This window comes from Ligilactobacillus salitolerans, from assembly GCF_003864415.1.
In the GTDB taxonomy this organism is placed as follows: domain Bacteria; phylum Bacillota; class Bacilli; order Lactobacillales; family Lactobacillaceae; genus Ligilactobacillus; species Ligilactobacillus salitolerans.
Window position 1 is genome coordinate 1 of record NZ_BFFP01000009.1, and the last position, 57,671, is coordinate 57,671.

Below are 57,671 nucleotides of genomic sequence, written 5' to 3' on the forward strand. Positions count from 1 at the left end.
CACTCATTGTTAACAGATTGCGTTCGACTTGCCTGTATTAGGCACGCCGCCAGCGTTCGTCCTGAGCCAGGATCAAACTCTCATTTTAAAAGTTTGTGACTCATAAATTTTACTAGCGAATTGACTTCGCAAATGTTGTTTGCACTTACCTTTCGGTAAGCGACCTCACACATTTGATTTGTCGAAACTTTGTTCAGTTTTCAAAGATCTACTCGGTTATCACTCGCAAGTGACAACTTTATTAGTTTACCACGCTCAGCAAAAAAGTCAACCATAAATTTAAATAAATTTAGAAGTGGATATTTTCGCGTCTCACAGCAAACAAAAAGCTAATAACGAATCAATTAGCATAAATAAATATACAGGTATTTAACGAACTCGTCAACTATCCGTTGTTTAGAATTAGTTGGTCTTAAATTTTAAAACCAAACTTAGCAGCATTCTGACCTGCTAAAGTTCATTTTTTAATAAAGATCAGTCCATATTTTTGCATGCAAAACGTCAGTTTACTGCCGAATAACGGACTTTAGCAATTTTAAAAAATATTTTAAAAAAGTGCCAGCGTTATAAACACCAGCACTTGTTTAATATCATATTATTAAGCTTAACGTTCTTCGGGTCTTAACGTTGGGAAAAGTAAGACGTCTCGAATTGAAGCTGCATTAGTCAGCAGCATCACCAGCCGGTCGATCCCGATCCCCAGACCGCCTGTCGGAGGCATACCATATTCCATTGCTTCAATGTAGTCTTCGTCGATCCCTTCAGCCTCTTCGTTACCTTCTGCGCGTTCTTTAGCCTGAGCCTCAAAACGAGCACGTTGGTCGATTGGATCATTAAGTTCAGTAAAGGCGTTAGCATACTCATTACCCAAAATAAACAACTCAAACCGATCAGTGAAGCGCGGATCATCAGGATTTTTCTTCGCTAACGGAGAAATTTCCACTGGATGGCCATAGATAAAGGTTGGATCAACGATTTTATCTTCACAGAATTGCTCAAAGAACTCATTAATGATGTGTCCAACTTGCCAATACTGCTCGTAATGAACACCATTATCATCAGCCAGTTTGCGTGCTTCTTCTAAGGACATTTCTTGCCAGAAATCGATCCCTGTAACTTCTTTGATCATATCAACCATGTGTACCCGGCGGAATGGCTTGTTGAAGTCCACGCGACTCCCCTGGTACTCAATAGTATTATCATCTGAAACAACTTTACATGCAGCTTTAAAAATGCCTTCTGTCTCATCCATCACGTCAGTAAAGTCAAAATAAGCAGCATAAGACTCGAGCATTGTAAACTCAGGATTATGCTTGGTATCGATCCCTTCGTTACGGAAGACGCGTCCGATCTCATAAACTCGTTCCATCCCGCCAACGATCAAGCGTTTTAAGTGGAGTTCAAGTGCAATGCGCAAATACAGTTCAATGTCCAATGCGTTGTGGTGTGTCTTAAAGGGACGAGCAGAAGCCCCGCCAGCCTGATTATGCAGCACTGGTGTTTCAACTTCTAAAAAGCCTTCCCCATCTAAGTAGTTGCGGACTGCGGCAACAATTTTGCTGCGGTTAACAAAGCGTTCATAGCTTTCTCGGTTCGTGATCAGATCGAGATAACGTTGACGATAGATCTGCTCCACGTTTTGCAAGCCATGATATTTATCCGGCAAAGGACGTAAAGCTTTAGACAAGAAAGTTAGTTTAGTGACACGCAGGGTCAACTCACCCATATCAGTTTTAATAACTTCCCCTGTCACACCCAAAAAATCACCCAGGTCTGAGCGCTTAAAAATATGGTAGTTTTCTTCGCCCAAGATATCCTTGCGCACGTATAGCTGCATTTTGCCTGTCCGGTCCTGGATATCAGCAAAACCAACCTTACCTTTGCCGCGTTTAGCAACCATTCGACCTGCGATTGTTGCAGTGATCCCTTTATCATTTAAATCTTCTTTAGTTGAATCTTCGTATTTTTGGTGTAGATCCTCATTGTAAGAATCCCGTTCAAATCTGTGTCCGAACGGAGCGATCCCTTCTTCATACAATTCGTCTACTTTTTGTCGCCGCACACGCAACTGATCATTCATTGACTGTTGATTAGCCATCAAATATCCTCTCTTTCCACTTTCACATATAAAACAGTATATCACATCATCATTTTAAAATTAAATCAACTTTTAATCTTTCCTGGTCTTAAGCACGCGCATTAATTTCGATTTGACGCAGTTCTTCTGCTGAAAACTGATATTTTTTGCCGCAAAAATGACAAATTGCTTCTGCGCCATGATCCTCAGTGATCATTTGCTCAATATCAGCACTACTCAAGGATGCCAAAGCTTCTGCAAAGCGTTCTTTACTGCAATCACACTCAAAACCGACAGGCATTTTGTCCAAGATCTGCAAGTTTTCTTTGCCAAAGATTTTCGCCAAGATCTCTTCTGGATGCAGACCTTCTTGCATCATCGAAGAAACCAGCGGCAGCTCCTTTAACTTCTGCTCAAGCTGATCGATCACCTCGTCAGTTGCCCCCGGCATGACTTGGATCATAAATCCGCCCGCACTGCCAATTGAATTGTCGTTTTCGACAAAAACTGACAAGCCCACAGCAGATGGGATCTGCTCTGATTTAGCGAGATAATAAGTAAAATCATCGCCTAATTCCCCTGAAACTAATGGAACTTGGCCGGTAAACGGTTCTTTTAAGCCAAGGTCTTTGGTAACTGAAAAAGTTCCCTGGGTCCCCACGGCTCCCCTAACATCAATTTTATGCTTGGCATTCAATGGTAAATGCACGTGGGGGTTTTGCAAGTACCCTTTGACCGTCCCCTGAGCATTGCCGTCCACAACAATTGCCCCCACAGGACCATCGCCTTGGATCTTGACTGTCATCTTCTCATCACCCGACAATGAAGCAGTAGCCAGCAGCAAAGTGCCAACTAGACTTCTTCCTAAGGCAGCTGAAGCAGCGCTCCAAGTATCATGATCTTTTTGCGCTTGAGTCACGGTTTCCGTTGCTTCAACGGCATAAGCGCGCAACTGACCGCCAAACGCCAAGCTCTTGACTAAATAATCAGACATTTCTCCTACTCCTTTATCACACGGCCCCTATTAGCAGACTCATAAGAGCTAATTGGGGGTTCTGTGATTTCAAACCTATAGTTATATTTTAATTTTTTCAGACATTCTTTAATTTATCCTGACAGTTTTTGACTGCAAGAAATGGCACTTTCCTGCAGTTCGCACCGTCAAATTGTAGCATATTTGAATTTCAAAGAAAATAAATAGTGAACGAACTTCTTATCAAGTCCGTCCACTATTAGAATTACCACAAACTAGTTTTCTTGATTGTGATCATCATCCGGATAGAAGGTCTCAGTCGGTTGTTCAGCTGATTTATCTTCAGCTTGGTCACCTTGTGATCCCTGGTGTCCAGCACGTTTTTCTGCTTCTTTGCGTTCCAAAGCCTTTTTCGATTCTTCAAACGATGCGGCTTTTTCACTTGGAAATTCGTCTTGCTCTCCAGATGGCATTTCACCCGTCTTATAGAGACTCAGGATCTGTTTTTCATCCAAGGTTTCATATTGGAGTAACGCTTCAGCGATACGCTTATGCTGCTTGCGATGCTGCTCGATGATTTCTTTAGCCCGTTTCATCTGTTCATTAGAGATCCGGATCACTTCGTCATCGATCACATTAGCAGTCTGACCAGAATAGTTCGGTTGACCAGCATATTGACCAGCTGTCATTGCACTTTGGCCTTCATATTGCACCGGACCAAGCTTCTCGCTCATCCCGTACTCAGTGACCATCGCCCGTGCCATTTGTGTGGCCTGCTGGAAGTCATTTGATGCACCGGATGATTGAACACCGAAGATAATTTCTTCAGCGGCACGACCACCCATCAGCCCAGCAATTTGGTCTTCAGCATCTTTCTTAGACAGCAGTGCCTGGTCTTCTTTAGGAAGCATGATCGCATAACCGCCAGCACGTCCGCGCGGTACGATCGTAACTTTATGCACAACTCGTGCCTCATTGAGGACCAAACCGATGATCGTATGACCAGCTTCATGATAAGCCACAGTCTCGCGTTCTTTCTTATTAACCACACGATCCCGTTTAGCCGGCCCGGCGATCACACGGTCTTCTGCTTCATCTAAGTCCGAAGCGTCAACCGCTTTCTTGTTACGACGAGCAGCCAGCAAAGCAGCCTCATTCAGTAAGTTTTCCAAGTCAGCTCCGACAAAACCAGGAGTCTGTTTAGCGATCATCTTCAAATCAACGTCTTTAGCCAATGGCTTGTTCTTGGCGTGAACTTTCAAGATCGCTTCACGACCCTTAACATCCGGCCGGCCAACCAGGATCTTCCGGTCAAAACGGCCTGGACGAAGCAAGGCTGGATCCAAGACATCGGAACGGTTGGTAGCAGCCATCACAATGACTCCCTCATCGCCTTGGAAACCGTCCATTTCAACCAGCAACTGGTTTAAGGTCTGTTCCCGTTCATCATGACCCCCGCCCATGCCACTGCCGCGTTGACGGCCAACAGCATCGATTTCATCGATAAAGATGATCGAAGGGGCATTTTTCTTGGCATTTTCGAACAAGTCACGTACACGACTGGCACCAACACCAACGAACATTTCCACGAAATCAGAACCAGAGATCGAGAAGAATGGGACCCCAGCTTCACCAGCAACTGCTTTAGCCAGCAATGTTTTACCAGTCCCCGGAGGACCCTCTAACAAGACCCCCGAAGGAATCCGGGCACCCAAGGACAGGAACTTGCGGGGATCGCGCAGAAATTCAACGACTTCCACCAATTCCTGTTTTTCTTCTTCTTCACCAGCAACATCGGAGAAGCGAACCTTGTTGTTCTTTTTATCAACTGGTTTAGCCTTGGACTTGCCAAAGTTCATCACCTTGCCGTTGCCGCCGCCTTGACCGGCCTGCCCGATCATCATATAGAAGAAGAAAATCATGAAGACTACTGGTAATAAGTAAACTAGTAATTGGATCCAAATGCTGCTGGATTCTTCTTCCTTAGCACCATTCTTCACGCCGTTCTTCTGAGCATATTTCTGAATCTGACTGACCGAGGAATCATTGGTCAAGACATTGGTAGAAAATGACTTCACTTCGGATGGCGCAACGTTGCCGAAACCATTAAAAGCATTGTTGGTTTTTGCCGACTTATGAGCTTTTTTTAATGTTCCGTTGATTTTATAAGTGCTGCCGGAGGGCTGCATTGTAAAATCTTTAACGTTGTCCTTCTTAAGTTCAGTGATGAATTGACTGGATTGGATCTGTTCTGTGCTTGTATTCGACTTAGAGCCGAAGAAATAGTACATTACACCCATTATTCCAAGGAAAATCACAATATAAAACAGACTATTTTTTAGTAGTCCATTTTTCTTGTTGTTCATAGGTTTCCTCCTTACAACTTTTCAGCCGAAGATTCGGCTACTGAAAACATCATATCACATTTGACCTTTTTTGACTATTATTGACTATTAATTTTCGGAGTAAATTTCAGGCTTCAAAATGCCAACATAAGGCAGATTGCGATAATGTCCTAAATAATCAAGACCGTAACCAACTACGAATTCATTAGGAACTTTAAAACCGATGTAGTCTGGCTTGACTGCCTTGACCCGACGCTCCTTTTTATCCAGCAAGGTGCAGATCTTAACTGACTTTGCCTTGCGGTGACCAAAAAGATCGACCAAGGTCTGCAATGTTTGACCAGTGTCAATAATATCTTCAATGATCAAGACATTTCTGTCTTCGACTGAAACATCCAAATCTTTAATGATCTTGACTGAACCTGACGAGACTTGAGCATTGCCGTAACTTGAAACCGACATAAAATCCAATTCACAATATGTATCGATCTGACGCACAATATCAGACATAAATAAGATCGCGCCCTTTAAGATACATACAACCAACGGATTTTTGTCAGCATAATCAGCAGTGATCTGTTTGCCCAGTTTTTTTGCAACTTCGTGAATATCGTCTGCACTGTAAAGTATTTTTTCAATATCGTTATTCATGAGGTAACCCCTTTTCCCTGCTTATTTTCCTATAAATTACTATGTAATGAATTTTATCATTTACACTTTGTCGTGACAAATCAGATTTCTTTGCCCCGACCACCCAGAGGATCTCCCCTGCTTGAAGACTAACGACCCAAGTATGGTCTCTTTGCCAAAAGGGGACCTTCTGATCGATCAAGATCTTCTTAACTTTTTGCTTGCCTGCAGCAGTCAATAATTTATCGCCCGGCAGTCGATGACGCACGGTTAACTGCGGCTCTTTTTGTCCGAGTTCCAAAACATCATCGCTTGCTAAGATCGGTGTCCCGGCAGGAAACAAGCCAATTTTTTCCCCAGCACTTAATGTTTGCCACTGGCCCAATTGCAAAGGGTACTCCGCCATTGAAATGTCAGCCTGCTTTTGCACATGTTCAAAACGAAAATAATCATATTCTTTGATAAAAACATAATTATGCTTTAGACGGATCATTCCTTGCGGCTTGGCTGGATTTTCTAATAAGGCTCGCTGCTCTCGGACCTGCTGATCATTGGTCTCGCTCAAAAATTCTGCGCTTAATGCCCGCAAGGCGGCATTTTTTTCGGCAGATGGCAATTGCTGAAAACGAGAAACTGAGTAGCCTTGTTCCACTTTAAGCAGCTCCAGCACTTGCCTGGTCCGAACCTTTGCGAGTTGAAGTACATCATCTAATTGTTCCTCAAACGAAGCAATATGTTCCAAGAAACGCGGATCTTCCTGTTTCAAAAGTGGAACTGCTTGGTGTCGCAGTCGATTACGTAATGTGTCATCTTTAGCATTGGTCTGATCTTCAAAATAAGTCAGCTGATTAGACCGAGCATAAAAATAGAGCTGCTGCTTGCTAAAGTACAGCAGGGGTCGGCATAAAGTAAACTCAGAGTGAAAGGACCGCTTTGACTTGATCCCTGTCAATTGAGCCAAATCCCCGCCCCGCAGCATTTTCATCAGAAAAGTTTCAGCTTGATCGTCTCCATGATGAGCAGTCAGCAAGACCTGCGCACCAGATTTTTTCATGACTTGAGCAAAAAAACGGTACCGGAAATCCCGGGCGGCTCCCTCGATCCCAGTCTGCGGGTGATCATCTGGCAGCCACCGTGTCGTTTCAAATTGCAAGGACCGTTGTTCACAGAACTTTTTTAAATAGGCAGACTCAGCCTGACTTTCTGTGCGCAAACAATGGTCAACGTTAGCCACGATCAGTTCGGGGCTAAGATCGACTGGCAGTTTTTGCAGCAGATCTAACAAAACAACTGAATCAACACCGCCTGAGACTGCCACTACCACTCGCTGTCGACCGATCCCCAGCTGCGACCAAATTTGAATAAATTGAGCACCTAGATTCACTGACTCCAACTCCAAATAAATAGTTATTAATAAAGCAAAAGGTACGGCAAAGTTCCCCCTGCTGTACCTCCTTTAAACTGAATAAAACCCCGGCAGGCTAGCTTCTTCGGCCACCACGACCACCACGTTTTCCTTCAGTATTACGTTTCAATGAAGTTAAACGTTCGTCACTTTGTTTCATGAAGCCAGCCAACAAGGAATCAAAATCTCCCTTGCCAGCTTCATGCTTGTGCGAAGCATAACCTCGTTTATTGTTATGATTTGAGCGTTCATTAAATTTTTTAGCACCATTGTTATGCGGACGAGGTTTAGAGTTGCTCTCTTCATGATGATCATTTCTCCGATTATCATGATTGTGCTGTTGCTGTGAGTCTGCTGCTTTCCGAATCGACAAAGCAATCTTGTTGTCATCAGAAACAGAGAGGATCTTCACAGTCACCTCATCGCCAACTGAAAGGACATCGTGAATATCTTTGACAAAACCGTCAGAAACTTCACTGATATGGACCAAACCGGTTTTACGTTCACCTAAATCAACGAAAGCACCGAAGTTTGTAATACCTGAAACTTTACCAATGACTTTTGAACCTACTTCAATTGACATATAAAATTTTTGTTCCTCCTAAGATAATGTCTATAAAGTAGTATACCACGACCCTAGACCGATTTGTATAGAAATAACAAACCAGTCGCAATTAGAAAAGAACGCACTTTTTTGCTCATCTGTAAGTTGCGTCAAAACAGTCAGTTATTTTTGGTTGTTCACACCCTGTGAGCGGCTTTCCGGTAAGTTATAGATCGTCTCATTCTTTTTTGAATAGAAATAGCGCTCGCGAATAAACTTCTCTAAGTATTCCGGGTCTTTTAACTGCTTGACCTGTAAACCAAGATTTTTTTGCTGCTCTGTTTGACCCTTGAGTTCAGCCTTAGCAGACTGAGTCTGGACCTGGATCTGTCGCGCACTTAAGTAATTTTTTACGATCTGAACCGAGCAGATCAGTGTTAGTACGATTGCCGCCGCTAACAGCAGCTGCATACGCCTGCGATGCTTTTTTTGCAGCCTTTCATCGTCTGTTTTCTGATTAGCAGCAGTCGTCTGCTGCCGGTAATAATCGTTATTTAAAACTTTAACAGTTGAATTTTTTTGAGCCATCAGCAAACACCCCCCTCAAATCAAAGCTGCTATGGCTGGCACAATTCCCCCTATATACCGCTATATTATAGCAAAGGCTTGCTTAAATAGCCATTAAGAACTACTACAGACCAACGATTTAAGAATTTTTTAGTCGGCTGCCGCCCAAGCATGAAAACAAAACAAAAAGTGCTGTCCCTGTCAAAGCAGTGAGCAACACTTTAATTTTAATTTCTATTTCAAAAAGTACCTTGCTGTACGGCCAAAGAGTTCAGCCAGCAAGTAGCCCATCAATACCCCCGCCATGTTAGCTATGACATCGTTAATGTCTACGAAACGCGTCATTAACCCTAAATTATCCAGCAAAAATTGCGTTCCTTCGATCATTGCCCCGATCCCGATACTTATTACAAGCAGCTCAGCGCGACCCAAATATTTTTGGAACAACAGAATAATAAAGCAGCCTGCTGGGATCGTCATCAAGATATTTAAATAAAAACTAATATCGTAAAATTCGGTGAAGGGTTCTAAGATCACGGGAGCTTGCCCCAGGACATGGAAAGTAACACGTCCCGTTGCCGCGGTACTTAGGTCAGCAGTCTGGGGGTAAAAGCACAGATATAAAACGCACAGAATATAACTGCCAAACAGCAATGTTGCTATCAGTTGGACAAACTTTGAGTATTTCAGATCTAAGGTTTTTAACATTTTCTTTTTCCTCCCCTGCAGCTAAATACGGATCATGAATTGTCTTCATCATAACCAGCAAAGTTTAAACCAACCTAAAAAACCGGCAGATCTCCAACTGTAAATCCAGTTAAGAAATCTGCCGGCCGTTAATTATCGCTAACCTTACATTCTATAGTCTTCTTTATAATCCTCTGAAACGATCTCGTAAAGGTCTTCTGCCTCATCCTTTTTAGTCGTATCCTTGATATCACGAACTTTCAAGGTCAGGGTTTTATTACCAAAGTTGATCACCAGTGTATCTCCGATTGCCACATCACTTGAAGATTTGGCAACCTTGCCATTAATAGTGATCCTCTTTTGATCTGAGATCTGTTTAGCGACTGGCCGCCGTTTAATGATCCGTGAAACTTTTAAAAATTTATCTAAGCGCATTTTCTCACCTTATTGATGTTTTTTAATGTGATTTATTTTCGCAACTAACTTGCTTCCTCCTGGAAGAGCTTCCCACTCTGCCAGAGTGAATAAATGGGTCTGAGTCGCCGTTAAGACAAATACAAGGACTCCCAAAATAACGGCACACGGTACAAAGATCAGCACTTGAAGCCGCCCAAGCTGAAATAATTGCTGGCAGATCCAAGCAGCTCCAAAAACAACGCTCATCATCGCTGCCACACACAACAACAGTTTGATACCAAAATTTCTCTGCCGCTTTCCTTGTTCCCGGTAATTTCGCGGCCAAATCAGGGTCAAAGCCGCGATCCCAGCAACCAAACCTAGTGCCGTACTCAAAGCAGCTCCCATGATCCCAATATGACTGATCAGCCAACTATTCAAGAAAATTTTCACTGCTAAAGTCAAGATCACAGCCAACCAAGTTCCGCCAAAACTCCCCTTACTTTGCAGGATCGAGTTTAAAATACTGAGCGTAGAGATCAGCGGAATGCTGACAATATAAATGCAGAGAGTCAAGCTCAGCTGTGAATCACCGAATAACAGCAAATTGACCTGCGGCATTAAACTGATCAAACCAGCAGACGCCGCTGTTGCCAAAGCGATCCCGCTGTGCAGCATGGTCTGTGCAATTTCATGAAACTCTTCTTTTTTATCGGCTTTTAAAGTCGCGGTCAAAGAAGGCAAAAGTGTCGCGGAAAAACTCAAAGCAACCGTCATTCCAACTTGAACCAAAGGCTGCCCACGATCATAGATCCCTTTGATGAATTTCGCTTTTTGACTGCTCATACCGAAATCCTGCAGGCTTTTGAGAACAGTAAACGAATCAACTAACTGTAATAATACCATAAGAGCAGCGAATAAGCAGAGGACTGCACCCTCTTTAAACAATGCTTTCAGCAAGAGCGAGTAACTGATTTTTGCTTTTTTAGCAGGCACATAGCGTAAAAATTTTCTCAAGGTTGGCAAAAGGACCAGGACAGCACTCGCGCCGCCAAGAACTGAAGCCAACATTGCGACCGAACCAGTCTGATAGACCGACCAGCTTAAATGCTGTGCCGCTAATGCCGCGCCAATGATCAAACCGACCCGGACCATTTGTTCACTGACTTGTGAAAGCGCAGTCGGGATCATATCAAATATTCCTTGTCCATATCCACGCGCACTGGCTAAAAACGGCATTAATAAAAACATCCAAGAAACACTTGTGATCAGCGACGCGAGTTTAGGGTCGCCCATCAACCTGCTCAAAAGCCCAGCCCCAAGCTGCAAGAGACCAAACAGCAGAACTGCCAGAACTGCTAAGAGCACAAAAAGCCGCGCGGCAACTTGCGCTTGCTTTTCTTCATCATCTTCTTGCGCGACCAGTTTGGAAATAAAAGCAGGCAGACCATTTAAAGCCAGCGTCATGCCGATCCCATAAAGCGGATAGATCTGCTGGTAAACGTAAAAGCCGGTGTTGCCGACAATATTCTGAAATGGTATCCGATAAAGAGCACTTAAAACCTTGGCGGTCACTGCCGCTAAAGTCAAGATCAGTGCCCCTTTCATGGTCTTTTTCATCTGCTCGTTTTTCACTATTTTTCTGCTACTTTCTGCTGAATTTTTGCCGCTTGCGCTGCTAAACTTTTCGTCAAGGCTTGTAATTGCTCCAAAATATCTTGTTCATTCATCTTTGGCTGGATCACTAACGAAAGTGTTGTTTGGTCTTTATCCGGCTCTAGTGAAGCATTAAATTTAGTTTCAGCTACAGCTTTCAACAGCTGTTTAGCACTGTAAGTCTGAGTAGCTTTTTTGCTGAGCTTGACTGCGATCTTCTTTTTTTGTTGTTTGATCGACTCGATCATCGCCTGGTCAGAATACATTTTTAAAAGTCCAATATCAAGCAAAGCAGCCACTTCTGGCGGGTATTCTCCAAAACGATCGATCAAATCGTCTTGCACTTCAACATATTGTTCCTGTGACTCGAATTGACGCACCCGTTTATAGATCTCGATCTTCTGGCGCGGATCTTCGATATAAGTTCCAGGCAAGTATGCTTCAATGTCCAAGTTGATCTCAGTATCAGTCTTAGTCGGTACATTTTTCCCGCGTTTTTTGGCAACGGCCTCATTTAACATTTGGGTGTATAGATCATATCCGACCGAATCAATAAAACCGTGCTGCTGTTTGCCTAAAATATTGCCTGCTCCGCGGATCGAAAGGTCACGCATCGCGATCTTAAAACCAGATCCAAGTTCAGTAAAATCCTTGATCGCTTCCAGCCTTTTTTCACTAACTTCGTTCAAAATCTTATCTGGCTGATACATAAAGTAAGCATATGCCACACGATTGGACCGGCCAACACGCCCCCGCAGTTGATAGAGCTGCGCCAGACCCATTCGATCAGCATTTTCTACAAACAAAGTATTAGCATTCGGAATGTCGACACCAGTTTCAATGATCGTAGTCGTCACTAAAACGTCGTATTCTCCGTTAATAAAGTCATACAAGATCCGTTCCATTTGAGTTTCTGTCATCTGTCCGTGGATATAGGCGATCCGAGCCTCAGGAACTAAAGCCTGTAATTCATCAGCGGTCTTTTCGATATCAAAAACACGGTTGTGCAGGTAAAATACTTGCCCGCCGCGAGCCATTTCGCGTTTGATCGCATCTACGATCACGCCATAATTTTGCTCCATCACATAGGTCTGGATCGGATACCGGTTCATCGGAGCCGTTTCGATCACAGATAGATCCCGCACTCCAAGCATTGACATGTTAAGTGTTCGTGGGATCGGGGTCGCAGTCAGGGTCAACACATCAACACTGGCCTTGAGCTGCTTCAATTTTTCTTTATGTTTGACTCCAAAACGCTGTTCTTCATCGATGATCAGCAAACCCAGATCGGCAAATTTGACATCTTTCGATAGCAAACGGTGCGTCCCGACCACGATATCACACATCCCAGCCTTGAGATCCTTGATCGTCTCATCTGCTTGGCTTTTAGTCACAAACCGCGACAAGATCCCGATCTCAACTGGAAAGCCATTGAACCGATCAACTAAAGTTTCATAATGTTGTTGCGCCAGAACAGTTGTCGGCGCCAAAAAAGCGACTTGCTTTCCGTCCTGGATCGCTTTAAAGGCCGCACGCATGGCAACTTCGGTCTTGCCGTAACCCACATCACCGATCAATAAACGATCCATCGGCTTGGGTTTCATCATATCTTGCTTAATTTCAGCGGCGCTCCGTAACTGATCAGGTGTCTCGGTGTAAGGAAAGGCATCTTCAAACTCAGCCTGGTAAGGATCATCTGGGCCAAAGGCATAGCCTTTTTCAGACTCGCGTTTAGCATATAATTCGACCAGCTCATCAGCGATATCTTCGATCTTACCCGCAACACGTTTCTTAGTCTTGGTCCATTCACTACCGCCCAGCTTGTTGACGTGCGGTGTTTTTCCTTCTGAAGAAACATACTTTTGCACGCGGTCTAACTGGGTGACTGGAATAAACAGCTGCGCGTCGTCTTGGTAATCGATCGTCAGGTAATCTTGATGCTTGCCGGAAACTGTGAGGGTCTTCATCCCCATAAATTTGCCGATCCCATGGTTGACGTGGACCACGAAGTCGCCTTTTTTCAGATCAGTATAACTGCGCAGGCGTTCTGTATTCTTCATGGTCTGCCGTTTAGGCTGCTTTTTTGTCGCTTTCGCAAACAATTCGTGCTCGGTTAATATAACAAGATCGGCTTGCGGTAATTCAAAGCCATTTTGCAAGCTGCCTGCCACGACCTGGATCGCGTGTTCCTGCAAACTATCGGACTTAGTCATAATGCTGGGAATTTCAAAATCGTCCAGAGTTTGCGACACTTTTGCTAGCCGCTCATTATTTGCGACAAAGATCACCACGGTCTGCTTTTGCTTTTGCCAACGATCCGCTTCCGTTTTGAGCAGCGGCATTTGTCCAAAGAACTGCTGAACCGCCCGTGCCTTAATGTCTGTCATCTGGGTAAAGCGCAGCTGCCCCATCCCTTTTTGAAACAGTGACAAGAAAAGCTGCGGGTGTTGATCAGCGCGTTGCCGTCCCCGAACATCTGCGGCTAAATTCATATTGGGCAGCGCGTTTTGCCGTCCCAATTCGGCGGTCAGCCATTCGGCATTTTGCGCGTTCAGATCATTTTCTTTGTCCAAGATCCGTGAATAATCATCAAAAATTACCAGACCAGAAGCTGGCAGGTAGTCTAATAGACTAGTCTTTGTGCCCAAGATTTCGCTGGCAAATAGCCGATCAAAGTCATGCAGCATTCCGGCAGCAAGGTCCGCGAAAATTGGGGTAAAATTAGTTTCCAAACGCTGCTTCGCTTCTGTTTCATGCAGCTGGCTAAGCTGTTTTTCATAGGCCTGCTTGATCACTTGCTCGGCTTGCTTTACTTCAGACTCTTGTGCAATAAAATCCGTTGCCGGGAGAACTAAAACTTCTTCAGTATTTTCTACACTGCGCTGATCACTAGCGTCGAAGAAACGCAAAGAATCGATCTCAGTGTCAAATAGATCACAGCGAACCGGATAATCCGCATTCAAACAATAAATATCCAAAATGGAGCCGCGCACCGCAAAATCGCCTGGTCGTTCAACCATCTTCTGCCGCGTATAACCCATCGTAGTCAGCAAGGCGGTGGTTTCCTTTAAGTCGATTTGCGCACCGACTTTTAGTTTCAACCGGCTTTCCTGCCAAACCTGCGGCTGGGGCAAAAATCTTGTCAGGCCAGCAGTTGCAGTCACGATCAGCGTTGGTTTATCTTGCTGCAAAGCCTCCAGCGCCAAGACACGTTGCCTCTTGAAATCAGGTGAACTGGTTGCAAGCTCTTCGGCCATCATTTCATCGACAGGAAATAAAAAGACCGAATTTTCATCCAATAAGTTTGTCAAATCATCACTGAGCTGCTGGGCATGAAACAAGTCATCCGTAATGATCAGCTGAGTGGTCTGTTTTTGTAAGAACAACTCGGCTAGCATCACAGTTTTCGCTGAGCCGCTCAAACCAGTCAGCAAGTGATGCCCGCTCGTTAAGTCTGCCTGCCATTTTTGGTATTCAGGGATCTTTCCAAATAGATCCGTAACCTGCATATTTAAATTTCCTCCTATAAAGTAAGCACCAAATAATTGGCTAATTGAACTGGTTCATTGCGTTCATAAAGGTGTTTCCAGCCAGCCAGTACTCAATTGCGTCACTGGCATGGTCGATCGCTGCTTGGATCAAGGGCCGCTCGTTTGCGGTAAAGGTCGACAAGACCCAGTTGACCACAGTCATCTGGGCGGGATGGCCGATCCCAACTTTGATCCGTTTGAAGGTTTGGGTATGAGTGTGAGCGATAATGCTCTTGATACCATTATGCCCGCCAGCAGAACCTTTTTGTCGTAATCTGATCCGACCTAACTCCAAGTCCATGTCGTCATGAATTATGATCAAGTCTTCAACTGCGACATCAAAATAATTCATTAATGGTCCAACTGCTCTGCCAGAATCATTCATAAAAGTCGTTGGTTTAACCAGCAGCACTTTTTCATTGTTGATAAATGCTGTCGCGATCAAAGCCTCAAATTTTTCTTTGTCAAAAGAGACATTTGCTCTGTGAGCAAGTTCTTCAACGACCGCAAAGCCGATGTTATGCCGTGTATTTTCATAATTTTTCCCAATATTCCCTAAACCAACGATCATTTTCATTTTTTGTAACATCCTTCATTAATTGTTTTTTTGCTTTGTGTAGCATCATACTTATTTCAATGCATTCCTTAAAACGCTTACAGCAATGCGGTGCGACAGAAATTAGCTGGGGATTAGAAAAACCCTCAGCTAATTGCGTTTTCAAGTCCCTATTATAGCACATCCGCTTAGGCATCCTGAAAAAAATGCTTCTTTTTTGAAAATAAATTCTCAAACTTTCAGAAAACATGTTATACTATCAGTGTGTTAAAAATGTCACTTAATGAGAAAGGACGATATATTGTGTCAATTACACAAAATCATCAAAAAGTTATCTTAGTCGGCGACGGAGCTGTTGGTTCCAGTTACGCATATGCCATGGCTATTCAAGGAATTGCAGAAGAAATTGGGATCGTTGACGTTATTAAAGAACGTACAGAAGGCGATGCCCTAGATCTGATCGATGCTACAGGCTACACTTACCCTAAAAAAATCTACTCAGCAGAATACTCAGATTGTGCAGATGCTGATTTAGTTGTTATCACTGCTGGTGCACCACAAAAGCCAGGTGAGACACGTCTTGACCTTGTCAGCAAGAACTTAAACATCTTATCTTCAATCGTTAAGCCTGTTGTTGATTCCGGCTTCTCAGGTATCTTTTTGGTAGCTGCTAACCCTGTTGATATCTTGACTTACGCTACTTGGAAATTCTCTGGTTTTCCAAAGGAACGTGTTTTAGGTTCAGGTACTTCTTTGGATACTGCACGTTTACGTGTCGCTATGTCAGATCTGACTAACATCAAAGATCCTCGTTCAATGCATGCTTATATCATGGGTGAACATGGTGACTCAGAATTTGCTGCATACTCTTCAGCAACGATCGGCGGCGTTCCTTTCTTAGATTGGGCCAATGAACACAACATTTCAGAACAGACTTTAGCAGACATGGAAAACGATGTCCGCAATAAAGCTTATACGATCATCCAAAAGAAAGGTGCTACTTTCTATGGTGTCGCAGCAGCCTTAGCCCGGATCTCCCGTGCTATCCTACGTGACGAAGATACTGTTTTGCCAGTTTCCGTCTATATGGATGGTCAATATGGGCTGAACGATATCTATATCGGAACACCTGCTGTTGTTAATGCTAGCGGTGTTAACCAGATCGTTGAAGTTCCTTTGAGCAAAAAAGAACAAGATCAGATGACTTCATCTGCTACAACTTTGAAAAAAGTTTTGAATGACGGTTTGGACAACTTGAAAAAGAGCCAAGCAAAATAATTAACAATTTAATTATTCACAAACAATGACTTAGGAGACTAGGTCATTGTTTTTTTGTACTCAGGCCATTATTTGTGTCCGCCAACACTTATTTGATAGTCAGCAGGCTGAAGAATATGTTATCATTGTTTTATAATCTTATTCGTTAAAGCGAGGAAAGCATATGCTGTTAAAAACTCTGATCAAACCAAAAAATGAACTGACTACTGTGCAAGAAGACTTCACATTAGCACAAGCCTTAGATGTTTTAGAAGATTCTGGCTACCGGTGTGTGCCGATCTTAGATAAGACCGGCAAGATTTTCCGCGGCAACATCTACAAAATGCACATCTACCGCCATAAATCACGCGGCGGCGACATGGCTTTGCCTGTCACCCACCTGCTAAAGAACGCCACTAAATTTATTTCCTTAGATTCTGCTTTCTTCAGCGTCTTCTTTACGATCCGTGACCTGCCTTACATTACTGTCTTGGATGAGAAGAATAACTTCTATGGCATCCTGACACATAACAGATTACTGGAAATGCTGTCACAATCTTGGAACGTCAACATCGGCAGTTACGTTTTGACCGTTGTTTCCAGTGATGAGCGCGGAGATCTGGTCGAGATGTCTAAGATCATCACTAAGTATACCTCAATTTCCAGCTGTATTACTCTTGACGTCCAAGCCGGTGAATTAGTCCACCGAACCATGTTCACCTTACCAGCTGATGTCACTAAAGAAAAACTAGATAAGATCGTCGCTAATCTTGAACGTAAAAACTTCAAAGTTCCAGAAATCGAGGACCTGCAAGCATAATTTGCAATATAAAATAACTCTCTGCCAGCAGTTAATTGGCAGAGAGTTATTTTTTGAGCTCTTGATCCTTTTGGACCGGATTATTTTTCAGCTTGGCTGACCTCGATCACGAGGTCAACGAAATCCCGTTTCGGATGAAAATCATCATGAACAATATAAGTCACTTTGAAAACCTTCCATTGGACTTGATTTTCGCCGAGGAGCAAAAAGTCTCCGGCATGCGGCACGAATGGCAACTCGACCGTCATTTTCCCTGAACCCTTTTGCAGTGGTGCATTAGCATTGATCTGTGCCCGAAACATGCTTATTTTCCTCCTTTATCATTTGTTCTTGCAAACTTCAAACCGGCTGGTCATTTTTATCCCTGATCCAGGCAGGAAAGAAAGCAGTCATTTTTCTATGTATTTCACTGCAAATCAGCGCTTGCTTTTATGTACTGGGGATAAACCCACACTGACCTCGAGAGCCTGGTCGATCAAATTCATATTATGTGCGTCTAACCGCATGATTTTTTCACGCAAGCGTTGTTTATCGATCGTTCTGATCTGTTCTAACAGAACTACCGAGTCGCGTTCCAGACCGCCATGCGACTTTTTCAGGCCAACATGGGTCGGCATCTTAGGCTTGGCGATCTTCGAAGTGATCGCTGCAATTATCACCGTTGGGCTAAATTTATTTCCGACATTATTCTGAATGATCAAAACCGGCCGCATCCCACCTTGTTCTGAGCCAACCACTGGCGAAAGATCTGCGTAATAGATATCGCCACGTTTAATTTCCTTTTCTGTCATTCACTGTCCCCCCTTTCTTCTTACATTCTTAATTAAATTACACTTAAATCTTTATCGCAAGGCAAAAATTCCTGACAAAGCGCTTCATTGATCTCAGCCATCTCACAATATCCCAAAGCCAAGCTCCGCATTTCGCCCCATCTGTGTATTACCTGCTCCCACAATACATGATCGTCAAAAAGCTCCTGTTCAGTGAGCGAAAAATAATCACAGCACATTTGATACTCCTGCTGACTCAGTACTTCTTGTTGTGCTTCACCATTCTTATCTTGCATAAGCTCCCCCACCAATATCTCTATCAAGTGACTTAAATCATACCACTTATTTCACAAAAATTAAACTGCGACGATTTAATGGATCATCATTATTCAAGCTGGTGCTTGCATGAAAACCAGGGACACTTTTATTTTTTCGCCTGATTTCAAACATCATTTTCCCTGTTTTTCCAGACATATTGCCGCTCAACCCGCTCAGTTAACGCACTAAGGATCTCATAGTGGATCGTCCCGGCATGTTCTGCTGCCTTTTGAGCTGTGATTACTTGCCCATTATTTTTTCCGATCAAAGTCACTTTCGTTCCCAGTTCAAACCGCTGCGGCAGGCGTACCATGAACTGATCCATACAAACGCGGCCGATGATCTCACAATATTTGCCGTCAACCAGCACAGAAAAGCCCTGCATCCGCCGGGACCAACCGTCGGCGTAACCCAATGGGACCGTCCCGACCCACTCATTATTTTGCGCGGTGTACGTCTGCCCGTAACCAACTGAATCTCCCGCTTTGATCTGTTTAACTGCTACAAGCTGGCTGACTAATTCAAGTGCCGGCTGCAGGTTCCTTGGCTCTTTCAATTCTGTCCCAGAAGGATTCAAGCCATACATCCCGATCCCATAACGAATGATATTTCCTTGATACTGCGGATGCCAAAAAGCAGCGGCAGTATTAGCAAAATGAACGTAACGTGGGCGCTTTTTGACGACAGCTAACATTTGTTCCAAAGCAACAGTCTGTTTCTTTAAATAGCTTTGGTCCGCAGTATCTGCGGTCGCAAAGTGGGTAAAGATCCCTTCAAAGTCAAATTGCTCTGGCAGCTGATTCACAGCTGCTAATGCTGCAGTCAGCTCTTCTGCGGTCCGAAAACCAATTCGCCCCATCCCAGTATCAAGAGCTAAATGAATTTTCAATTTCAGCCCAGCTTGTTTTAAGAACGGCGCTGCCTGCTCAAAAAAAGCAACATCGCCGACTGCAGCAGCTAGGTCATTTTGCGCCATTAGCACAGCTTCCAAGGGACTATTTACACCCAAGATCAAGATTGGCTGAGTAAAACCGGCTTGGCGCAAGGCTAGACCTTCATCGATCAGGGCGACGCAAAAACCGGCTGCTCCTGCTTGACTAGCCGCCTGAGCAACTGGGATCAAACCATGACCATAAGCATTGGCTTTCACAACTGCGAATAATTCTTGCTGTGAAGTCAGGTGTTCACTTTCCTCTTTCACATTATGATAAATCGCTCCCAAGTCAATGACAGCCTTAGTTCCTCTATGTCTTCCCGTGACCATAATTCCACCAATCTTTCCTTATCGTTCTAATATTACTTCAGTCATTACCAGTTGCGCTGTGTGCGAGATCGAAACCAGCACATTGACATCGTCTTTGAGCAAGGGACACACAGCTTGCGGCTTGCCTGCTTGATCTGACAAGATCTCGATATCTTGAAAACCGATTTTTTTGCCAATTCCTGTCCCGTAAGCCTTGCTGAAAGATTCCTTAGCCGAAAACCTGCCGCCGAGAAATTCAACTTGTCTGCGCGGGACCAGCGCTTGGTATGCTTCCATCTCATTTTCTGTCAGTACTCTGCGAGCAAAGTGGCTGCTTTTATCACTGGCACTTCTGATTCGATCTAGGTCAGTGATGTCCACTCCCAATCCGATAATCATGGATCGTCCTCCTCATCCGCATTAGTTTCTTTTTATTTTAGCAAAATTTTCAGTGAATGTTTAGTTTCTGCCCAACAAATTTTTGTGCATAGAAAAAAGCCGTCAACAAGATGTTAACGACTTCGTGTCAAACTATTTCTTTCTGATCGTATATTTTCTCTTAGCTGATTGATCACGATCATACTTCTTTTTTGAGCGGCCTTTGTTGCCATATCCGCCGCCGTTATGTCCGCTGCGATGATCATTATACTTACCACCGCCGCGACGACCATGATTGTAGCCGCCAGAGGAACGTTTGCCCTTCTTGTGCGGCAATGGTCGTTCAGGTGTGATCTTGACTGGTACGTTTTGAGCGTCATCTTTAGTCAGCTCATTCAACAAAGCAGCCGCGATCTGTTTAGCATCATATTTCTCGAGAAGCTCTTCTGCTTGTGCCTCATACTTGTCGCTATCAGAGTCTTCGATCAGATCTTTAACTGCATCCAACGCGGATGAAACTTGGCCAATAAAAGCTTCTTGCTCTGTCGGCGGCTTCAAAGGCGACATCCGTTTCTTAGTCAGACGTTCGATCACGCGCAGATAATCCATTTCATTTGGTGTCACGAAGGTGACAGAAACTCCATGATGTCCTGCACGACCGGTCCGTCCGATCCGATGAACATAACTTTCAGGATCTTGCGGAATATCATAGTTATAGACATGCGTCACACCTGAAATATCCAGTCCACGTGCAGCCACGTCAGTCGCTACTAAGATATCCAATTTACCGGCTTTAAACTTATTCATGATCGACATGCGACGCTGTTGAGTCAAGTCACCGTGAATCCCGGCAGCGTTGTAGCCGCGAGCTTCCAAGCCCTTGGATAATTCATCGACCCGTCGTTTGGTCCGGCCGAAAATGATCGTTAGTTCAGGTGCTTGAACATCAATGATTCGCGTCATTGTATCGAATTTTTCAAATTCACGTGCTTTAACATAAAATTGATCGACCAAATCGGTGGTCAGCTCTTTAGCCTTGATCTTAACCACACTTGGATCTGTCATGAATTTCTCGCCGATCCTTAGGATCTGTTTAGGCATGGTGGCTGAAAAGAGCAAAGTCTGTCTTTCATCTGGAACAGCGGAAATGATCGACTCGATATCTTCTAAGAAGCCCATATCCAACATTTCATCAGCTTCATCCAAGACCAACGTCTGAACGTGACTGAAATCAACTGTTTTACGACGCATATGGTCTAACACACGTCCGGGTGTCCCAACCAAGATCTGCGGTGGGTTCCTAAGGTTCTGGATCTGGCGTCTGATGTCGGCGCCGCCGTAAACAACTTGAACTTTCCCCCGCTTGTCCTTACTTAAACGGAACAGTTCTTCTTGCGTCTGGATCGCTAATTCACGCGTGGGCGAGATTACCACAGCTTGGATCTGATGTTTAGCTGTATCCATGCGCTGGATGATCGGCAAACCAAATGCTGCTGTTTTCCCCGTACCTGTCTGTGCTTGTCCGATCACGTCTTGTCCCTTTAAAACCAGAGGGATAGTTTCCTCTTGGATCGGTGTAGCTTCTTCAAAGCCGCTGCGCTTAATGGCCTTTAAGATATCGGCATCTAAGCCTAATTCACTAAATTTCAAATACTTCTTCCTCCTACACTGCTTGTTGCAGTTGTTACCGACCTGGATTCTTTTGCAGGTCTAACTTTACAACACAGTTTGTTGGAGTCTTCCTACTTCTGTCTTGCAAAGTCGCTATATTAAATACGTATCCTTAAAATAGTAGCACTATTAAAGATGTAAATCAACTATTAGTTAGCTGAGCCAAAACTTTTTCTAAGGCGATCCCATGACTACCCTTGATCATGACAATGTCATTACCGGTGAGTTCAGCCGACAGATCACGGGCTAACAATTCTTTATCTGCCACGCCATAGTGATGCAGATGTTCTGGTGCAAACTTGTTTTGCAAGCTATCCGCCAGGTTTTCCATCAGATCGCCGCATAAATAAACACTGCTGATCTGAGCTGGATCGATCACTTCTGCCAGACCCGCATGCATTGCCGGTGAGGCTTCACCCAGTTCAAGCATATCACCTAAGACGATGATCCTTTGACCATCAGTCTTGATTTGACTAAAGGCCTCGATCACTTTTTTAGCGGCGGTCGGGTTAGAATTGTAAACATCACTAAGGATCTTTTCCCCCTTGCTGCCTTGGACCCATTCAGCCCGGTTTTCAGTCACCCGTAAATCTCGCAAAGCATGCTGCATGCTGGCTGGATCGACCCGAAAAATTTGGCCGACGCTCAGTGCCGCCAAGGCATTATTGACATTGTAAGTGCCTAGCATTGGGATGCTGAATTTCAATCCAGGGTAACTTGCAACCTCAAATTCTGTCGAACTCTCATGGCCCACAATATTTTGCGCCTGCAAGTCATTTGTTTCTTGCAAGCCAAAAGTCAACTGCTGGTTGGAATTTTCTGCAGCCCGTGTCGTCAACAAAGGCTCATCGCCGTTATAAATGAAAAAGCCGTCTTCCTTTAGGCCATGAGTGATTTCCATCTTGGCATCGGCAATCTTGTCTCGGCTGCCAAAAAATTCAATGTGGGCTTCGCCAATCATCGTGATCACTGCTGCATCAGGCTCAACAAGCTGGCTGAGCAGCTCAAGCTGTCCTTTACGGTCCATCCCAAGTTCAACAACCAGAACTTCTGTATTCGGCTCCATCGTGAGGCATGTGATCGGGACCCCAATTTCATTGTTAAAATTGGCTGGTGTTTTTTGCACATGAAATCTGGTAGAAAGAACAGCCGCGGTCATATCCTTAGTCGTTGTCTTACCATTGCTGCCGGTAATAGCAACCACCCGTGGATTGATTTTTTGCAAATAATAATGACCTAGCTTTTGCAGAGCTTTTAATGAATCCGCAACTCTTAATCTGGGCAGGTCCACTGGTTCATTACCATGATCTGCTTGCCACAGAGTTGCAACAGCACCATTTTTTTTGGCCGCCTCAACATACTGATGCCCATCATTTTCCCCCATGAGAGGAATGAACAGTGCCCCCGCAGTGATCTTGCGCGAATCAAAACTAACGTTGGTGACCGTAATATCATCCCAGCTCGCATGCGGTTCAATTTCTAGTGCACGAGCAATTTCTGCTAATTGCATTTTCATAACTGATTTCTTCCCTTCGATCAATCGTCGGCTTCAAGCCGCGACACTCTTACCATTCGCTATTTTATCACAGAAAGGTCCTGTTTTAAATAAAGCAGCAGCCAAGCCGGACTTATTAAAAAAGCCCGAGTAAAAGTTGACTTTTACTCAGGCCAAAATCCGGTGCTTATTGTTAAATAAACAGAGCTCAAACACTCCACAATGTTGAAACTCAGGCACGCTGCATTCCGGCAGTAAAAAGTGTCCCGGTTCGATCAAACCGCTAGGCGCATCTGCGCAACGACTATTAGCCGTCCGGTTGTTCTCGACTCATCGCATAAATATAGCTTACTCTTAAAACTAAAATTTTTCAAGCTATTTTTTTAGTCTGTCTGGTTTCCTGCACTGCCAATATGCTTGTTCATAGTATGGTGTGGGATCCCGGCATCTAAAAAGCCTGCACCTTCAACTGTAAAACCCTGTTTTAAGTAAAACTTCTGTGCCTGATCTTGCGCACCCAAAGTCAGCCGGCTGATACCGTACTTCTTTCCAGTCCGCTCGATCTCAGCCAAAATTTGAGCTCCCACTTGTTGGCCTCGACAGCTTTTGATCACAGCGACCCGTTGGACATGCCAGGTTTGTGCCGCTTCTTTAAGCACACGCGCAGTAACTACCGGCTTTGCACCTAGATAGCCGACAAAATACAGCGGTCCCAATTCGCCTTGGAGCTCTTCATCTTGTGAAACATGCTGTTCAGTAACGAAGACCTCAGTTCGGATCCGAACTGCATCCGCGTAAACTTGGCTGTCTAGATCATGAGATTTTTTAAAAGTTAGCATTCAATCCCTCCCAAAAAGTGATGTCCAAAATAAAAACACCTTATTTCTTTAAATCTACTATACAACGACCTATAATGAAAGCGAGATGAGGAAGTCTCATGTTGTGCAATTGAAAAGAGGCGAAGAAACATGGCTAAAAAGCTCAGCAAGGAAGAACGCAAGGCTATGGCCCAAAAGGCTCTGGAAAAACGTGCTAAGCAGCCGCAAGCTGCCAAGGGCTCAGGTTTCGCTAAACTTGATCAGGATGCCAAAAAGCTTGGTTAAGCTTGGTTGCCACAATTCTTATCGGATCATTTGTACTTAGCGGTACAAAAAAGGATCGGCTGATCAGAACCGATCCTTTTTTATTTTTTTAATTTTAGTTTTGCACTGGATAAGAACTGCGTAAAAGTCTCAGCAACCGCTGGTTCATCTAAAATGTCAAAATAGATCTCGTCAAATGCTCCCGCAAATTCATTTCGCTCGATGACATCTTTAAAAAGCTTAGCGGTCATTGCGGGATCATTGGCAAAAGTCCCGCAGCCAAATGCGCCCAAGATGAGATTACGAACGCGCTCATTTTTAAAAGCACGCAGTGTCCGCAAAATTTTGTCATAAAGATCGACTTCCACGTGCTGCCTGCTGATGGGCAGACCAGCCTTTTGCATCGCAGCCAAATTGGGAGCTGCGATCGAAACAAAATCAGGATAATGATAATGATTCGCCAGACCATACTCCCGTTCATCGCGCAAAACTTTAACGTGATGAGAGTAGATCAACGACCTGCTGTAGTAAAAGCCGTTGTCGTTACGGCGGTTAACGGCATAATAAGTCTGTTGAAACTTCATTAGTTCAGGATACAAAAAAGAATTACGACACAGCGTTTGCTCCTGCGCATTGATCCCATCCTGGAAGTGTCCGCCCGGTTGCAGCGGATCTGCAAAATTCATTACTCCCAGTGACTTGTCGTCAGAAAAGCGCGCGATTCGGGCCAAAACATTTTCTGCGCGCACTATGATCCGCGGTTTTTTGGTTCCCAGGGGGCTGGTTTCATCCTGGCGGTTGGTGATGAGCATTGAGTCTTGCCTAAGATGATTCATCTCAACTTGAAACAAATTCATCGCTTTATGTCCCAAAGCTTTCCGATAGACAAGCAGCTCATCTTCCTGACTCTTCTTAGTGTCGCCTATTTTTTCTGCCATACTGAATAGGTTAACCCCCCATATTGTTCCAATTTCTGCAGTGTCATCTCCGGCCGTTGTAAATCCGGGTCAAAGAGCGGGATGCCGCCGCCTAGCTGAACGGGCACGGTCGTGAGACGGATCTCATCGAGGGCATTAACGCTTGACAACTGGTTGATCACATCGGGACCGCCTAAGACCCACAGGTTGCATTGCAGCCGTTTCTGGATCCTCTGCCAGGCCTGTTTCAGGTCCCCTTTGACCAAGATGAGACTCTTGGGAGTTTGCAGTTTGGTGCGAGTCGCAACGATCAGCTGCATCCCGGATCCAGCCAGCTTTTTGACTTCGTCCCCATATTGCTCATACGCTTTCCTGCCTAATAAAACCGCTCCGCAATCTTTAGGAGCTAACAACTCGACTCCAGCTGGAACAAACTCTTGGTAATACTGACGCAGCAGTGAGGTGCTGCCGTTGATCGCACATGCATAGCCGTCCACACTGACCATTACTGAAAGAATAATTTTACCTGCTGCCATCGCTCATCTACCCCACCTAATTTGATTCTTACATCACTAATTTTACACTACCTCTGCTGAGAAAAATAGCCATTTATTAACGCCCTTAACTTTTAGGACGATCTTGTCAGCTTCACTGACCGATCTGTTTAATGTCCGTTCTATTAATAATATTATGCCATATAATAGAAAAGAATACATTTTCAACAACTGGTTAAACACCCTTGTGACTGAAATCTCGCCAAAGAAAGAAGGCTCTTCTAAAATGACAAATTGCCCTTTTGCAGCCTCTGTACCGGCGAAGCTGACCCTGCCGGAAATCTACCAACGTCTGAAAGTCCACAACCCTCGCTAGAGAAAAAAATCATCCTGCCTGATCAGGTCACAGGCAGGATGATCAGACTTAGATGTAGACGATACTTATTTGGGCAAAGTTAACGTTCCCACGTAAATGAACCATGGTAGTCTTAAGCTCAGGTTTTGCAGGGAGATCGATCGAACTGACACTATAGTCCAATTCATTGGAAATTTCCCACTCTTGCGGGATGAAAAGCTGGGCTTCTCCCATCATAACATTCAAGTTAATGGTCAACTCAGGTCCCGCCGGTTCAACGTCATCAAAAAAAGCCTTGAGTTCCCCCATACTAACATCAAAGGTGACCTCCTCTAAGTTTTTATTGTGCAGGTAACGCGTACTGGAAGAAACTTTATCCGCAAAAAACAACTTACTCTCATTATCATCATTATGCATGTCGCGGTGACGCTGATGAATATTTTTTTCAATATGAACCTCTTGCTTATTTCCCTGTCCATTGATAATTGTAACTCTGCTTTTGTGCCGGCGTTTTAAAAATGGGTGTAAGAGCAAGGAGAGACCAATATCAAACAAAAGCGCGATCAATAAGATCATCCAGGTTGAAAGCTGGGTCAAATGCAAGGGCACAGCATAAATAATGCTTAATCCGGCTAGCGAAAAAACGATCCCCGTCAACCATAAACTGACCAGACTAGTGATCAGCGTTGCTGCTAACAGCAGCGTCAGAACAAGGCTGGCTGGACTAAATGAATAAGAAAACCAGCCGACTTGACTTCCCAGTAAAACACCTGCTCCAATGAGGGCAAAGCTCCCCCAAAACCATCTGCTTTTTTTCAAATTAAACGACTCCTTTCATCTAAACGATGCTTGAATTCTTGGTAATAACTGCGCGAAACATATAGCTGCTTATGACTATTGCGAAATTTGACTAAATTTCCGCGTAAAGAATGATCAACAGAAAAAATCTGTTTTAAATTAACGATTGTTGATTTGGAACTCCGCACGAAGACACGCGGCAGGCTTTCTTCAAGTTCATAAAGTTTGAGTGAAGCAGCATATGTACTCTCTGCTGTATGTGCGATCACCTTTCGGTCTGCTGTTTCAAAAAATAAAATCTTATCCAGGTCCAGAAAATAGCGCACACCTGCTTGATAAAAATCGATTTGCGGTGCCGTTTTCACTTGGCGCGAAATTTCTTTGACTGTTTGCGCTATGTGTTCGTCTAGCCGCGGTGTTCGGATCACGATTTCCGTGTCAGCTAGTTTTTCATCAACTTCAACTTTGATTTTCACTCGTTTCCCCCCGCTTCCACCTGACAATAATTTAATTTAACTATGAAAGTTGGCAAAAAGAAAGTCCTCTGACGTATCTGGTATTAATTCCTGCCTAAGAAGTCAAAAAAAGAGAGCAAAATTCTTAGTTTTCTAAGAACTTTACCCTCTTTAAGTTACTATTTTTGTTATTCGACGTTTAAGATCCACAGGAAAATCAAGAAGACAAAGAACATCGCATACATCAAAGCAGGAACCTCTTTACCGCGTTTAGCCGCCACCATGGTGATCGGATACAAAACGAAGCCCAAGGCTAACCCGTCAGCGATACTATACGTCAAGGGCATTCCAGCGATGATCAAGAACGAAGGGATCGCGATCTCCATCTCATTCCAAGAAATTTTGGCCATGTTTTGAGCCATCAAGACGCCCACGATGATCAGTGCCGGTGCAGTCACTTGGGAAGTGACAACACCCAATAATGGTGAGAAGAACATGCCGACAATAAAGAGCAGGCCGGTGACAACCGCAGTCAATCCCGAACGGCCGCCAACAGCGATCCCAGCAGATGATTCAACATATGCCCCGACTGGAGATGTCCCGAATAAGGAACCGGCTAACATCGCAGTCGAATCGGAGATCAAAGCTTTCCCAGCACGCGGCATTTTGTTGTCTTTCATGAATCCGGCTTGCTGAGCCAAACCGACCAAGGTCCCCGCCGTATCAAAGAAAGTAACCAGCAAGAACGTCAAGACGACCACAACCATTTGTAAGGAGTTAATATCACCCACATGTTTTAACGCGACTAAGAATGTTGGCGACATGCTTGGAATACTTGAAACAAAGGTATGCGGCATCGAAATAAAGCCTGTCGCAATTCCAAAGATCGAAGATAAGATCATCCCAATAAAGATCGAACCCGGCACGTTAAGGACCATCAAGATCACTGTCACGATCAAACCAAAGATCGTGACCCAAGTTGAACCCGAAAGCGAACCTAAGGTGACCAAAGTTGATTTATCCCCGGCGATGATCCCACCGCCTTGCAGACCGATAAAAGCAATGAACAACCCGATCCCGGCTGAGATCGCGTATTTCAAATCGGCAGGAATGGAATCGATGATTTTTTCACGCAATTTGAAAACCGTCAATAAAATAAACAGCAGTGATGCCACAAAAACCCCGGCCAATGTTGTCTGCCACGGGATCTTCATGCCAATGCAGACAGAGTAAGCGAAGAAAGCGTTGATCCCCAGACTTGGCGCCGTAGCGATCGGGTACTTGGCAAGAACTCCCATTAAAACGCAGCCTAAAGCACTCGAAAGAGCAGTTGCCGTAAAGACTGCTCCCTTGTCCATACCGGATGCGCCTAAGATCGAAGGATTAACGAATAAAATATATGCCATCGAAATAAAAGTCGTAAAACCGGCCAAAACCTCTTTTTTGATCGAAGTGTGCAACTTCTCCATACCAAAAAATGAAACGATTGAATTTTTCATACTAAACTCCTTTTTAGATTGCAGACCTGATCTGACCTTAAGCTGGCGTCAACGGAAAAATTCTGGCAAAGTTTCTCTATGTACAGTTTGCCCTGCCCGTTTTTGGCTGTTTGTCTCACCAAGCTGCATGAGCTGTTAAAGACTAGGTACAAAACTCTCTTGTTCTGAACGAAGCCCCTCTTTCAAGAGCTAAACACGAACATTATTGCTAGATGTCGCTCTCACAAAACACTGTATACTATACTACTTAGATAATTAAATGTAAATATCCGTTTCGAACTTTAGAAAGTTCGTCTTTTTGGTAACGTTCCCCAGTGCAGCTCTTGCAAAAAAATGCTAGACTAGATGAGAACATTCACTAACGAAAGGTTAATCTAGCATGAACCAAAATTCAATTGGGATCCGGCAAATGGTGGAGTTTATCCTGCGTGGGGGTGACTTGAACCCGGCAACAGCCCGCTCGCAAAATACCGCTCAAGAAGGAGCACGGATCCACCGTAAATTACAAAAAGACTGGGAGCAAAGCTGCAAAAGTGAAGTCTATCTGAAAAAAAACTTCCAAGTGGCAGATAATGAATGGACTATTCATGGCCGGGCAGATGCCATCCATCAAGTCGATGAAGTTTATGATGAGATCCGTGAAATCAAAACTTCGACTTTAGCATACGAGGAACTGAGTCAAAATACCTTAACTCTTTATTTTGGGCAAGCGAAAGTTTACGCCCACATTTTAATGGAACAAAATGATCTAGACGAACTGAAACTCTCCCTTTATTATTTTCAAACCAGCACTGAACAACTAACGATCAAAAGCATCAACTACACCCGTGAACAAGCAGCGGAATTTTTCACTGAACTGACGGCCGAATTTGCCTGGTGGATAGAATTTAAAGCTCAATTACGCACTAAACGCAATGCTTCTTGCCACAAGTTAAGCTTTCCTTTCAACGAATATCGCAAAAATCAACATCAATTGGCTGGGGCAGTCTATAAGTCGATCCATCTGCACAAACGCCTCTTCGTTGAGGCCCCGACCGGCACTGGCAAAACAATTTCAACTCTCTTTCCGGCAGTCAAGGCTTTAGGGGAAAAAGAAGCAGAACGGATCTTTTACTTAACTGCCAAACAAAGTACCCGCAAGGTTGCAGAAGAAGCCGGACAGTTAATGGAAGAAAAAGGTGCGATCCTCAAAGCAGTCACACTCACTGCCAAGGATAAAATCGTTTTTCCAGAAGAAAAAGATGTCGCGGATACTGAAAACCCCTACTTTTTAGGCTACTATGACCGCCTGAAACCTGCTTTAAAGGATATCTTGGCCAATGAGACGCTCATGTCCCGTGCAGTCATTGAGACATATGCACGAAAACACAATATCGATCCCTTCGAGTTTTCCTTGGATGTCAGCCTTTTTTGCGATTTAATTATCTGCGACTATAACTATCTTTTCGACCCGCAAGTGTACCTGCAGCGTTTCTTTACAGACAAAGACGAAGCAAATATCTTTTTGATCGATGAAGCTCACAACTTGGCAGACCGCGCACGGTCAATGTACACCAAAGAAGTCTCATCAAACCATCTTGCCAACTTGCTTTCCAGCTGTCAGGCTCAACCCAAGGCGACTGCCCGGCTGACCAAAAAGCTGGAGAAGTTAGCAACACAATTTGAAACTCTGAAGGATCCGCTGCGTAATTATCAGCAGGAGTCGCTGATCATTGAAGAAGAACTCGATGGTCTGACGCAAAAACTGACGCAACTGACTGACTATCTTTCAACTTGGCTGCAGGAAAATCCTGAATCAAGCCTGCATGATGAGGTACTCGACTTTTTCTTCGAATGTCGCAGTTACCTTAAGATCAGCGAGTTTTACGGCCCAGAATTTAGAACTAGGCTGCAATATGACTCTGCAGCCAAAAGTCTGAGAGTTAAAATTTTCTGCCTAGATCCCAGCCGTTTAGTTGATCAGCAGCTTAAACTGGGCGGCAGCAGCATTCTTTTCTCCGCCACGCTTTCTCCGTTAGGTTATTACCAAGAGATTTTAGGCGGAGAAAAAAACAGTCTGGCTTACCAACTGCCTTCCCCTTTTGCACCAGAAAAATTGGCTGTTATAACTACGCAATATATTCAGACGACTTATAGGAAAAGAGAGGCTAACCAAGCCAAAGTCCTCGGCGCGATCCATGAGCTGACACAGGCTAAGATTGGCAACTACCTAGTTTTCCTGCCGTCGTATTCATATCTCAAGCAGATCTGCCTGGCTTATCAGGAACAATATCCTGGAGAAAAAGTGATCTGGCAGGAAAATGAAATGGACGCTAACGCGCGGGAACAATTTTTGACAACTTTCACAGCACATCCCACCGAGTCCTTAGTCGGTTTCGCAATTTTGGGAGGGATTTTCAGTGAAGGTATCGACCTTAAAGGGGAGCGTTTAAGCGGTACAGCCATCATTAGTGTCGGCTTGCCGCCCAGCGATCCGGAACTAGATGCCTTAAAAGATTATTACACAGCTCAGGGAAAAGACGGTTTTCAATATGCCTACCAGCTGCCCGGAGTCAACAACATCTTTCAAGCTGCCGGGCGTGTGATCCGTGGTCAGCACGATACCGGGGTAGTCTTGCTGCTTGATGAGCGCTTCACTCAAACACGCTACACCAGATTCTACCCTGCGCACTGGCAAAATTATCAGATTTTACACGATCAAAATGAACTGACCAGTACTCTGCACGGCTTTTGGCAAACACAGGAAAAAAAGCAGCAGCTTTCTGAACATTAAGCTCCAAAAAACGGTCCCCGCACCCTAGCCGCATTTAGCGGACAGTGCCGGAACCGTTTTTTATTTATTTTCAATTTCAATTCGGGGCTTAACTTTGCTTAACTATCCATGGAGCTTTTCTTGTTAAAGAAGAAAGTTTTTAATGACCCTGGATCTCTTCTAAACTTAAAGTACAGATAAATACAGAAAAGCAAGGCACCAGCAAAGTCACACAGTAAATCGGTCATCGTGTCCATCAAAGCAGCCCGGCCAACTTTAGGGTGACCATTCAGGAGATAACGCTGCAGGTTCATCCCGAAACTATCACAGGTAAATTCATATAATTCCCATAGCACCCCGCATAAAAGCGAAAAACAAAATGCATAGAAAATTACGAAAGTCCTTGAGATCTTAGCTTGGATCTCGGGTGTGACCAAGACAGCAAATAAAGCTAAGCCCAGACAAACCTCTAAACTCGAACTGACTAAATGTAAGCCCTTGTCCCAAAAAGCAAAGCGATAAAAATGCTGCAGCGTCCCCAGATAAACCGAAGCAAATAAAAAGGTGATAAAAAAAGCATATAATTGCCTAGGCACCTGATAATTAAGCTTATTGGCAACCCAGACTGGGAAAAAGCCAACGATAATCCCGGCTATGATCTCGATAATGAGTAAAATTGCCTGCCCTTTGCCACTCGACCCGCTTGCAAAATATTGCATAAAAGCTAAGATCAAGGCAAAAAACATCAGCACCTCATAAACCCAAGCCAAGCCCTGACTGAACGAAAACTTCTGGATAAATTTTTTCATTGTCTGCTTTTGCACCAACCTTTCCCGATCCAGATCCTATTTAAATCATAACGAATTTTAGCAAATGTGCAAATTTCAAACACGAACTGCTCAGTTATTTAATTCAATTTTGACCCCAAGTACAAGGAATGTGCTTATTAACCAACGTCCGTGTCAGCCTTAAAAGGCCCATGTAAGCAGCACTAATTCAATAGCGTTAGGACTTTTCCTCGGATGAACGAGTGAATCATAATAAACACTAGCGTTCTGCCATCTATCATTCTTTTTGACGTTTTTCATAACCAAAGTATACTACTCCTGCGGTAAAAGCGGTTGCAATTAGTGCTGCAGATCAGGCAAGGAAACAGGACTCGTTTCCTTGCCTCTTTTCAAAAAAACACCTGGATCCAACTTGGATTCAGGTGAAATAAATTTCTGCTTATTCTTGAGCAAAACCGTATTTTTTGTTGAAACGATCGATCCGACCATCGACTTGGTTGAACTTCTGACGTCCTGTATAGAAAGGATGTGAATCACTGGAAATTTCAACCCGGATCAATGGGTAAGTCTCGCCTTCAAATTCAATCGTTTCGCTTGAGTTCTTAGTTGAACCAGAAACAAACTTGTAGCCTGTTGCTGAATCCATAAAAACTACTGGATGATATTCTGGATGAATTCCTTTTTTCATTATAATACTCTCCTTTGCCCTGAGTCATTTGCTGAGACAGAGTTGATTTTTCATTGTATGCATATGACAACAATTAACATAGTACCATGAATATCAAGGGTACGCAATCATTTTCGCCAAAATTAAAAGACTGCGGTCAACCCAAACTGACAGTCATTTTTAGTCCAAGAAAAACAGTTTTCCCTAAAAACGACTGGGTTTATCCGCGACGATTACGTCCCTTAGCGGTCAGTTCCCACTTAGAAGCTTGCGCATAAAATTCTTCGTTGTTTTTCGTTTGTTTGATCAACCGCAAGACCTGCGGTGTATCATTTTCCGGTTCTCCGCTCATCATTTTGCGCAGCTTCCAGATACTGTTTAATTTTTCCGTTCCCAGCAACAGTTCTTCTTTTCTAGTCCCGGATCTTTTAATATCGATCGCTGGGAAAGTTCTCCTCTGGGCAAGCGAACGATCAAGCTGAAGCTCCTGGTTACCGGTACCCTTAAATTCTTCAAAGATAAAATCGTCCATCCGACTGCCGGTATCTATCAGGGCGGTCGCTAAAATCGTCAAACTGCCCCCTTCTTCGATGTTTCTAGCCGCGCCAAAGAAACGTTTAGGTTTGAACAAAGCAGCTGGATCGATCCCGCCAGACAGGGTCCGGCCGCTAGGTGGTTCAACCAAGTTATAGGAACGTGTTAATCTGGTCAAAGAATCAAGCAAGATCACGACATCTTCTTTTTCTTCTACCAGCCTCTCTGCTCGTTGCAAAACAAGTTCGGCGACCCGCACGTGATTTTCCGGTTTCTGATCAAAAGTCGAGTAAACGACTTCCCCCTTGATCGTTCGTTCCATCTCCGTGACCTCTTCTGGGCGCTCATCGATCAAAAGCATGATCAATTTAGCCTGCGGATAATTGGTCGAGATCCCTTCTGCGATCTGAGCCAGCAAGTTAGTCTTGCCGGTCTTAGGCGGTGCGACGATCAAGCCCCGCTGCCCAAACCCAATTGGAGCAAAGGCATCGATCACACGCGGAGCCAACCTGTCTTGGGTTGTTTCAAGCTGGATCTGCCGGTGCGGAAAAAGAGGTGTCAGTGCCGGAAAATGCGGCCGCTTCTTCGCAACTTCAGGATCCTTGCCGTTCACTGAATCGACATGCATCATTCCGTAATACCGTTCGTTTGTTTTCGGGGCACGAACTTTACCGGCAACTAAATCGCCGCTGCGTAACCCAAAACGTCGGATCTGAGAAGCAGAGACGTAAATATCTTCCTGCGAAGGACCATAATTGATCGGACGCAAAAAGCCATAGCCTTCATCATGAGAAACAATGTCCAAGACACCATTCATATAATAAAAGCCCTCTTCTTGTGCCTGTGAACGAATGATCGCCAATGATAGTTCTTTTTTGTTCATCTGACTATAATAAGGGATCTTATATTCACGAGCATAATTATAAATTTCTTTGAGCGTTTTGTGCTCCAAGTCTGTCACTGTTAAATTTTCGGACATTTTGTGCTCCCTCACTCGGTCTCAAGCTCATCAGCTGCGGTCAAAACCCGCAGTTCGACATGCAACCCGTGAAATTTCTGCACGATATTATCATAACCGCGCAAGATATTATCAGCTTTTAAAATCGTTGTTTGCCCCTGGGACATTAAAGCTAGGCCAACTAAAGAAACCCCAGCGCGGATCTCATCTGCTTCAACGGTAGTTCCAACTAAGGTTTTGGCTGGAGCGACCGTGATCATTCCATCCTTGCTCTTGATGTTACCGCCCATTCTAGTCATTTCTGAGATATGTTTAATTCGTTCTGGGTATAAAGTATCGATGATCGTCGAGGTCCCGCGTGCTTTCATTAACAAAGGTGTGATCGGCTGCTGCAAGTCCGTGGCAAAGCCCGGGAATGGCGAGGTTTTGATCGTGATCGGTGCCAGGGTATCACCGCCCGGAATATAGACACTATCCTCATCAATTTCAAGCGTGACACCCATTTCCTGCAATTTGGCAATAAATGGGTCGAGATGTTCTGGGATCACGTTTTTAACTAAAACTCCGCGACCGATTGCTGCAGCAAAAGCCATATAGGTCCCTGCCTCGATCCGATCTGGGATGATCGTATGTGTATTCCGCGCGTTGAGGTGCTCCACACCTTCAACTCTGATTTCATTAGTCCCAGCGCCTCGGATATGCGCTCCCATGTTGTTTAAAAATGTCGCTAGGTCGATAATTTCTGGTTCACGAGCAACATTTTCCATGATCGTAGTCCCCTTAGCTTTAACTGCAGCTAACAAAACATTGATCGTCGCCCCAACAGAGACCAAGTCAAAGAAGATCCGTGCACCTTGCAAACCTTCGGGGCCCGTAGTGATCTCAACAGAATTTCCTTTTTTGGCAACTTTAGCACCTAAGGCTTCAAAACCTTTAATGTGTTGGTCAATTGGACGGGGGCCGATGTTATCACCGCCGGGGAAGCCAACTGAAGCGCGTCCAAATTTACCCAGCAAGGCACCCATGAAATAGTAAGAGGCACGCAAACTTCTGATCGCGTCTCCAGGTAATGGGTTAGGCTGGATCTGGGTCGGGTCAATATCCAAAATGCCATGGCTAAAAGATGAGCTGACATTCATTGATTTTAAAATTAACATTAAATTGTGAACATCTAAAATGTTTGGAACTGAATCGAATCTAACAGGAGTATCAGCCAAGATTGCGGCTGGGATCAAGGCAACAGTACTATTTTTGGCACCGCCAATAGTAACTTCGCCGGACATTTGCTGTCCGCCTTGGACAATCATTTTTTTCATTTGTATAAGTCCTCACCAATATAAAAAGCAATTATTAATATCATCATCATAAAATGCACGCTTAATCGCTGGATCAGCTTCAGCGTACAGAAAGGCAAAGAAAAGTGCCTTATTTCATAATACAAGATACTAATAATTGTTTCAATTGATTTTACCAAGTTATCTTAAATTTTGTAGAATTAGTCTCGTTGAACCATGTCTTTTTTTCTTTCAAAGCACTTTTTAATTACGAACGGTAGTGAAGAAATTAGAGCCGTGCCGACTTGGAACGCATAAATTTTAACAATGCATCCTCTTCTTCTTTAGTCGGAACTGCCCCAGTCATCGATTTAAAACCATGGATCTTTTCCACAGTAAAATGACTTGCCAACGCGAATTCAGCGTCGGTCAAATGTTGTTTTGACTGAAAAGTAATGATTTTTTCCGCGATGTTATTAAGCCCCTGCTTATTTTGCATTAGGATCATCCTCCCTGAATAACTGACCTTCACTTTCTTCGCCTTCAGCATAGCACATTTTTCCGTCACTGCCTAAATTTAAGCGCACGTTTCAAAACTAAAAATTAGGGCTGTTTTTGCCCAAAAAAAGAGCTTAAAGATCGAAGTTGATCTCTAAACTCTGCTTCTAGCAATATTACTTATCAAAAAGTCTTCTCTGCTTGATTTGACCAATTAGCCTTGAGCACTTGCTTTTACAAATTCTGCGAACAAGCCTTCTGGTTTCTGCGGCCGAGAAATAAATTCCGGATGATACTGAGATGCCACGAAAAACTTATGCGAAGTGAGTTCAACCACTTCTACCAAATGGTTATCTGGTGATGTCCCAGCAAATGTCAAACCATTTTCTGTTAAGACCTCACGGTAAGCATTGTTAAACTCATAGCGATGACGGTGGCGTTCTTCGATCAGTTCAGCACCATTGTACGCAGCTTGGGCACGGGTGCCGGAAACCAGCTTGCAAGGATACAAACCAAGCCGTTGAGTCCCACCCATGTTTTCAATATCGGCTTGGTCTGCCATCAGATCAATAATGTTGTTCTTGCATTTAGGATCGACCTCGGTCGAATTACTGTCTTCAAGTCCAGCAACGTCACGAGCAAACTCGATGCATGCCAGCTGCATTCCTAAACAGATCCCCAAGAACGGAACATTATTTTCACGTGCATAACGGATCGCCTGGATCATTCCCTCCAAACCGCGATCACCAAACCCGCCTGGTACCAAAATACCATCGTAAGCACCTAATTGGTCGGCAACGTTGTCTGCGTCCATCTTTTCAGCATCAAAATAATCGATCTGAACATCCTTTTTGATCTGATAACCAGCATGCTTCAAGGCTTCGTTCACTGAAATATATGCATCCGGTAAAGAAGTATACTTGCCGACCAGGGCGATCTTGACTGTACCGTTCAAGCTGTTGACAGTTTCTAACAGATCAGACCAGTTCGACATATCGGCTGCTGGCGTTTCAAGGTGCAATTTCTGACAGACAATTTCATCCATCCGCTGTGCTTTGAGATTCATTGGGATCTCATAGAGCGTCGAAACATCGCGCGATTCGATCACAGCTTCCGGTTCCACGTCACAGAAGTTGGAGATCTTGTTCCGCATTTCCTGGGAAATAGGTTTTTCGGTCCGCAAAACTAAAATGTTTGGCTGAATCCCTAAACCACGGAGTTCTTTGACACTATGCTGTGTCGGCTTGGTCTTCATTTCGCCGGCAGCGTTCAGATATGGGACCAAAGTCGTATGGATGTATAAGACATTTTCAGCACCGACATCAGCTTTCATTTGACGCAAAGCTTCCAAGAATGGCAGGGATTCAATATCACCAACAGTCCCGCCGACCTCAGTGATCACAACGTCAGCATCAGTTGTCGTCCCAGCGCGCATGATCTTTTCTTTGATCATATCGGTAATATGCGGGATCACCTGGACCGTGCGCCCTAAGTAATCACCACGCCGCTCTTTTTTGATCACTTCTGAATAGATTTTACCCGTAGTTACGTTGGAATACTTATTCAATCTAATATCAATGAAGCGTTCATAGTGTCCAAGGTCTAAGTCAGTTTCAGTACCATCATCTGTGACAAAAACTTCACCGTGCTGATAAGGACTCATCGTGCCTGGGTCAACGTTGATATATGGATCAAATTTTTGAATCGTTAACTTTAAACCACGATTTTTCAGTAAACGTCCCAACGAAGCAGCAACGATCCCCTTACCTAAAGACGATACCACTCCGCCAGTTACAAAAATATATTTGGTCATTATAAATGCCTCTCCTTTGATTAAATTGCGGGGTAAATTAAAATAAAAAAGAAATAAGCTCCCTATCCGCAAAGGAATAGGGAGCTTATTTAACCGCTCATTTGACTTCAAACATCGTCTGAAGCGCCCAAACAGTATAATACAGAACAAATCTGCATCCGTCAAGTAAAAACATTATAAATCTACTTCAAGGAGCAGCCAGCGCTTAATTTTCGCTGTCATCCTCATCTTCATCGTCGTCATCATCAAGTTCAGACAACTGACCTTCGATCCCGTCTGGCAATTCATCTTCATCGTCGTCATTTGAATCATCGATGTCGCTAAGATCTTTACCATACTCTTTTAGCTCTTCGGACTCATCATCAGAATCATCGTCATCTTCATCATAATCTTGATCTTCTGGATCATCGTCATCATAATCGATCACATCATCATCGTCAGTCTCATCGTCCAGAAATGCATTGACCTTTTTGCGACTCTTGCGTTTTGGACGTTCTTCATCATCTTCATCCTCAGAATGAACAAGTGCTTCATCGATCGATTCGTATGGGTACCATGAACGTAAACCCCACAGATTATCGCCTAAAGAAATGAAACTGCCGTCAACGTTTAAATCGGTATAGAATTGCGGCAAACGATCACGAATTTCTTCGTCACTCTTACCCAAGAACTGCTGAATTTCATTGGTTAGATCCGCAAAAGCCATCACATCGCCTTTTTGGTTTAAAATTGCCCGTGCCACTTCGATCATTGATAGTTCTGTTTTATTAGCGCCGTTAAACTTTTCTAGCTCCAAACTGGTACACGTCCTTTCCACAGTTTACTCCTCATCATACAATATCAAGCTGTAAATTGCAATCGAATTTTATACTCGCCCAGTTCCTGTCCCTGTGAGAACAGACCATAATCGATCGAGATCTTTCCGCGGACCGGATAATCTCCCAGTGTAATGTTCATCCGGGGAGTGACGGTCGTTAAAGGCAGGTCGCCATATGGGGTCTGATAGTGTGCTTCCAGCTGGTGATCAACCACAAAAAACATCCGTGAACGATTTTCGCCCTGCTGGCGCGTGAGCTGAACCTCACCCTCACCGCTAAATTTAAAAGTAACAGTCGCCGCTTCGTTATCCTCTAAATTTTCTTGATAACGCAAATAGAATGTTTTACCAATATTAAAAAATTGTCCTGGGACGTCTTGGACCAGGTTTTGTGTTTCCCCATCCTGAATACTCTGGGTTTCAAGGTGGATCATGACTTCAGATTTTTCTGTGCGTGCCGTTTTGATCAATCCCTTCGAGAATTCCTCGCTCATACTGCTGCACAAAATAACAACAGTCTGACTTAATAATTTAATTCTATTATATAGCCTTGTCTGTGGTTTCAAAAGTCTTTCGTCTGAAATTCACTCTAAGCATTGTCCTATTGGTGATCAACGGCGATTCTAGTAGACAAGGCGGATAAGATAAACTAAACTCAAGTTAACTAGTCTAAACCAGCTTGACTCGCGGCAGCTATCAGCGTTGCGCCTGTCCAAGCTTTTAAATCAGCAAATTAAAGGGGGAAATTCAGTTTGCATTATTATATTCAAAAACTCCCAATGGAAAAAGTATTACGCGATCCGATCCACAACCATATATTTATCCAGCACCAAGTGATCTTAGATCTGATCAACACCAGGGAATTCCAGCGTCTGCGCCGGATCAAGCAGCTGGGCACGACCAGCTACACCTTTCACGGAGCGGAACATTCACGCTTTTCCCATTCTGTAGGAGTATACGAGATCACCCGCCAGATCTGTGATCTTTTTGAAAGAAATTACCCTTCAGTGACGGATAACGACGGCCTTTGGAACGACGATGAGCGCATCGTTGCTTTATGTGCCGCCTTGCTTCACGATTTAGGCCATGGTCCCTATTCACATACCTTTGAACATATTTTCCAGACCAATCATGAGGCGATGACTACTAAGATCATCACGTCCCCTCAGACCGAAGTTAATCAGGTCTTACGTCAGGTTGGCCCAGATTTCCCGGCCAAAGTCGCCAGCGTGATCGAAAAAACTTACCCGAACCCGCAAGTTGTTCAAATGATCTCCAGCCAGATCGATGCAGATCGTATGGACTACTTATTACGGGATTCATACTTCACCGGCGCGAATTATGGTAATTTCGATCTCACCCGGATCTTACGTGTCATGCGGCCATACAAGGGCGGAATCACCTTTGACTTGTCCGGCATGCACGCCGTCGAAGACTACATTGTCAGCCGTTTTCAGATGTACCAGCAGGTCTATTTTCACCCGGTCTCCCGTTCGATGGAAGTTATCTTAAGTCATCTGTTAAAGCGGGCTCAGCATCTCTATGCCAAAGATCGTTTACAGCTCAAAGGCGCCTCCGAATTTTTAGTCCCATTTTTGACCGGTGACCATACCCTGACCAATTATTTAGAATTAGACGATGGGGTCTTAAATACTTGCTTTGCAGTTTGGCGTAATTCCGGCGATGAGATATTGAGTGATTTGGCCTGTCGCTTCTTAGACCGGCACCCATTAAAGTCTGTCAAGATCACTCCTGCTGCTGAAAAATACCTGCCGACTTTAGAAAGTCTGATCAACCAAGCGGGATATCCGCCAGAATATTACATGGATACCAATGACAGCTATGATTTACCCTATGATGCCTATGACCCCAGCGCCAGCAAACCGCGCACGCAGATTGAATTGAGCCAAGAAGACGGCAGCCTAGTGGAATTATCCGCTGTTAGTCCGCTGGTCAAATCGATCACCGGCAAGGTTTCCGGCGACAACCGCCTCTTCTTTCCCCGTGAAATGCTGGCCATGACGGACCAAAATGATTTATTTGCGCCAGTCTATGCTAAATTCAAGCAATATATCCACAATGGCGCAGTCGTCAAGCCCAGTTAAAAAGCTTTTAAATGATGAAGTGCCCCGCAACCGTTCAAAAAACGATTACGGGGCACCTCATTGCTTTAGCGTTGCTTAAGCTGTTATTAAAATTGCACACACGATCAGCCAAACACCGAGCAAGACACTATTCACGGAAAATTTATCCCAGTGCAGCGGTCGATTTTTGCGACTGCCGACTTCATGCACATTAATTTTACGTGCCTGATATTCTTCCGCGGTTTCACCCCGCCGCTGATGTTGAAACCAACCGGTCATCAAACTCGCATGGACCAAGATATCCCCGACAGCTAAGCACACTAAGGCCAGTCCGGACATGAAATAGATATCGGAAAAAAGGATCCGCAGTTTCAGCACTGCTGCCAGGACCGCGGCTAGTGCGCTTACTACTAGCACGGTCAGATCCAGCTTGACCAAAACCTGCTCTTTAAACTTATTCATTTAGTTTCCACCACATTCGCTCTAGTTTCTAATTCATACAGCATGTCTGCATTATATCATGAAAAGCTGCCGGGCCAGCTAAAAACCATATTCTTCACGCTGACCTTCCCTAATTTATGATTCCTTTTTAGCTGGCAGCTTGCGCCCCATCAGCCATGTCGTAAACAAGATCACCAAGATCACTGCGATTGCCGAATACAAGACCAGCAGGCACTCCGCCACAAAAATCTTAGAATTTAGGTAATAGCTGAAACTATTATGCAGTTTATTCAGCAAAATAAACAAGGCCAAGTTGCCGCCAAACATCCCAAAAAAGAGTGTATTGAAAGTCATTCCCATGATTTGAAACCCGATATTGCGTCCGCTGCGAAAAAGCGCAGCTCTATTGATCTGTTTATTTTCTTCGATCACTTCTTTTAAACCGCTAGCGATCGCGATCGCAGCCTCAGCGATCGCACCCAAGGTACTTAACAATGTCGTCGCAACCAAGATCTGTTCGAAGCTCACACCGATCAACAAGTTAAAAGCTTCAATTTCCTCTGACTGTTCGTTTGCAAAGCCCTGCACTTGCGCCAAATGATCAAAAGGAATGATCAAACACAACATCACTAACATGACACAGATCGTCGCTAAAAATGCGGTATTGGATGTTTGTTCGTCAGTATTTCCCATGTAGATCGTGATCGCCAAAATACAAATCGCGCTAAAAAGCGCTGTTGCCAGCGGCGGAAAGCCGGAAGAAAGCAGCAGGATCGTAATAAACAAGAGACAAAAGTTGATCACGACTGAGAAAAAAGCCATAAATCCCTGTTTGCCCGCGATCAAAACCATTAACAAACCGAGGATCGCCGCTAGAATACCAATAGTTTCCATCCTAACCCTCCTTCTTCAAGCTCCAGGCCGCAAGGACACTGGCAGCGGGGATCACCAGGGCAATCCCGATGCCGCTGATCAGCGACTGCACAACGCCCAGGGTCATCGTCCAATCAAAGGTATAAGCAATACTGTTGCCGGTCCGGAAAAATAACACGGCCAAGGGAACTGTTTCCGCGAAAAAAATCAATAACAAAACATTGACCAGCGGTCCTAAGATCGCACGTCCCACACTTAAGCCTGACAGCGACAATTGCTTGACTGAAAGTTGCGGCTGTGCGCGTTTTAATTCAAAAATCGTGGAAACAATATCTGTCGCGGCATCCATGACCGCTCCCAGCAAGCCAATGACAGTTGCCGATAAAAAGAGCTGCTTAGGAGCCTGCGTGGCAAAATCCAGTGATTCATAATGGAGGCTGCTGCTGGTCGCTTTTAAAACTAGGACACCGATCCCTAAAGCCAAGGCAGTTCCGGCTGTGATTGAGGCAAACGTGACGACACACTGCTTGTTCCACCCGATAACTATCGCTAGTGAAAGTGCGGTAAAAATCAGCGCGCTTAAAACAAAAAGCCAGAAAAAATTATTTAAATTTAAACTAACGTCCAAGTTGACGAAGAAAATAAAAACGCAGAAGTTAATGATCACACTGAATAGAGCCTTGAGCCCAGCAAATTTCATAGTTAAAAAAAGTAAGGCGATGACAAGCCAGCAAAGGAGCAGCAAGTATGTATCCCGCTTAAATCCTGAGATCTGACCGGTCAAGCCGTGCGCAGATTTTTGCAGATCCACAAAAACCTGCTGACCTGCGCTAAAATTCTGGTCAAAAGCCCCTGAATTCGACCACGTATTTTTGACCGTGACCTTTTTATCGGCATGTTTGCCATTTAAAAGCCGCAAATGCACTTCTTGTCTGTGGGTCTGATCTGAGTTTTTAAATTCATCTTGTGTTTTATGACTGGAGAGCGGCGTGACTTGGGTCACTTCTGCGATGTCTTGGTGGTATAAGAAGGCATCATGCCAACTCAGAAAGTATATTAAGCCCCCGACCAGCAGCAAGCAGCACGCGATGAGCAAGCTGCGTTTATTTTTAACACTCATTTCATCAGATCCTTTCACTCATCCATTAACCTTAGCACGATTGATCGCCAAGATAAAGCTGCTTAGCTCAGCTGGAATCCCGCTCAAAACCCTGCATTCAACCACTTTCGGCGCTTAGATAGATTTGTTTAGATTTTGTTATATTTGCCAGATAGTCAACATCGTTTTACAATTTAGTTAACAATTTAAATTTGACAGGATGGACAGTAAATATGAAAACGACAGAAGAGGTCCTCGCCTATTTAGAGCAAAACGAAAGCCCCGTCTCCGGACAAGAGATCGCGGACTCGCTGCACATCTCACGCACAGCCGTCTGGAAAGCAATTCAAAGTTTGCAAGCAAAAGGATATTTGATCGACAGCAAACCGCGCGTTGGCTATCTCTTACAAGATCCACCGGCTTTATCTGCGACTTTTATTCAAAGAAACTTAAAGCAGCCCCTGAAACTAGAGATCCACCAAAGCCTCTCTTCAACCAATGCGCGTGCTAAGGAGCTTGGTACCCGGGCGGAGCATGATATTCCTCAAGTCATTATCAGCGAGCAGCAGACTAAAGGCTATGGCCGCTACGGGCGGGCCTTCGCCTCACCCAAGAACACCGGGATCTATCTGAGCATCCTCATGCAAAACCAGTTCAAACATTTCGATGCCGGGTTATTGACAACGGCGACAGCTACGGCTTTATGCCGAGTAATCGAAAAAACACTCCAGATCAAACCGGAGATCAAATGGGTCAATGACGTCTTGGTCAACGGCAAGAAAGTCAGCGGGATCTTGACCGAGGGTGTCACTGATATGGAAACTGGCCAGTTAAAACAAGTTGTCGTTGGCGTCGGCATCAATTATTTGACTGACACAACGCTCTTTGATCCTGAATTAGCACAACGAGCAGGTTCCTTACGCCAGGCGGTCCTTGCGGCTAAAATCACGCGCAACAAATTCATCGCCGCTTTTTTAAATGATTTTTTTGCCCTTTTCCCATCTTTTTTAAGTTCGGACTTTATGGATGACTACCGGAAATACTGCACTACACTAGGTCAGCAGGTGACGATCACGCAAGGCTCTCAGCAAATCACTGGGTTGGCAAGTGCGATCACTGATAATGGTCAACTAGTCTTAGCTGACGGGCGAACCTTTTCTTCGGGAGAAATCACCAAGATCAGGCGCAAACCATAAAAGCAAACTCCTTGTGCGGATTGCATAATCTTTTTATTCTACCGTGCTGCATGCTAAAATAAGGGTAGTAAAAGTCAGTACAACTGTGAGGTGTTTAAGATGAGTGAAGATGTATTCTTCAATCCTGGACAATCAATTTCAAGCGACTACGATTTTAACAAAGCATATGTTGCGGCACAGATTTATCACAACAAGTCCAATAAACCGGTCTTGGTCGTCCAAGAAAGCGACGGCAACCCGTACTTTATCTTTGACGAAGAGGCATTTCCAGCCGCAGAAAACGCCAAAACGAAATACTCAGTTATTAAACGGATCAAATAATTTTTCTAGCAAAAAGAGCAAGACGCGTCACCTCAGTGTGAAATGCGTCTTGCTCTTTTTGAATGTCTGAATTAGTTATTGGCATGGAAGCGTTGTTTAAATAACGGACTGACCGGTTTATTTTCATGGATCCGCTTGATGGCGTCCCCAATGATCGGTCCAACAGAGATCTGAACTAATTTATCGATTTGTTTTTCTTTAGGCAGCTTGATCGAGTCAGTTACGACTAGTTCCTTGATCGGTGATTTTTCGATCCGCTCGATAGCTGGACCAGACAAAACTGGATGGGTCGCTGAAGCATAAACTTCGGTGGCGCCGGCATCCATTAAGGCTTGTGCAGCCAAAGTGATCGTACCGGCAGTATCGATCATATCATCGATCAAAATACATTTCTTGCCTTTGACTGAGCCGATAATGTTCATGATCTCAGCCACGTTAGCCTTAGGCCGCCGTTTGTCGATAATTGCGATCGGCGCCTTCAAAAACTCGGCTAACTTGCGCGCACGAGTCACGCCGCCGTGATCTGGCGAAACAACAACGGCGTCCTTATCGATCCCTTTAGTAATAAAGTAATCTGCGATCAAAGGAGCACCCATCAAGTGATCGACCGGGATATCGAAGAAACCTTGAATCTGTGCTGCGTGCAAGTCTAAAGCAATGACACGCTGTGCTCCGGCTTTTTGCAGCATATCTGCTACTAATTTAGCAGTGATCGGTTCGCGTGAGCGTGCCTTGCGATCTTGACGCGCATAACCGTAATAAGGGATCACGACGTTGATTGTATGAGCACTGGCACGTCTCAAGGCATCGATCATGATCAAAAGTTCCATTAAATTATCGTTGACAGGTGCAGAAGTAGACTGCACGATAAAAATATCGCACCCTCGGATACTTTCTTCGATGTTGATCCGAATTTCACCATCGCTAAAACGATCAACTGATGTTTTCCCCAATGGGACCCCTACAGCATCAGCAATTTTTTGTGCCAAAGGTTTATTGGAATTCAAAGCAAAGATCCGCAGCTTCGAATCACTATAATGTTCAGACATGACAACCTCCATTAGTCCTTAGTTTTCTTTACTCACCTTTAATCTTATGCATTTTTGGCAATAAAAGCAAGCACTCGCCCCGTAAACTCTTAATTATTTTTAGCTGCTTCTTCCGTTTGCTGAGCAGCTTTTGCAACCGGATATTTATCGTAGTAACCAGCCTTATTGACCTGCCGGCCACGGCCAATAGCCATCGCGTGCGGCTCAACATCAGCAGTGATTGTTGACCCTGCTGCAACGTAGGCATGATCGCCGAGCACAACGGGTGCGATAACGTTGCTGCCAGAACCAATAAAGGAATAATCGCCAACAGTGGTCTGGTGCTTGTTGATCCCATCATAATTAACAAAAACCGTTCCGCAGCCGACGTTGATCTCCTTGCCCAGAGTTGCATCGCCGACATAAGTTAAGTGGCCGACCTTGGTATTTTGACCAACGATCGCCTTTTTAACTTCCACAAAGTTTCCAATATGTGCTCCTTGGCAGATCTCGGCCTGTGGGCGCAAGTGACTGTACGGACCGATATCTGTATTAGAATGCATCACAGCATTTTCAAGCACCGATGATGTCACCGTGACATTATCGCCCACAACAGAGTCTTTGATCTCTGAATGAGCTCCGATCAAGCAATCAGCGCCGATCTTGGTCGATCCTTTCAACTGGACTCCGGGCTCGATCACCGTATCTGCGCCGATCTCTACGTCCACGTCAATATAAGTATTTTCCGGGTCAACTAGCGTGACACCATTAGCCATATGTGTACGGTTGATCCTCTTTTGCATCACCTTGCCCGCTTGAGATAAGGCGATCCGGTCATTGACACCCATTGATTCTTCAAAGTTTCCCATCTGATATGCTGCAACTACTTTGCCGTCCTTTTTGAGCACTTCCATGACATCGGTCAGATAGTATTCTCCCTGAGCATTATCATTTGTGATCTGATGCAAAGCTTGGAATAACTCGCGGTTATTAAAGCAATAGACCCCGGTATTGATCTCAGTCACCGCAGCTTCTTCTTTAGTTGCATCTTTTTGTTCTACGATCCGCTCCACGATCCCTAAGTCATTGCGGATGATCCGTCCATAACCGAAAGGATCATCTGCATTGGCTGTCAGTACCGTTGCTGCAGCACCTTGTGACTGGTGGTACTCAAATAGTTCTGCAAAAGTTGCAGCTGTAAACAGCGGCGTGTCGCCACAAGCGATCAAAGTCATCCCGTCTTTATCACCCAGCAGGCTTTCCGCTTGTAAAACAGCGTGACCTGTTCCAAGTTGTTTTGACTGAACCGCATATTCAGTCCGCTCTTTCAGCGTTTCTTTGACCATTTCTGCTCCATGACCGATGATGGTCACGATCTGGTCCATCTGATTTTTTTCAATCTGCGTCAGGACATGATCGACCATCGGCTTGCCGCAGACTGGGTGCAGCACCTTATAAAGTTTAGATTTCATTCTGGTCCCTTGACCAGCCGCCAAAATTACAGCATATTTTGCAGTCATTTATATCTGCTCCTCTATTTAATTTCTGAATTTATTAAGTTACGGTCCTTGAGCCCAAAGCCATCTGAAACTGGCTGTTGCTATCTTCTGAGCCAACTAGACCATTTTAACCCCACTTTTGAATGATAACCCAGTTTTCACTGGTATGCAACTGACTCTCAGCCCGACTGGCACAACGCTAATATTTTGTGCATGCAAAAAGAGCCTAGCGACCACTGATCACTAAGCTCTGCTTTGTTTTTAGCACCGAAACGGATAGTTCGGGTTATTTTGGCAAATAACCGATCTCTTCCAAAGTTTCGCTGGATTTTTTAATATTTTCCTGATTACCGGTAAAGGAAGCAAAAGCCCACGATTTCAAGAGGTACTTGATCGCGTCACTACTCCATTCACCATTCTTATCATGAAGGACCAAGGCGTTGGTGTAATACAAAGAATCAATGAAGACCGGTGTAAAGTGCCGGTTAGAAAAGGCTTCTGCCTGCTCCAAGATCTCCATACATTTATCAAAATCCATCATCCGATAATAATACAGGGTCAAGCTCTTCCAGATGAATAAGGTCCAAAAGACATAATCATCCAGGTTGATGTTAGCCAACAAGTCAGGGACTTGCTCGAAGTAGAAACTGGCCTTATCATTTTCATTTCTTTCTAAATAGACCACACCCAACTCGCAAGTTGCCAAGACTGTGAAGATATCGACTTGCTTATTGCGCATCTGCAAGATCCGATTAAAGCCAAATAAGGCGTCTTCGAAATCCCGGCTTTTCCACATATTCGCGTTCGTTTTTAAGAACAGGTAGTGAGCTTCTTGCTCCTTATCACCCAAGCTCTCGATTTTTTCCAACGTCGCCAGCGCGGCATCATAATCGTTGCTCATACTGAAATTATCTGCCTCATCTAAAAAGCGTTGGGCGGTCAAAACTTCATTATCAACAACCACATCTTCCAGCTTTAATCCGAGACGCGAAATGATCTTGGCAAGAATATCCCCTCGCGGAGAGGTCGAATTTCTTTCCAATAAACTGATAGTGCCTTGCGTTGTGATCCCCTTAGCGAGATCTTGTTGAGAAATACCTAGCTTCTTGCGTGTATCTTTGATTTTTTGACCATCTATCATAACTATTTCCCCTCTTAACAGGTAAAATTTTTAGAATTATTAATTACAGTATAAAGCGCAATTAAAAAAACTGACTGACATTACTTAATAAAATAAATAATTATAAGCTTTTTGTCAAATAGTAAGCCTTGGATATTTAAAAACTTTAATCATTTTGGCTAACAGAAGAAACAACTTCCCAATTGTTAAATCTTGCTAGCTTAAGCTTAATGACAAATTTTCATCGTTGAACAATCAAATGTATGATTAGGCACGCTCATAAATAATTTTTTTAGCCCATTTGCTTAAATCAAAGAAGCGACCAGATTTTAAATTATAAAATTAATATTTAAGTGTTCAGCTGCTACAAAAATTCCCCCAGAAATCACCAGTGGATTTTTGAGGGAAAACATCGTCATTATTTCTGATTGCCAAAAACTCGGTCCAGATAGGTCCCCGCACTCACGTGGATCGTCTTATCCTGTGAGTTAACTTGGTCGACCCGCAATAAGGAAGTATAGTCATCGACCATTCTCTGCCCGGCAAATGAACCTTCTGCAAAAACCGTGATCCCGACTAACTCAGAATCAAACTCTTCGATCATTGATTTCATCCCGTTGACGGTGCCGCCGCCTTTCATGAAATCATCCACAACTAAAACATGCGAGCCGCGTTTTAAACTGCGTTTGGATAACTCCATTTTTTCGATCCGTTCACTCGAACCAGAAACATAATTGACAGAGACTGTCGCGCCTTCAGTGATCTTAGAGTCGCGCCGCACGATCACAAACGGAACATTTAAGTATTCCGAGACACTTTGCGCGATCGGGACACCTTTCGTGGCTACTGTCATGACTGCGTCGATCTGCTTGTCAATATACTGGCGGGCGATCACACGGCCAACAACGCGTAAAACATCTGGCCGGCCCAATAAATCGGATAAGTAAACATAACCCCCGGGCAAAAGACGGCTTTCAGCCGACATTTCTTGCACCATCTCGGAGATAAAGCTCCGTGCTTCATCTTCATTAATTGAGGGAATAAAACGGGCACCACCAGCAGCGCCGGGAATAGTTTCTAAAACTCCGATGCCGCGTGCCTGAAATGTTCGTTTTACGATCGCCAAGTCTTCTGAGATCGATGATTTGGCAGATTCGTATCGTTCAGCAAAGAAAGTCAACGAAATTAAGGTATGCGGCCTTTCTAAAAGATAGTTAGTCATATCGATCAACCGATCGCTTCTTCTTGTTTTCAATTTTTGTCCTCCACTTATTAAAAACTCTACCAGTCTTTTTCAGGTTATTATACGCCGAATTTCAAGATTTTAGTAGTTTATTTACAAATTAGCGTGAAATAGTTCGGCTTTATATCTAACTGACATTAAAATAAAGCATTTTTACAAAACAATCTCACTAAAGATTAACGTTCGGTAATTATTGAACAGCAAGATAAAGATTATCATTTTTTTGCCTTTCCGTCAATCTTTTTTTGCTTCAAATCCTGAAAAACCAACGAAATCCCCAATTATGACTTTCTTTTCGTCCGAGTTTCAAAAAATTAACTTTGAGCCCCAGTTTCATGCTGATGAAAGCCCTTTTGCTGGTCTTTCGGCTTTTAAATTATTACTATTATAGATATAATAAAAAAGAATAATTGCTAAGAAATCAGGTGAGATCTTGGAGATAACGGAAAAGGCCGCGGCTAAATTAAACCTCTGTTTAGACACACCCTTCCGTCACTCGGACGGCAGTCTCGAATGGAAGATGGTAATGACGGCGATCGATCTTGCCGACTATGTGCACATACAGACGGTTACTAACACAAATGAGATCAGTGTTCAGACAGACAACGGTTTTTTACCCTGTGACCATCGCAATCTGACCTACCAGGCCGCGCACAAAATCAAACAACTCTTCCACATCAAGACAGGTTTAAAAATTTCAATCAAAAAAAATATTCCCGTCGCCGCTGGCATGGGCGGCGGTTCTGCGGACGCAGCCGCCGTTCTGAGAGCTTTGAATCAACTGTGGCAGTTACATCTCTCACAGGCTGAACTTGCTGCGATCGGTCTGAGCATTGATTCAGACGTTCCGTTTTGCATTTACAGTGAGCCGGCTTTAGTCACCGGGCGAGGCGAAAAAGTCACTCCGCTGGGACCTTTGCCTAATATGTGGTTTGTGGTCGCGAAACCGCCTGCGAGCGTGTCGACCCCCACGATCTTAAAACAAGTCGACCACGCCGAGTTTCAACATTTGGATGTGGACTCAGTGGTCACTGGGATCAAACAGCAAGATCTGGCAATGATCACCGCTAACATGGGCAATGTTTTGGAAAATTTGACCACTAAACGCTACCCTGACATTGCGCGCATTAAAAACAAGATGCTGCAATTCGGCACACAAACCGCTTTGATGTCTGGAACCGGCCCCACGGTCTATGGAGTTTGTCAGAACTATTCGCGTGCCGTACACGTCTATAATAGCCTACGGGGCTTTTGCAAGGAAGTGTACCTCGTTTCACCCTACACACTGCCAACAAGCCAACAAAAATAACCCTGCTTTTTTCTGCAAGAACAGAATAAAGCAGGGTTGTTTTATGTAAAACACCAACACCGAAATAATCTCAGCACAAGTATTCTTTAAATTTCACCATCAAAATCTAACTCAATATTTCTTGTCAAAACATCCGTATAACTGAAGGAGACCCGTTTCACCGCGTTCTCATCCTGGTCCAGATCGACCACAAAAACCGCAGGGAAAGTTTCACGTAAAACTCCGTGTCTAGAGGTCACCTTTTTACGCCCAACTTGAGTTGTCACGGTTAAATTATTGCCGATCCGATTATCAAGTTTAGTTTTAATTGTCGCTAAAGTAACAGGCATTTGATCCACTCCTTCTATAAGGAATAGTATACCACTTTTATACAAAAACCGCAATTATACCATACAGATAATTGTTCAGCAACAAAAATAATAACTTTTTTATTTTTTATTTTGGCTCAAGCGCTTCATTTTCCAGGCTGTCGCTTAAGCGGATAAAATCAGCCACACTGAGGCGTTCTGCGCGAATCCCGGGTGCGATCTCGGCTGTTTCAAGCGCCTGCTCAAGCCGCGTTTTTATTTCTGGTTCTTTCCCATATAAGGCAAGTAAATTATTCCAAAGGCTTTTTCTCTTATGCATAAAACTGCCGCGGATCAGTTTTCTAAAGTTTTTCTCATTTTGCGGTTTTTGCTGCAATTCTGTCCGCTTTTTCATCACCACGATCGCCGAGTCAACTTTAGGGCTCGGGATAAACACGGTTTTAGGGACAGTAAAAGCGATCTCGGTTTCGGTGGCATAAGTCACTCCAACCGTCAAAGAGCCGTAGTCTTTAGTGCCCGGCTGGGCTGTCAGCCGCTGGGCTACTTCTTTTTGCATCATTACCGTGATCGAGCTAAAGGAAGCTTGCTCAGCCAACAAGTGTAAAACGATCGGAGTCGTGATGTAATATGGTAAATTCGCAACGATCTTGACCGGATGCTGCCCGTCAAAATGCTCGGCTAAAACTTCCGCCAGCTGCACTTGCAAGATATCGCCGTGGATCACTTGAACATTGTCGTAATCAGCCAAGGTCTCTTTTAAGACCGGTAAGAGCCGCTGATCAAGCTCGACTGCCAAGACTTGGTGTGCGTTTTTAGCAAGCTGTTCGGTCAAAGCCCCAATCCCCGGGCCAATTTCCAAAACATCATCGTCTGCACTGATCTGTGCTGCGGCAACAATGTTCTTCAAGACGTTCAAGTCAGTTAAAAAGTTTTGCCCCAAGCTTTTTTTGAAGGTCAGGCCATAGGTTTCCATAATTGCTTTAGTCCGAGTCACCGACCCGATCTCAGGTTTATTGCTGCTCATCTTGTTCCTCCACTTCTCTGACATGCAAAACAGCCGCACCAAATTCTTGCGGTGTTACTTGAAAAAGGTTCAGCCTTTTATATAGCTGCTTGCCGTTGACATAGCCGATCCTCAGATACTCGCATAAGATCTCGCGTCTGATTTTTGCCTTTGGTCCTGAGATCAAGCCGGCCGCCAGCAGATCACTTTGCGAGATGACTGGCTGCGCGTCTGGGACCTCAGTATAAAGGTGGGCTAAAGCCTCCCTGATTGCAGCCGGACTGGCATGCTCCACTCCCAGACTGCCCTGACCGTCCGGAACCGCGTCTTTCTTGCGCAAGAAAGCGTGTTTGACCCCGGGGACCGCTGCTTGGATGGTTTTCCGGATCTTTTCCCCCGAAAAGTCCGGGTCGGTAAAGACGATCACACCGCGCAGCTCATTGAGCTGGTCGATTTGATCCAAAACCTCATCGCTGATCGCTGAACCGCGTGTTTCGATCGTATCAGCGTTAACGGCCAAGTTGATCCGCTTGGTATCGTCCTTGCCTTCCACCACGATCACTTCTTGGATCTTCATTTTTTTACTCATTAATTCTTAAAACCCTCTTCGTATTTTGATCGGCAGCTTCAGCCAGTTCTTGCGCCGTAATTCCCCTTAACTGTGCAAGGTACTCAACGGTGTAGCGCGTAAACCCCGGTTCATTTTGCTGCCCGCGATAAGGAAGCGGAGTTAAGTATGGCGCGTCTGTTTCAACCAAGAGATGCTCTAACGGAGTCTTTGCTGCCGCGTCTTTTACCTCTGTGGCCGAATTAAAAGTCACCACACCACTATAAGACAATTCCAGACCAATGTCCAAGAACTTCTCTGCCCACTCCCAATCGCCGTTAAAACTATGCATGATCCCGCCATAACGGCCGACATCTGCCTGGCGCAAGATCTCATAGCAGTCTGCAAAAGCATCCCGGTTATGGATACTAACTGGCAGGTGCAGTCTTTGCGCCAATTGCAGTTGCCGCAAGAAAACTTCTTTTTGTAGGTCATGGTCGACATCACAATGATAATCCAAGCCGATCTCACCTAAAGCGACCATTTTGTCATGGGCGAGATAGGCAGCAAGCCGCTCTTCTAGTTGCTGGTCATACTTGGCACTGTCTTCTGGATGGCAGCCGGCAGCTCCGTAGATCTGCGGGTAGGTCTCCAGCAAGTCTAACAGTATTTGACAGCTGCTTTGATCATAGCCGATCACAAGCATGGAAGTCACATCCAACGCCGCCGCTCTGCGTACAACATCAGCGCGGTCATTTGCGAACTCGGACGAATTGATATGGGTGTGTGAATCAAAAATTTTCATTGGGTTGCCCCCTCTTTACATCTTGATAGTTTGAAAGAGGCTCGAGAAGAATTCTCCTCGAGCCTCTCTTCTTTAGCTGATTGATGAACCGGCAGGAATATTCTCCGGAACGGTGACTAATTGAACTTGCTCGCCGTATTCAGCCGACAAAAGCATGCCTTGGCTGACTTCGCCGCGCATCTTACGCGGCTGCAAGTTGACCACTGCGATCACTTTTTTGCCGACCAGTTCTTCTGGATTCGGGTACCATTGAGCAATCCCAGATAAGATCTGGCGGTCACCAGCATCGCCTGCATCCAGCCTAAAGCGCAGCAGCTTGTCCGCACCTTTGACCCGGCTGACTTCTTTGATCAAAGCGACCCGCAATTCAACCTTATCGAACTTGTCGAACCGGATCTCCTTTTTATTCAAAGTCAGTTCTTGGGCTTGGGCGGCGTTGATTTTCTCAGCCATCGCCTTGCGCCCTTTTTGCTTCTCATTTTTAGTCATTTTCGACTTGATATATTCAACTTCTTCAGCTGCTTCCAAACGTGGGAAGATCGGTTCTCCCTTCGCAACTACATGGCTGCTTGCTGGCAGATCCATGTATGAAACACCATCGATCTGCAAAGCTGAGTCAGCTAAGCCTAACTGAGCAAAGATCTGCTGCGGCGCGTGAGTCAAGACCGGCTGCAGCAAGATCGCACTGAGGCGCAGTGAAGCTGCCAAGTGAGCTAAGACACTGTCAAGCTCTGCTTTTTTAGCATCATCTTTGGCCAAGTTCCACGGTTCGGTCTGATCGATGTACTTGTTGGAGCGGGCGATAAACTTCCAAACTGCCGCTAAGGCATTGGAGAAACGCATCTGATCCATTTCTTCCTGATAATCAGCCAGTGCTGTTTGCGCAGCTTCTTCCAGCTCGCTGTCAAACTCTGTGACTCCGCTGACCAAGGCTGGGATCTCACCGCCACGGTACTTGTTGATCATCGCCACGGTCCGGTTCAAGAGGTTGCCGAGATCATTGGCCAAATCAAAGTTGACTTTGTCAATAAAGTCTTCTGGAGTGAAGACGCCATCGTTGCCAAATGGCACGGCACGCATCAAGTAGTAACGCAATGCATCTAAGCCGTACCTCTCGACCAGCATTTCCGGATAAACGACGTTGCCTTTCGATTTAGACATCTTGCCGTCCTTCATCAACAGCCAGCCGTGACCAACAACGTGTTTTGGCAAAGGCAAGTCTAAGGCCATCAAAATGATCGGCCAGTAGATTGTATGGAAACGCACGATCTCTTTGCCCACCATGTGAACATCAGCCGGCCAGTACTTCTGAAAGAGCGAATCATCATCAGTCCCGTAACCTAAGGCCGTGATATAGTTGCACAAAGCATCGATCCAGACATAAACGACGTGCTTCGGGTCGTTAGGGACCTTGACTCCCCAGTTGAAACTGGTCCGCGTGATCGCCAAGTCTTCCAGCCCCGGCTTAATGAAATTATTCAGCATTTCATTCTTACGGGTCTGCGGGATAATGAAATCAGGATGTTCATCATAGTACTTAACTAAACGGTCAGCATACTTGCTCATCTTAAAGAAGTAGCTTTCTTCTTCGACCAGCGTAACTTCATGCCCGGATGGGGCTTTGCCGCCAGTCATGTTACCTGCTTCATCGCGGTAGACTTCGGCTAACTGGGATTCCGTAAAGAACTCCTCGTCAGAAACAGAATACCAGCCCTTGTACTTGCCCAAGTAAATATCGCCTTTATCCAACAGCTTCTGGAAAATTTTCTGGATCGCTTTTTCGTGATAATCATCTGTTGTCCGGATAAACTTATCATTAGAGATCTCCAAGGTCTGCCAGAGATCTTTGATCCCAGTCACCATCTGATCCACATAGGCCTGCGGACTTAAGTTTAATTCTTCAGCCTTTTCCTCGATCTTCTGGCCGTGCTCATCTGTGCCGGTCAGAAAAAAGACATCGAAACCTTGCAGACGCTTGTAACGCGCCAACACATCACAGGCAATTGTTGTATAAGCATTGCCAATATGTAATTTTCCCGATGGATAATAAATTGGTGTCGTAATATAAAATGTTGGTTTTTCAGCCATGAAAACTCTGTCCCCTTTACCAGTTCTATTTTTGCTATTTATTTGCTTAAATTTAATCTTAATTCCTTACATTATAGCATACTCCGTCCGTTTCTCACTACCTCCTCATAATTTTCTTGCAGGAGCCAAAAAAAGCTCCAGGATCACTCCTAGAGCCGGCTCAGCGTTATTCGACTGTCACCTGGGCAAATTCCTGCTCGGCATCATTTTGGATCATTACTCCGTCTGCCGGTAATGCGATCGCCTCACGGTTGACGGCGACTAACCGCGCGCCAGGATCGCGGTAAGAGATCAAACCAGCGAAAGGATAAACCACAAAGGAAGTCCCGACGACCACGATCAGGTCCGCGGAACTGATTGCTTCTAACGAACGGCGCAAGTTGTTTTCATCGATCGGTTCGCCGTACAAGACGATCTTACTGCGCAAGATCCCGCCGCAGCCCTGGTGATGCATGTCTTGCAGGTACTCGGTCAAAGAAGCCGTCTGCCCGCATTTTTGACAGTAAACATCTGCGAGGTTGCCGTGAAATTCAACTAAATTGGCAGCCGGTGTCCCAGCCTGACTGTGGAGACCATCGATGTTTTGCGTGATCACCACGGCATCTTTTTGACGGGCAAATTCTGCCATTTTGGCATGGATCACGTTGGGTTTAGCATCCGGATAGATCATGCTGCCGGTCACGAAACGATAATACTTTTCCGGTTCTTGAGATAGGCACTGGTCGCTTAAGAGGTATTCGGGTGCCTCTTGTCCGGCATACAGGCCGTTTTTAGACCGATAGTCGGGGATCCCCGAAGCCGTTGACACGCCAGCACCGGTCAAAAAGACGATGTGTTGCGCCTGATTTAACAAATCATTGAGTTCTGTCATTTTAGCACCCTTTCTTTTGCAAACTATACTTAGCGCTGTAAATAATCCACGTGGATCTGCGGCAAGATTTCCCCGATCTTAGCGGCATAAAAGGAACGGAAAAATTTTTCCTTGTCCCCCGCTGGTTCCGGGAGAATAGATGAATTTTGCCGGTCTGACTTGTAGCGCACGATGTAAGCCGGTTTAAAATGCAGGTTGTCTTGCAGCGAGGAATGGTAGACTTCAAAAAGCTGGGAAACAAAGAGCCGGGTCTGGCGTTCGCTTAAAACAGGTTCTAAGCTGATGAAATCATTCAAGCCTAAGGGGTTTTGACCCCATGCGCTTAATTGCTCGTCAAAGCCGCGCCAGAGTTTAACGATCGCCGCCCGCATTTTCTGCGGACCGCTCACCGGTTTTTCTAAGAGACCCTGCGCCAGTTTTTCAGCCGCCGCCAAGCACTGCGGGTACAGTTCTTGAAGCTTGGGTCTGATTTGGTCTTGCTTATCAGCAAAAAAGACCAATGCATCGAGCAGCTTGACCGTGCGCAAAACCATCCATTCATCGACTTGGTCTGGTTGTTCCGGCTGCAGCTGAGCCAAAACACCCTGAAAATACAGTTCACTAACATTCTCGTCGATCAACCCCAGTTTAACCTGCTGCGGGTAGATCTGCAGGTGCAAAACCGCGTCATATAATTCCGTCCCAGCCGCCATGATTTTGGCATCACGTTCATCATCCCCAGTCGTCATGTGAAAATTGATCTGCGGTGTTTGCTGGCTCATGCTCAACATATGCAGCAGCTCATGGGAAACGGTGTAATCGGGCGCGGAGATATCAT

At 44.6% G+C, this 57,671-nt stretch carries 55 protein-coding genes and 1 rRNA gene (1 of these 56 running past the window's edge); 8 read left to right on the top strand and 48 right to left on the bottom strand.

From position 1 onward, the window contains the following. The 13 genes from LFYK43_RS12735 to pth form a co-directional block, all read right to left on the bottom strand. A 16S ribosomal RNA gene (locus LFYK43_RS12735) occupies positions 1–88 on the bottom strand; the annotation flags it as partial. A 516-nt stretch (positions 89–604) separates the two neighbouring features. Next, a complete protein-coding gene (gene lysS / locus LFYK43_RS03785) occupies positions 605–2,098 on the bottom strand; it encodes a lysine--tRNA ligase (protein WP_124975595.1) in 1,494 nt (497 codons plus the stop codon). Between the two features lie 88 nt (positions 2,099–2,186). Further along, complete coding sequence (gene hslO, locus LFYK43_RS03790) at positions 2,187–3,071, bottom strand: Hsp33 family molecular chaperone HslO (protein WP_124975597.1); 885 nt, start codon at positions 3,069–3,071, stop codon at positions 2,187–2,189. A gap of 254 nt (positions 3,072–3,325) precedes the next feature. Then, positions 3,326–5,416, bottom strand: coding sequence for an ATP-dependent zinc metalloprotease FtsH (gene ftsH / locus LFYK43_RS03795; RefSeq protein ID WP_124975599.1), 2,091 nt, complete (start codon positions 5,414–5,416; stop codon positions 3,326–3,328). Positions 5,417–5,503: 87 nt separating this feature from the next. After that, entirely contained in the window at positions 5,504–6,046 is a 543-nt protein-coding gene (hpt, locus tag LFYK43_RS03800; RefSeq protein WP_124975601.1) for a hypoxanthine phosphoribosyltransferase, read from the bottom strand. After that, the gene (gene tilS, locus LFYK43_RS03805; protein ID WP_124975603.1) at positions 6,039–7,409 is read right to left on the bottom strand and encodes a tRNA lysidine(34) synthetase TilS; all 1,371 of its coding nucleotides are present in this window, start codon (positions 7,407–7,409) and stop codon (positions 6,039–6,041) included. Before tilS ends, hpt begins: the two co-directional genes overlap by 8 nt. Before the next feature lie 97 nt (positions 7,410–7,506). Beyond that, a complete protein-coding gene (locus tag LFYK43_RS03810; protein ID WP_124975605.1) occupies positions 7,507–8,013 on the bottom strand; it encodes a S1 domain-containing RNA-binding protein in 507 nt (168 codons plus the stop codon). Positions 8,014–8,157: 144 nt separating this feature from the next. Next, positions 8,158–8,562, bottom strand: coding sequence for an FtsB family cell division protein (locus LFYK43_RS03815; RefSeq protein ID WP_124975607.1), 405 nt, complete (start codon positions 8,560–8,562; stop codon positions 8,158–8,160). Between the two features lie 213 nt (positions 8,563–8,775). After that, positions 8,776–9,249 (bottom strand): VanZ family protein, encoded by a 474-nt coding sequence (locus LFYK43_RS03820; protein WP_124975609.1) that lies wholly within the window; start codon positions 9,247–9,249, stop codon positions 8,776–8,778. Positions 9,250–9,393: 144 nt separating this feature from the next. Then, complete coding sequence (locus LFYK43_RS03825; protein ID WP_124975611.1) at positions 9,394–9,663, bottom strand: RNA-binding S4 domain-containing protein; 270 nt, start codon at positions 9,661–9,663, stop codon at positions 9,394–9,396. A gap of 9 nt (positions 9,664–9,672) precedes the next feature. Beyond that, a complete protein-coding gene (locus LFYK43_RS03830; RefSeq protein WP_229717931.1) occupies positions 9,673–11,244 on the bottom strand; it encodes a putative polysaccharide biosynthesis protein in 1,572 nt (523 codons plus the stop codon). A gap of 14 nt (positions 11,245–11,258) precedes the next feature. After that, on the bottom strand, positions 11,259–14,789 hold the full coding sequence (mfd, locus tag LFYK43_RS03835; RefSeq protein ID WP_124975615.1) for a transcription-repair coupling factor: 3,531 nt from the start codon (positions 14,787–14,789) through the stop codon (positions 11,259–11,261). Positions 14,790–14,829: 40 nt separating this feature from the next. After that, positions 14,830–15,387 carry an aminoacyl-tRNA hydrolase gene (gene pth / locus LFYK43_RS03840; RefSeq protein ID WP_124975617.1) on the bottom strand — a complete coding sequence of 186 codons (558 nt, stop codon included), beginning with the start codon at positions 15,385–15,387 and terminating at the stop codon, positions 14,830–14,832. A 282-nt stretch (positions 15,388–15,669) separates the two neighbouring features. Here pth and LFYK43_RS03845 point away from each other — a divergent pair, with 282 nt between their 5' ends. After that, entirely contained in the window at positions 15,670–16,644 is a 975-nt protein-coding gene (locus LFYK43_RS03845) for an L-lactate dehydrogenase (protein ID WP_124975619.1), read from the top strand. Positions 16,645–16,807: 163 nt separating this feature from the next. Next, positions 16,808–17,443: a cyclic di-AMP binding protein CbpA gene (gene cbpA / locus LFYK43_RS03850; RefSeq protein ID WP_124975621.1), complete on the top strand. Its 636-nt coding sequence runs from the start codon at positions 16,808–16,810 to the stop codon at positions 17,441–17,443. 80 nt (positions 17,444–17,523) lie between these two features. Here the strand turns inward: cbpA and LFYK43_RS03855 are convergent, their stop codons facing one another. The 8 genes from LFYK43_RS03855 to LFYK43_RS03890 form a co-directional block, all read right to left on the bottom strand. Continuing rightward, positions 17,524–17,745, bottom strand: a complete 222-nt coding sequence (locus LFYK43_RS03855; RefSeq protein ID WP_124975623.1) for a hypothetical protein — start codon at positions 17,743–17,745, stop codon at positions 17,524–17,526. A 114-nt stretch (positions 17,746–17,859) separates the two neighbouring features. Beyond that, complete coding sequence (locus tag LFYK43_RS03860) at positions 17,860–18,234, bottom strand: type II toxin-antitoxin system PemK/MazF family toxin (RefSeq protein ID WP_124975625.1); 375 nt, start codon at positions 18,232–18,234, stop codon at positions 17,860–17,862. Positions 18,235–18,266: 32 nt separating this feature from the next. After that, on the bottom strand, positions 18,267–18,509 hold the full coding sequence (locus LFYK43_RS03865) for a hypothetical protein (protein ID WP_124975627.1): 243 nt from the start codon (positions 18,507–18,509) through the stop codon (positions 18,267–18,269). A gap of 146 nt (positions 18,510–18,655) precedes the next feature. After that, a complete protein-coding gene (gene alr / locus LFYK43_RS03870) occupies positions 18,656–19,795 on the bottom strand; it encodes an alanine racemase (protein WP_124975629.1) in 1,140 nt (379 codons plus the stop codon). Positions 19,796–19,813: 18 nt separating this feature from the next. Beyond that, positions 19,814–20,173, bottom strand: a complete 360-nt coding sequence (gene acpS, locus LFYK43_RS03875; RefSeq protein WP_124975631.1) for a holo-ACP synthase — start codon at positions 20,171–20,173, stop codon at positions 19,814–19,816. 132 nt (positions 20,174–20,305) lie between these two features. After that, complete coding sequence (cshA, locus tag LFYK43_RS03880) at positions 20,306–21,802, bottom strand: degradosome RNA helicase CshA (protein ID WP_124975633.1); 1,497 nt, start codon at positions 21,800–21,802, stop codon at positions 20,306–20,308. A gap of 163 nt (positions 21,803–21,965) precedes the next feature. Beyond that, on the bottom strand, positions 21,966–23,339 hold the full coding sequence (locus tag LFYK43_RS03885) for a UDP-N-acetylmuramoyl-tripeptide--D-alanyl-D-alanine ligase (RefSeq protein ID WP_124975635.1): 1,374 nt from the start codon (positions 23,337–23,339) through the stop codon (positions 21,966–21,968). Between the two features lie 362 nt (positions 23,340–23,701). Then, a complete protein-coding gene (locus tag LFYK43_RS03890) occupies positions 23,702–24,157 on the bottom strand; it encodes a GNAT family N-acetyltransferase (protein WP_124975637.1) in 456 nt (151 codons plus the stop codon). 129 nt (positions 24,158–24,286) lie between these two features. Between LFYK43_RS03890 and LFYK43_RS12955 the strand changes: the two genes are divergently transcribed. Beyond that, entirely contained in the window at positions 24,287–24,421 is a 135-nt protein-coding gene (locus tag LFYK43_RS12955; protein WP_268226891.1) for a hypothetical protein, read from the top strand. 80 nt (positions 24,422–24,501) lie between these two features. Here LFYK43_RS12955 and LFYK43_RS03895 read toward each other — a convergent pair whose 3' ends face one another. From LFYK43_RS03895 to LFYK43_RS03915, 5 genes are all read right to left on the bottom strand, one after another. Continuing rightward, positions 24,502–25,338, bottom strand: a complete 837-nt coding sequence (locus LFYK43_RS03895) for a TIGR02452 family protein (protein WP_124975639.1) — start codon at positions 25,336–25,338, stop codon at positions 24,502–24,504. Next, a complete protein-coding gene (locus tag LFYK43_RS03900) occupies positions 25,323–25,853 on the bottom strand; it encodes a dihydrofolate reductase family protein (RefSeq protein ID WP_124975641.1) in 531 nt (176 codons plus the stop codon). The genes LFYK43_RS03895 and LFYK43_RS03900 overlap by 16 nt, the downstream gene beginning before the upstream one ends. A gap of 382 nt (positions 25,854–26,235) precedes the next feature. Then, positions 26,236–26,985 (bottom strand): hypothetical protein, encoded by a 750-nt coding sequence (locus LFYK43_RS03905; RefSeq protein WP_124975643.1) that lies wholly within the window; start codon positions 26,983–26,985, stop codon positions 26,236–26,238. Beyond that, a complete protein-coding gene (locus LFYK43_RS03910) occupies positions 26,982–27,440 on the bottom strand; it encodes a LytTR family DNA-binding domain-containing protein (RefSeq protein WP_124975644.1) in 459 nt (152 codons plus the stop codon). The genes LFYK43_RS03905 and LFYK43_RS03910 overlap by 4 nt, the downstream gene beginning before the upstream one ends. Before the next feature lie 167 nt (positions 27,441–27,607). Beyond that, positions 27,608–28,918 (bottom strand): NCS2 family permease, encoded by a 1,311-nt coding sequence (locus LFYK43_RS03915; RefSeq protein ID WP_124975646.1) that lies wholly within the window; start codon positions 28,916–28,918, stop codon positions 27,608–27,610. A gap of 379 nt (positions 28,919–29,297) precedes the next feature. On the opposite strand from LFYK43_RS03915, the gene LFYK43_RS03920 reads away from it, so the two are divergent. Continuing rightward, positions 29,298–31,691, top strand: a complete 2,394-nt coding sequence (locus tag LFYK43_RS03920; RefSeq protein WP_124975648.1) for an ATP-dependent DNA helicase — start codon at positions 29,298–29,300, stop codon at positions 31,689–31,691. A 98-nt stretch (positions 31,692–31,789) separates the two neighbouring features. On the opposite strand, the gene LFYK43_RS03925 is transcribed toward LFYK43_RS03920, so the two are convergent. From LFYK43_RS03925 to LFYK43_RS03960, 8 genes are all read right to left on the bottom strand, one after another. Beyond that, positions 31,790–32,479 (bottom strand): DUF2238 domain-containing protein, encoded by a 690-nt coding sequence (locus LFYK43_RS03925; RefSeq protein WP_124975650.1) that lies wholly within the window; start codon positions 32,477–32,479, stop codon positions 31,790–31,792. A gap of 418 nt (positions 32,480–32,897) precedes the next feature. Further along, positions 32,898–33,146 carry a type B 50S ribosomal protein L31 gene (locus LFYK43_RS03930; protein WP_124975652.1) on the bottom strand — a complete coding sequence of 83 codons (249 nt, stop codon included), beginning with the start codon at positions 33,144–33,146 and terminating at the stop codon, positions 32,898–32,900. A 199-nt stretch (positions 33,147–33,345) separates the two neighbouring features. Further along, positions 33,346–34,638, bottom strand: a complete 1,293-nt coding sequence (rho, locus tag LFYK43_RS03935; RefSeq protein ID WP_124975654.1) for a transcription termination factor Rho — start codon at positions 34,636–34,638, stop codon at positions 33,346–33,348. A gap of 11 nt (positions 34,639–34,649) precedes the next feature. After that, positions 34,650–35,933 carry a UDP-N-acetylglucosamine 1-carboxyvinyltransferase gene (gene murA / locus LFYK43_RS03940; protein WP_124975656.1) on the bottom strand — a complete coding sequence of 428 codons (1,284 nt, stop codon included), beginning with the start codon at positions 35,931–35,933 and terminating at the stop codon, positions 34,650–34,652. 247 nt (positions 35,934–36,180) lie between these two features. Further along, positions 36,181–36,390, bottom strand: a complete 210-nt coding sequence (locus tag LFYK43_RS03945; protein ID WP_229717933.1) for an LBP_cg2779 family protein — start codon at positions 36,388–36,390, stop codon at positions 36,181–36,183. 213 nt (positions 36,391–36,603) lie between these two features. Further along, the gene (gene pyrG / locus LFYK43_RS03950; protein ID WP_124975660.1) at positions 36,604–38,202 is read right to left on the bottom strand and encodes a CTP synthase; all 1,599 of its coding nucleotides are present in this window, start codon (positions 38,200–38,202) and stop codon (positions 36,604–36,606) included. 205 nt (positions 38,203–38,407) lie between these two features. Further along, positions 38,408–38,998 carry a DNA-directed RNA polymerase subunit delta gene (rpoE, locus tag LFYK43_RS03955; protein ID WP_124975662.1) on the bottom strand — a complete coding sequence of 197 codons (591 nt, stop codon included), beginning with the start codon at positions 38,996–38,998 and terminating at the stop codon, positions 38,408–38,410. 44 nt (positions 38,999–39,042) lie between these two features. Beyond that, positions 39,043–39,513 (bottom strand): YwiB family protein, encoded by a 471-nt coding sequence (locus LFYK43_RS03960; RefSeq protein ID WP_229717935.1) that lies wholly within the window; start codon positions 39,511–39,513, stop codon positions 39,043–39,045. A 258-nt stretch (positions 39,514–39,771) separates the two neighbouring features. Here LFYK43_RS03960 and LFYK43_RS03965 point away from each other — a divergent pair, with 258 nt between their 5' ends. Beyond that, on the top strand, positions 39,772–41,124 hold the full coding sequence (locus LFYK43_RS03965; RefSeq protein WP_439957201.1) for an HD domain-containing protein: 1,353 nt from the start codon (positions 39,772–39,774) through the stop codon (positions 41,122–41,124). Positions 41,125–41,199: 75 nt separating this feature from the next. On the opposite strand, the gene LFYK43_RS03970 is transcribed toward LFYK43_RS03965, so the two are convergent. The 3 genes from LFYK43_RS03970 to LFYK43_RS03980 all read right to left on the bottom strand — a co-directional run bounded on the left by LFYK43_RS03970 (position 41,200) and on the right by LFYK43_RS03980 (position 43,537). Continuing rightward, entirely contained in the window at positions 41,200–41,565 is a 366-nt protein-coding gene (locus LFYK43_RS03970; protein ID WP_229717937.1) for a hypothetical protein, read from the bottom strand. Positions 41,566–41,679: 114 nt separating this feature from the next. Then, a complete protein-coding gene (locus LFYK43_RS03975; RefSeq protein ID WP_124975664.1) occupies positions 41,680–42,438 on the bottom strand; it encodes a YibE/F family protein in 759 nt (252 codons plus the stop codon). Between the two features lies 1 nt (position 42,439). Continuing rightward, entirely contained in the window at positions 42,440–43,537 is a 1,098-nt protein-coding gene (locus LFYK43_RS03980; RefSeq protein ID WP_124975666.1) for a YibE/F family protein, read from the bottom strand. A 212-nt stretch (positions 43,538–43,749) separates the two neighbouring features. Here LFYK43_RS03980 and LFYK43_RS03985 point away from each other — a divergent pair, with 212 nt between their 5' ends. Both LFYK43_RS03985 and LFYK43_RS03990 read left to right on the top strand, forming a co-directional pair. Further along, positions 43,750–44,712 carry a biotin--[acetyl-CoA-carboxylase] ligase gene (locus LFYK43_RS03985; protein WP_124975668.1) on the top strand — a complete coding sequence of 321 codons (963 nt, stop codon included), beginning with the start codon at positions 43,750–43,752 and terminating at the stop codon, positions 44,710–44,712. A gap of 99 nt (positions 44,713–44,811) precedes the next feature. Next, complete coding sequence (locus tag LFYK43_RS03990) at positions 44,812–45,033, top strand: hypothetical protein (RefSeq protein WP_124975670.1); 222 nt, start codon at positions 44,812–44,814, stop codon at positions 45,031–45,033. A 71-nt stretch (positions 45,034–45,104) separates the two neighbouring features. Here LFYK43_RS03990 and LFYK43_RS03995 read toward each other — a convergent pair whose 3' ends face one another. The 4 genes from LFYK43_RS03995 to purR all read right to left on the bottom strand — a co-directional run bounded on the left by LFYK43_RS03995 (position 45,105) and on the right by purR (position 49,935). Further along, positions 45,105–46,082: a ribose-phosphate diphosphokinase gene (locus LFYK43_RS03995; protein ID WP_124975672.1), complete on the bottom strand. Its 978-nt coding sequence runs from the start codon at positions 46,080–46,082 to the stop codon at positions 45,105–45,107. 89 nt (positions 46,083–46,171) lie between these two features. Beyond that, positions 46,172–47,581, bottom strand: coding sequence for a bifunctional UDP-N-acetylglucosamine diphosphorylase/glucosamine-1-phosphate N-acetyltransferase GlmU (gene glmU / locus LFYK43_RS04000; RefSeq protein WP_124975674.1), 1,410 nt, complete (start codon positions 47,579–47,581; stop codon positions 46,172–46,174). Positions 47,582–47,846: 265 nt separating this feature from the next. Next, complete coding sequence (locus LFYK43_RS04005; RefSeq protein WP_124975676.1) at positions 47,847–48,701, bottom strand: helix-turn-helix domain-containing protein; 855 nt, start codon at positions 48,699–48,701, stop codon at positions 47,847–47,849. A 397-nt stretch (positions 48,702–49,098) separates the two neighbouring features. Then, positions 49,099–49,935 (bottom strand): pur operon repressor, encoded by an 837-nt coding sequence (purR, locus tag LFYK43_RS04010; RefSeq protein WP_124975678.1) that lies wholly within the window; start codon positions 49,933–49,935, stop codon positions 49,099–49,101. A 421-nt stretch (positions 49,936–50,356) separates the two neighbouring features. Here purR and ispE point away from each other — a divergent pair, with 421 nt between their 5' ends. Next, positions 50,357–51,232, top strand: a complete 876-nt coding sequence (gene ispE, locus LFYK43_RS04015; protein WP_124975679.1) for a 4-(cytidine 5'-diphospho)-2-C-methyl-D-erythritol kinase — start codon at positions 50,357–50,359, stop codon at positions 51,230–51,232. Between the two features lie 86 nt (positions 51,233–51,318). Here ispE and LFYK43_RS04020 read toward each other — a convergent pair whose 3' ends face one another. From LFYK43_RS04020 to LFYK43_RS04050, 7 genes are all read right to left on the bottom strand, one after another. Further along, positions 51,319–51,561: a Veg family protein gene (locus LFYK43_RS04020; RefSeq protein ID WP_124975681.1), complete on the bottom strand. Its 243-nt coding sequence runs from the start codon at positions 51,559–51,561 to the stop codon at positions 51,319–51,321. 106 nt (positions 51,562–51,667) lie between these two features. Then, the gene (rsmA, locus tag LFYK43_RS04025; RefSeq protein WP_124975683.1) at positions 51,668–52,564 is read right to left on the bottom strand and encodes a 16S rRNA (adenine(1518)-N(6)/adenine(1519)-N(6))-dimethyltransferase RsmA; all 897 of its coding nucleotides are present in this window, start codon (positions 52,562–52,564) and stop codon (positions 51,668–51,670) included. Next, positions 52,551–53,120, bottom strand: coding sequence for a ribonuclease M5 (rnmV, locus tag LFYK43_RS04030; RefSeq protein WP_174713958.1), 570 nt, complete (start codon positions 53,118–53,120; stop codon positions 52,551–52,553). The genes rsmA and rnmV overlap by 14 nt, the downstream gene beginning before the upstream one ends. A 4-nt stretch (positions 53,121–53,124) precedes the next feature. Beyond that, positions 53,125–53,895, bottom strand: coding sequence for a TatD family hydrolase (locus LFYK43_RS04035; protein WP_124975687.1), 771 nt, complete (start codon positions 53,893–53,895; stop codon positions 53,125–53,127). Between the two features lie 72 nt (positions 53,896–53,967). Continuing rightward, positions 53,968–55,983 carry a methionine--tRNA ligase gene (metG, locus tag LFYK43_RS04040; protein WP_124975689.1) on the bottom strand — a complete coding sequence of 672 codons (2,016 nt, stop codon included), beginning with the start codon at positions 55,981–55,983 and terminating at the stop codon, positions 53,968–53,970. Positions 55,984–56,149: 166 nt separating this feature from the next. Continuing rightward, positions 56,150–56,854 (bottom strand): NAD-dependent protein deacylase, encoded by a 705-nt coding sequence (locus LFYK43_RS04045; RefSeq protein ID WP_124975691.1) that lies wholly within the window; start codon positions 56,852–56,854, stop codon positions 56,150–56,152. A 29-nt stretch (positions 56,855–56,883) separates the two neighbouring features. Then, positions 56,884–57,671: the 3' portion of an IpaB/EvcA family protein gene (locus LFYK43_RS04050; RefSeq protein ID WP_229717938.1), read on the bottom strand. The gene runs 16 nt beyond the window's last position; 788 of the gene's 804 nt are visible here — the last part of the coding sequence; the start codon falls outside the window, past its right edge; the stop codon is at positions 56,884–56,886.

Coding starts and splice junctions, on each gene's coding strand:
- LFYK43_RS03820 (WP_124975609.1), bottom strand. CDS start 9,249: ATGTTAAAAACCTTAGATCTGAAATACTCAAAGTTTGTCCAACTGATA.
- lysS (WP_124975595.1), bottom strand. CDS start 2,098: ATGGCTAATCAACAGTCAATGAATGATCAGTTGCGTGTGCGGCGACAA.
- LFYK43_RS03830 (WP_229717931.1), bottom strand. CDS start 11,244: ATGAAAAAGACCATGAAAGGGGCACTGATCTTGACTTTAGCGGCAGTG.
- LFYK43_RS03995 (WP_124975672.1), bottom strand. CDS start 46,082: ATGTCTGAACATTATAGTGATTCGAAGCTGCGGATCTTTGCTTTGAAT.
- LFYK43_RS12955 (WP_268226891.1), top strand. CDS start 24,287: ATGGCTAAAAAGCTCAGCAAGGAAGAACGCAAGGCTATGGCCCAAAAG.
- LFYK43_RS03900 (WP_124975641.1), bottom strand. CDS start 25,853: ATGGCAGCAGGTAAAATTATTCTTTCAGTAATGGTCAGTGTGGACGGC.
- LFYK43_RS03960 (WP_229717935.1), bottom strand. CDS start 39,513: ATGAGCGAGGAATTCTCGAAGGGATTGATCAAAACGGCACGCACAGAA.
- LFYK43_RS03895 (WP_124975639.1), bottom strand. CDS start 25,338: ATGGCAGAAAAAATAGGCGACACTAAGAAGAGTCAGGAAGATGAGCTG.
- acpS (WP_124975631.1), bottom strand. CDS start 20,173: ATGATTATCGGATTGGGAGTGGACATCACTGACCTAGATCGAATCAGA.
- alr (WP_124975629.1), bottom strand. CDS start 19,795: ATGGTCACGGGAAGACATAGAGGAACTAAGGCTGTCATTGACTTGGGA.
- LFYK43_RS03980 (WP_124975666.1), bottom strand. CDS start 43,537: ATGAGTGTTAAAAATAAACGCAGCTTGCTCATCGCGTGCTGCTTGCTG.
- LFYK43_RS03825 (WP_124975611.1), bottom strand. CDS start 9,663: ATGCGCTTAGATAAATTTTTAAAAGTTTCACGGATCATTAAACGGCGG.
- ftsH (WP_124975599.1), bottom strand. CDS start 5,416: ATGAACAACAAGAAAAATGGACTACTAAAAAATAGTCTGTTTTATATT.
- LFYK43_RS03915 (WP_124975646.1), bottom strand. CDS start 28,918: ATGAAAAATTCAATCGTTTCATTTTTTGGTATGGAGAAGTTGCACACT.
- LFYK43_RS03990 (WP_124975670.1), top strand. CDS start 44,812: ATGAGTGAAGATGTATTCTTCAATCCTGGACAATCAATTTCAAGCGAC.
- pth (WP_124975617.1), bottom strand. CDS start 15,387: ATGAAAATGATCGTTGGTTTAGGGAATATTGGGAAAAATTATGAAAAT.
- rsmA (WP_124975683.1), bottom strand. CDS start 52,564: ATGAGCAGCAATAAACCTGAGATCGGGTCGGTGACTCGGACTAAAGCA.
- LFYK43_RS03925 (WP_124975650.1), bottom strand. CDS start 32,479: ATGAAAAAATTTATCCAGAAGTTTTCGTTCAGTCAGGGCTTGGCTTGG.
- LFYK43_RS03890 (WP_124975637.1), bottom strand. CDS start 24,157: ATGCTAACTTTTAAAAAATCTCATGATCTAGACAGCCAAGTTTACGCG.
- LFYK43_RS03930 (WP_124975652.1), bottom strand. CDS start 33,146: ATGAAAAAAGGAATTCATCCAGAATATCATCCAGTAGTTTTTATGGAT.
- hpt (WP_124975601.1), bottom strand. CDS start 6,046: ATGAATAACGATATTGAAAAAATACTTTACAGTGCAGACGATATTCAC.
- LFYK43_RS03810 (WP_124975605.1), bottom strand. CDS start 8,013: ATGTCAATTGAAGTAGGTTCAAAAGTCATTGGTAAAGTTTCAGGTATT.
- glmU (WP_124975674.1), bottom strand. CDS start 47,581: ATGACTGCAAAATATGCTGTAATTTTGGCGGCTGGTCAAGGGACCAGA.
- LFYK43_RS03865 (WP_124975627.1), bottom strand. CDS start 18,509: ATGCAAGATAAGAATGGTGAAGCACAACAAGAAGTACTGAGTCAGCAG.
- LFYK43_RS04035 (WP_124975687.1), bottom strand. CDS start 53,895: ATGAAAATTTTTGATTCACACACCCATATCAATTCGTCCGAGTTCGCA.
- LFYK43_RS03970 (WP_229717937.1), bottom strand. CDS start 41,565: ATGAATAAGTTTAAAGAGCAGGTTTTGGTCAAGCTGGATCTGACCGTG.
- hslO (WP_124975597.1), bottom strand. CDS start 3,071: ATGTCTGATTATTTAGTCAAGAGCTTGGCGTTTGGCGGTCAGTTGCGC.
- rnmV (WP_174713958.1), bottom strand. CDS start 53,120: ATGAAGATCCAAGAAGTGATCGTGGTGGAAGGCAAGGACGATACCAAG.
- mfd (WP_124975615.1), bottom strand. CDS start 14,789: ATGCAGGTTACGGATCTATTTGGAAAGATCCCTGAATACCAAAAATGG.
- pyrG (WP_124975660.1), bottom strand. CDS start 38,202: ATGACCAAATATATTTTTGTAACTGGCGGAGTGGTATCGTCTTTAGGT.
- rho (WP_124975654.1), bottom strand. CDS start 34,638: ATGTCCGAAAATTTAACAGTGACAGACTTGGAGCACAAAACGCTCAAA.
- LFYK43_RS04005 (WP_124975676.1), bottom strand. CDS start 48,701: ATGATAGATGGTCAAAAAATCAAAGATACACGCAAGAAGCTAGGTATT.
- LFYK43_RS04045 (WP_124975691.1), bottom strand. CDS start 56,854: ATGACAGAACTCAATGATTTGTTAAATCAGGCGCAACACATCGTCTTT.
- murA (WP_124975656.1), bottom strand. CDS start 35,933: ATGAAAAAAATGATTGTCCAAGGCGGACAGCAAATGTCCGGCGAAGTT.
- LFYK43_RS03855 (WP_124975623.1), bottom strand. CDS start 17,745: ATGTTTCGGGCACAGATCAATGCTAATGCACCACTGCAAAAGGGTTCA.
- LFYK43_RS03815 (WP_124975607.1), bottom strand. CDS start 8,562: ATGGCTCAAAAAAATTCAACTGTTAAAGTTTTAAATAACGATTATTAC.
- LFYK43_RS03985 (WP_124975668.1), top strand. CDS start 43,750: ATGAAAACGACAGAAGAGGTCCTCGCCTATTTAGAGCAAAACGAAAGC.
- LFYK43_RS03885 (WP_124975635.1), bottom strand. CDS start 23,339: ATGAAAATGCAATTAGCAGAAATTGCTCGTGCACTAGAAATTGAACCG.
- metG (WP_124975689.1), bottom strand. CDS start 55,983: ATGGCTGAAAAACCAACATTTTATATTACGACACCAATTTATTATCCA.
- LFYK43_RS03860 (WP_124975625.1), bottom strand. CDS start 18,234: ATGACAGAAAAGGAAATTAAACGTGGCGATATCTATTACGCAGATCTT.
- cbpA (WP_124975621.1), top strand. CDS start 16,808: ATGCTGTTAAAAACTCTGATCAAACCAAAAAATGAACTGACTACTGTG.
- LFYK43_RS03920 (WP_124975648.1), top strand. CDS start 29,298: ATGAACCAAAATTCAATTGGGATCCGGCAAATGGTGGAGTTTATCCTG.
- LFYK43_RS03975 (WP_124975664.1), bottom strand. CDS start 42,438: ATGGAAACTATTGGTATTCTAGCGGCGATCCTCGGTTTGTTAATGGTT.
- LFYK43_RS04020 (WP_124975681.1), bottom strand. CDS start 51,561: ATGCCTGTTACTTTAGCGACAATTAAAACTAAACTTGATAATCGGATC.
- LFYK43_RS03945 (WP_229717933.1), bottom strand. CDS start 36,390: ATGCAAAATAAGCAGGGGCTTAATAACATCGCGGAAAAAATCATTACT.